Here is a 57,671-nt window from a genome sequence, read left to right on the forward strand (position 1 = left end):
ATTTATATATTTCCCAGCGATTACTGGCCCCGCCAAAACGAAAATGACAGAAGAATGGACGATGTTATAGTGCTTTGTTCCTGAGTAGTAATCTATTTATGGTTTTTATTGAGTAACTTTGCGGCGCAATGGGTACATTATTGGATAACGGAATTAAGCCGTATAATCATTACGGCGCTTATTTAAAGCAAAAATATAACGGACAGAAAGTATTTAAAGTGATTGTCGATGGCAATTTCACTTGTCCCAATAGAGATGGTAGCAAGGGCTATGGTGGGTGCACTTACTGTAATGTAGATTCTTTTACGCCCGATACTGCGCGAAAAATTCCTTCTATACGTGAGCAGGTGGAGTCAGGAATTGAACGTGCTCGTAACAGCTATGGCGCAGAAAAATTTATTATTTATTTCCAACCCAATACCAATACGTACGCACCAACACATTTACTGAAAATGATGTACGACGAAGCGTTAAGCATAGATCCCGACAATACATTAGGTCTTTCTGTGGGCACACGTCCAGATTGTTTGGACTTTGAAAAAATTGCTTTGTTGGAATCTTATACCGATCGTTATGATGTAGATTTGGAAATGGGAATGGAATCGATTTATAATGATACCTTGGAAAAGATCAATAGAGGTTGCTCGCACGATGAATTCATAAAGGCTATGGATATGTTAAAGAATACACCTTTAGAGCTTTGTGTGCATACTATTTTCGGATTTCCATGGGAGACGGAGGAGATGATGTTAAAATACGCTGATGAGATTAATCGGTTTCCACAAATTAGGTTCGTTAAATTGCACCATTTACATATTGTGGAAGGTTCAATTATGGGCGTAAAATATAAGCGTGAACCTTTTGAATTGTTCTCTATAGAAGGTTATACGGACTTCCTTTCAAAATTTATTCCACGTTTGCGTTCTGATTTGATTATCCAACGTATTTTTGGTATCGCAGACAAAGAGCTATTGATAGCGCCAAATTGGGGATTGCCCAAGTCGGGGATTCAAACCTATATTGACAAAGGTCTGGAAGCTCGGAAAGTCCTGCAGGGTAGTCTCTGTTAACTTTATGAATAGACTTCAGATTGAAAAAGATTGTTCATTTCTACAATTCTATAAGACTAATAGAATTGATATAGTATAAATAAATACGGCTTCATAAATAAATACGGCTTCCTTTTAGAAGCCGTATTTATTTTATGTTGTACTGTAAGTCAAATTATCCTTCGACAATGGATTTCAGATCTGCTGGAGAATAATTGATAGACTTTAGTGTTTTATTGTCAGCCGTTCTAAAAACCAGAAATTTTCCATCAACTTCTTTATAGTAAGATTCTACTCCTTTAAGTTTGTAATGCTCTTGAGTAGCGATTGCCTCAGCTTCGTCATTGCAGGCCTTACTCATATTTGAACGTTGCACTTCATCAAAAAGTGCTGAAAATTTATCTTTTAAACCAAATTCAAGAACCGCTCCAGCGAGGACGTATTGAATGTCACATAAGGCATCTGCAATTTCCACAAGATCTTTATCTTGGATAGCTTCTTCTAGTTCTTTTAATTCCTCAGCTATCAACGAAACCCGTAGTGCACATCTTTGTTCAGAAGGAATTGTTGGTGTATCCAGGATCGGATGTTGGAATGTTTTATGGAATTCCGCTACGGATGAAAGTGTTTTTGGATCAGTCATATTCTTTTATTTTTTATACTCTTCTTATCTCAGGAGCAAATATAAAAAATAAAGGACGGTTAACTGAATGACCGCCCTTTATTTTATTTCTCAAATGAAATTTGATTAGATCAAATGTTTCAATTGAACAATTTCTCTCTCTTCTAAATATCTCCAACGTCCGCGTGGTAAATCCTTTTTCGTCAAGTTAGCATATACGACACGATCTAACTTGACAACGTCATAACCAAGAGATTCGAAAATACGACGTACGATACGATTTTTACCAGAGTGGATCTGAATCCCTATCTCTCTTTTAGAACCTCCTTGTACATAGCTTAAATCATCTGGTTTGATTACGCCATCTTCTAATTCAATACCAAAATTTATCTTGTTGAAATCTCCTTGAGTAAGACTTTTATTAAGTTCAACATTGTATATTTTGCTGATGCTATTACGTGGGTGGGAAAGTTTTTCCGCAAGATTGCCATCGTTTGTCATCAAAAGTAATCCGGTTGTATTTCTGTCAAGACGACCAACTGGATAGATGCGTTCTTTGGTTGCTTTGGAGACAAGTTCCATTACAGTATGACGTTCCTGAGGATCATCAGTCGTTGTGATGTAGTCTTTTGGTTTATTGAGTAAAACATAAACCATTTTCTCACGCTTTAAACGCTCGTTGTTGTAACGGATTTCGTCGGTAGCTGGATCAACTTTGGTACCTAATTCAGTAACAGCCTCACCATTTACCCATATGACACCTGCAGCGATTAATTCGTCTGCTTTACGTCTTGAGCAAATACCTGCATTGGCAATATAACGGTTTAAACGTATTAAGCCATCATCTTCTGCTGACGTTTCGGTTTTCTTCTTAGGACGTTTGATGTATTGTTTATCGTCAAAACTCTTGTTTTCATCAAAGTTTCTGCTTCTATCCCCATCGAATTTTCTGTTAGATGGTTTATCAAAGCTTCTGCTGCGATTGTTTGATGAACGGTCATCCTTATCGAAACGCTTGAATGAGTCTCTTTTCTCAAAAGAGCCTTCTTTTCTGTCAAAAGATCTTGATGAATCATTTCTGTCGGAGCGTTTGAAACTATCTCTTTTATCAAATGAACCTTCTTTTCTGTCGAAAGATCTTGATGAATCATTTCTGTCGGAGCGTTTGAAACTATCTCTTTTATCAAATGAACCTTCTTTTCTGTCGAAAGATCTTGATGAATCATTTCTGTCAGAGCGTTTGAAACTATCTCTTTTATCAAATGAACCTTCTTTTCTGTCGAAAGATCTCGAAGAATCATTTCTATCGGAACGCTTGAAGCTATCTCTTTTATCAAATGAACCTTCTCTTTTGTCGAAAGATCGAGAAGAGTCGTTTCTATCGGAACGCTTGAAGCTATCTCTTTTATCGAATGAACCTTCTCTTTTGTCGAAAGATCGAGAAGAGTCGTTTCTGTCAGAACGTTTGAAATTATCTTTTTTATCAAAAGAACGCTCAGATTTATCAAATTTGTTGAATGAATCTCTTTTGTCAAAAGATCTAGAAGAATCATTTTTATCAAATGAACGGCCACCTCTGTTGAAAGGCTTTTCTGAATTGTCTTTTGAACGGAAGGAGTTGTTTTCTCCTCTAAAGGATGGTTTGTCTGCGTATTTATTAGATCCAAATGATCTATTCTCGCGGTTGTCATCTTTTCTGAAAGAACCTCTTTCAGATTGATCCTTTGAACCAAAGGACGATTTTTTACCGAAACTATTATTCTTGTCGCCTCTAGATTTGAAGCTATCTGAGTTGCCCCGTGACTTTCTGGAGTTGTCATCACGACTGTTCCTTTTATTGCTGAATGGCATTGTGTTTTGCTAAAATGTGAACTGCAAAGTTAGGTATAATTTTGGGTTTTGCGAAAAAATCCTTATCTTTTTGTCTTTTCTTGCATTTGGACAATTTGAACGTGAAAAAATACCCTTTAAAATAGCTGTAACGTAACTATTTGTTTTTTAAATAAATACTGTTTATCTTTGTCCCCTCGAATTTGAACCAAGCTATTTTTTGATCGATTTGACTCGTGGATAGGATAGCATTAAGGGAGTGAATGATAAGAAAAAAAGTATTATGTAGTAGTTTGATTTTGTTTGCTTTATTGCTTTCAAAATTATACTCAACCCCACACAACAACACTTCTGGCAGCGATAAGATCGCAGCAGCGAAGTTAGTCGAAATTCCAACTCATCATGGAGGCGACGAAGAGAAAAAAGAAAAAAGCAATTCTTTTGAATCTTACCTGAGTTCATTGACATTTGCTGAAGATTCATTACCAATGGATCGTCCATTAGTGGAAAGCAAATTGCGCAAGTTCTTCAGTAGATTTTCATTTAAAAAAACAGGATCGTATGATATGCATAAAAAGGCAGAGACCTATTTGCCTATGATCGCCAAGATCCTGAAATCACATGGTATTCCCGAAGATTTTAAGTACATCCCACTGGTTGAAAGTGGCCTGAGTAAGGCTGTCGTTTCGACAAAAGGGGCGGGTGGTTATTGGCAATTTATGCCAGCAACAGCTCGTTTGTATGGCTTAAGGGTCAATGGCGCAGTAGATGATCGAAAAGATCTAGTGAAATCCACTCATGCAGCAGCACGCTATTTAAAATACCTTTATGCTCAGTTTGGTAATTGGACTTTAGTGGCCGCGGCATACAATGTTGGTGATGGTAGTTTAAAAGGTTCAATAAGAAGACAGAAGAAGGATGATTATTTTGCTTTGAAGCTGAACAATGAGACTGGATCTTACGTGTATAAATTGGTTTCAATGAAGGAGATTATCGAACATCCGCAGAAACACGGTTATTCGCGTTATGCGGACAAAGAGACTGAGACGCTGGATAGAGAACCTAATATGCTCTAGATAAAGAACAAACAAAATAAAAAAGGATTTCCCATTGGGAAATCCTTTTTTTGTTAGTCTTATTTGGCCGGAGAGTCGATCTATCCGAACGGTAGATCTTATCTTAGGTCGACAATGTCAAATCCGCTGTAGTTGCTTTTATTAAAGGTAAAAAAGCTGGATGCAATGGACTTGTTTCCTTCTTGTGAACTCAAGGTATATGTGTAGCGATTACCACTCTTATCAAAAATAGTCGTATCGTAGATCAAATTATTCGCTTTATTGATCCGCAACTTAATTTTGGAATAGTTCTTTTTGCTATCAATTGGTGTTAATTCCACAACACTCAAACTTATTCCTTTTACTTTTTCCGTACCTGCTAACGCATATTTAAAGCCTGAGGTATAGAATGAAAAGATATTTGTCGGGTTGATCTCATTCGTTGAGTTACTCGCCTCGGATATCTCGACTTCTTTTTCTGATTTCATAATATTCCATTGTGTTTTGGAATCTGAAATTAGAATTTGATTTTTGGTATTGACATGGTATTTATTATTTGCCTTGTCAAGATACAAGGTGCCCGCATCTGAATGTGAACTTCCATTTGCTTGTTTTATGTCTAAGGTAAAACCGGCTTGTATAGTCTTATATCCGTTATACTTTTGACTTACTTTGTTAAGTAATGCTTTTGCGGCATCATTTTGCGCATAGCTGTGTTGACTCATTGTGAGAAGCAACAGGCTTAGCACTAACCATAGTTGTTTTTTCATGTTAATTGTTTCTTAATGTCTCCAAATACTGTTCTAACGAATATTCATCTGGATAAAGAACTTCACGTGCTTTACTTCCTTCAAATGGGCCTACAATTCCGGCGGCTTCCAATTGATCGATGATTCGTCCAGCTCTATTATAACCCAGTTTCAATTTACGTTGGATTAAAGATGTAGAACCTTGTTGATGCATGACAATCAAACGAGCAGCGTCTTCAAACAATTGATCGCGATCTTTTGGATCAAAATCTACACTACCTGAACCCTCTCCGTTTTCATCTACATATTCTGGGAGCATAAATGCCGATGGATAACCACGTTGTGCTCCGATATAATCGGAGATCTGTTCAACTTCTGGTGTATCGACAAATGCACACTGAATACGTATCAAATCACTTCCAGTAGCCAGAAGCATATCCCCGCGACCAATTAACTGATCTGCTCCGCCGGTATCTAAGATAGTTCGCGAATCTACTTTTGATAACACCCGGAAAGCAAGACGTGCTGGAAAGTTGGCTTTGATTGTACCTGTAATGATATTGACTGAAGGACGTTGGGTTGCAATAACCAAGTGAATTCCTACGGCACGGGCCAATTGGGCCAGTCGTGCAATAGGGGTTTCTACTTCTTTTCCGGCAGTCATCATCAAATCGGCAAACTCATCAACAATAAGAACGATATATGGTAAGAATCGGTGACCCTCCTCAGGGTTTAATCTGCGATTGATAAATTTTGCATTATATTCCTTTAAATTACGAACCTGTGCATTTTTTAACAGGTCATAACGCTGATCCATCTCTATACAAAGTGAGTTTAAGGTATTGATAACCTTTTTTGTATCGGTAATGATCGCTTCCTCCTCATCGGGTAATTTGGCCAAGAAATGACGTTCAACTTTTTTGAATAGGGAAAGTTCAACTTTTTTTGGATCGACAAGCACAAATTTGAGTTCAGCAGGATGCTTTTTATACAATAAAGACGTCAAAATCGCATTGATACCAACGGATTTACCCTGACCTGTGGCACCTGCAACCAGAAGGTGGGGCATCTTTGCTAAATCGGCAATATAGACCTCATTAGAAATTGTTTTTCCCAATGCGATTGGCAGATCCATATCTGTTTTTTGGAACTTTTCAGTAGCCAAAACAGATCGCATGGATACCATTTCGGGACTCGAATTCGGTACTTCAATACCGATGGTTCCTTTACCCGGCATTGGTGCTATAATCCGAATTCCAAGCGCAGCAAGGCTTAAGGCAATGTCGTCTTCCAGATTTTTGATTTTTGATATCCGTACGCCGGGTTTAGGTATAATCTCGTATAGGGTAACTGTAGGGCCAATTGTGGCTTTTATACTTTCAATCTCAATGCTATAGTTTCTAAGTGTATCAACAATTTTGTTTTTGTTTGCTTCAAGTTCATGCTGATTGATGGTAATTTTACCAGATCCATAATCTCGCAATAGGTCGAGCGTAGGGTGTTGATAGCCCGATAAGTCCAATTTAGGGTCATATTGACCAAATTGGGCAACTAGATCGCTCGCTGTAATTTCTTTTTCTTCTTTAATATCCTCGACAACCAAACCCGGTACTATGGCAACTTCAACAGGGAGCTCTGGCTCGGGTTGCGGGATAATTGTTATAGCGGGACTATAGTTTTCCTGAATACTGGGGCTATTTAGTTCTTCCGTATCTTCATCTGGTTGATCAATGGTGAAGCTAATGGAAGGCGTACTCTCCGTACGTTCCAAAGGGCTCCCATCAAAGGTGAGTACAACCTTGTCCTTCGGATCTATTTGTATCTCTGGTATGGGGTGATGTGTAAATGCAGGGCGCTCAAGCTCTTCTTGCGCATCTTTCTCCCGACTGGATTGAAATCTTTCATTTATTGAAGTTGGTCGTTGGAAAGATTCTCTAACAGATTGTATAGAATCATCCTCGACATGAACTTTGGTTCTTAGGTTATTCCCAGTATAGGAATCTTCGCTGTCTTCATCTTCAAGCTCCTCGGATAAAGATTTGGGATTTCGATTGCTGAACAATACAAATTTGAAATCTAAGTTGTATAGTAGTATCAATGTTGTCAGGTACGCAAATGCTAAAATACACCCCACACCCACAATACCAACCTGTGCTTCCAGCAGCTTATTGGTCCAAAAACCAAATTTGCCTTCCAGCATATGCGGTGTATCTGCCATAAATCCATGTAAGAACCCCAATGTTACAGAAATAAAGACAATTGCTACAAATGAGTAAACAACAGTACGGTATAATGGAAGCAAGGATTTTTTGAATAATAGACGATAGCCCAAAATGAATAATACCGGAATAAAAAGGAAAGAGGCAACGCCAAACCATTCATACATAAATTGATTGGCAAGTAATGCGCCGAATTTCCCTAATTTATTGTCAACGACAGGTAATTCGACAGCCTCATCGTGAATTTCTTCGGAAGAACTAAAAAGGGTTCCCCAACCGCCATTTGTTTTGGCGATATAACTTTGGTCATCTTCCCATGTAAAAAGATAAGAGACAAAAGCAGTGGCAAAAGCCAACGAAAGTACAATCAACAAAATCCCTAGAATTTTGACAGTCTTCTGTTGCGCATCTGAGTAATCCCTAGGGACGCTGGTTGTTTGACTTTTTTCTTTTTTAAATGTTGCCGATTCTTTTGACGGGGCACGCTTGCCAGAAACTGAATTTCCTGCCTGCCTAAATGTATTTCCTTTATTTGACATTGAAAAGCTCACAATTATACTGCTTACAAACTTAGTTATTTTGATAGTATTTTGAAGATCATGAACAAATTATTTTAAGTTTGTAATTTTTTCATAAACGAATAATTTCAGATAGGCTATTAAATGAATAATAGCAATTATAACTAGCAAATACTATGCCCTGAGAATAGATTTGTTGTAAAGATTGACCTAAGCGGAAAAGAATATGGTGGTTTTGTCTGTCTTTTACAGTTAAAGTAAATTATGTAGTTTTACTGATCAAATTAAGGCATTATGAATAAGTTTCAGATACGAAAAGCAGAACAGGCGGATAAAGGAAGGATTTGGGAAATTATACAACAGGCAATCGCATTACGAAAGGAGCAGGGCAGCAGGCAATGGCAAGATGGTTATCCAAATGAAGATGTGGTACAGTCAGATATAGACAAAGGGTATGGGCATGTTGTGGAAGTTGATGGTAAAATCATCGGTTACGTCGCTATTATTTTCGATATTGAACCTGCTTATAATGATATTGATGGCAAATGGCTTAGTGATGGGGAATATGTAGGTATTCATCGCTTGGCTTCAGCTCAGGATCCACATGTAAAAGGCGTTGGTACAGCCATCATGCAAGGGGTGGAGGAAATAGCGGTAAATAATGGAATATATAGTATCAAAGTGGATACGAATTTTGATAATGGGGGGATGTTGCACGTATTTGATAAGTTAGGGTATCAATATTGTGGAGAAGTACATTTTCGAGGTGCTGCTCGTCGGGCTTTTGAAAAACTATTGAAATAAGTGACTATAGCACCAGGATCGAGCGAACATGAGTTAAAATAAGATTGGTTTTGTGACCGACTTTAATGACTAGCTATAAAAAATAAAAAACCCCTTTTTACGCTGTAAAAAGGGGTTTTTTATTTCGTAAAACGTAGTTTTATGCAATAATCAAATAGTAATTTTTCTTACCTCTCTGTGCAATAATATATTTATTGTTCACCAAATTGCTTTCGGTGATCACTTGTTCAATATCTGTTACTTTTTCACGGTTGATAGACACACCACCACCTTGGAGCATTTTACGGGCTTCGCCTTTTGACGGGAAAACTTGCGTATTGACAGCCAACAGATCGAGGATATTGATTCCTGCTTCTAGATCTTCTCTTGCTACCTGAAATTGTGGAATACCTTCAAATACTTCAAGGACAGCTTCGTGATCTAAATCGTTTAGAAATTCCAATGAGCCGTTGCCAAAAAGAAACTCAGAGGTTTTAATAGCAGTCTCATAAGCTTCTTCAGAATGCGTGCGAATCGTGATATCTTTTGCTAATGCTTTTTGGACAATGCGCAAATGTGGTGCGGCATCGTGCTCGGCGATGATCGCCTCGATTTCTGCCTGCGGCTTAAGTGTAAAGATCTTAATCCAGCTTTTGGCATCGTCATCTGAGGTGTTTAACCAAAATTGATAATATTTATAGGGCGAAGTTTTCTTTGGATCTAACCAGACTGCCCCAGATTCTGTCTTTCCGAATTTTTGGCCGTCTGCTTTTTTAATCAATTGTGTCGTAATGGCATAAGCTGTTCCCTGATCTTGACGACGAATCATTTCACTTCCTGTGACAATATTACCCCATTGATCAGATCCACCCATTTGTATTTTACAATTGTGGTGTTTCCACAGATAATAGAAATCGTAACCTTGAATCAATTGATAGGTGAATTCTGTAAATGATAGACCATTGTCTCCTTCTAAACGTTTTTTTACAGAATCCTTTGCCATCATATAGTTGACGGTAATCATTTTACCGATATCACGGATAAAGTCCAAAAAACTGAAATCTTTGAACCAATCGTAATTATTAACCATCTGGGCATCATTTTCGCCTTCTCCAAATTCAAGAAATTTGCCTAACTGTTTTTTTAGACAAGCAACATTATGTTGTAAGGTTGCTTCGTCAAGTAAGTTACGCTCTGCAGATTTGAAAGAAGGGTCTCCAATCATTCCTGTTGCGCCACCCACCAATGCTACTGGTTTATGCCCCGCATTTTGGAAATGGATTAAGGTCATGATTTGAGTTAAGTGTCCTACGTGTAGAGAGTCTCCTGTGGGATCAAAGCCGATATAGCCAGCGACTTTTTCTTTATTCAGTAAGTCTTCAGTTCCAGGCATAATATCTTGCAGCATGCCTCTCCAACGTAATTCTTCTACAAAGCTCATTGTTAAATGGATTTAATTTTTTAATTTACAAGATGCAAAGATAGGAGATTAAGCGTATATTGAGCGAATAATTCCATATAAAAGCACACGCTAATAAGCTAATATGAATTTTTTATCACATTTTTATTTTGAGCGGTTTGCGACCAATCCCGAGCGAATTGTTGGCGGGTTGTTACCTGATCTGTTAAAAAATGCCGATAAAACTTTTGTGCTCAAACCCAGGCAATATGAAGATGAATTGCTGGATAACCCATTGTTGGAACAACTTTATATCGGTTGGAACCGTCATATAGAGGTTGATCGTCTCTTTCATAATTCAACTTATTTTTTTCATCACACACATCAACTAAAGTTACAGATACAGTCAAGTCTACAGGAACTGCCTATTCGCCCTTCCTTTATGGCACATATTGCTTTAGAGTTGTTACTGGATCATATCCTGACACAGCAAAAAGCGGTGTCTATAGATAAGTTCTATGCGGCAATGTCGCAGGTGAACGAAGATGCTGTGCGGAAATTTTTGAAAATAAACCAATTAAGTGATATTCCTAAGTTTGATAAATTTTACCATCAATTTATTGACTGGAAATATATCTATGATTATGCGCATATTGAAAAAATTGCGGGTGCGCTTTTCAATATCTGTAAGCGCTTATGGCAATTTGAAGTTCAGGAGCATCAGCGTGAGTTATTGACGGAACAATTGATTTCTTATTTACAGCATCATATGGCGGACTATCAAGAGATTTATCAATATATTCATTATGAGTTGGTCGACTTTAAATAGTCTATCCAAAAAATACCAATAGTATAAGACCTTGAAAATATTTATTTTCGCATAATTTTACGTATAAAACTAATATTACATGTCACATAGACTTTTTCGGAAGAAAAGTGTTGATCAGATCCTACTGGATACCCAAAAGGAGGGTGGAACTGGCCTCGCGAAGGTTTTGGGGGTAACCGATCTGGTTTCATTGGGTATAGCCGCTATTGTGGGCGCTGGAATCTTTAGCACCATCGGATTAGCGAGTTATGAAGGTGGGCCAGCCGTTTCTCTTCTATTTATTTTTACTGCTTTTGCGTGCGTGTTTACAGCACTTGCATATGCACAGTTTGCCAGTACCGTACCTGTCTCGGGATCAGCTTATACGTATGCCTATGTGGCTTTTGGTGAGCTGTTTGCTTGGATTATTGGCTGGGCGTTGGTATTAGAATATGCGGTTTCAAATACGGTAATAGCTATTTCCTGGTCGCAATATTTTGTTTCTATGCTGGAAGGGTTTGGGCTGCACATGCCTGCTTGGCTTTCGATGGCACCAGGGTATGCATATGATGCTGTGGATAAAATGAATCAGCATGGGATGTCAAGTCTTACGGCTATTGATCAGCATGGACTTGCTGCATTTAACAGTGCGCCACGGATCGGAGGAATGCCCATTATATTTGACTTACCAGCAGGTGTAATTACCTTTTTAGTTACTTGGCTCGTTTATATAGGTATTAAGGAATCCCAAAAAGCAAGCATGATTATGGTTATGATCAAGGTCGGGATAATCTTGGCGGTAATTTTTGGTGGAATCTTTTACGTGAAGCCCGAAAATTGGACTCCTTTTGCACCAAATGGCCTACAGGGGGTACTTGGAAGTGTGGCGGCCGTATTCTTTGCTTTTATCGGATTTGATTCGATCTCAACAACTGCCGAGGAATGTAAAAACCCACAACGCGATCTACCTAAAGCAATGATTTATTGTTTATTGATTTGCACAGTACTCTATGTGGCTATTACTTTGGTGTTGACAGGGATGGTAAATTATACTGAACTTAATGTAAAGGATCCTTTGGCTTTTGTGTTTAAGTATGTTGGATTTGACCATATGGCTGGGGTTATATCAGTAACATCTGTTATTGCGATTACCAGTGCCCTTCTGGTCTATCAATTGGCTCAACCAAGGATTTGGATGACAATGAGTAGGGACGGGTTATTATGGAAGAAATTTGCGACTATTCACCCGAAATATAAAACACCTTCCTTTGCGACAATTGTAACAGGTCTTGTCGTAGCGATTCCTTCTTTATTTTTCAAGATGGACTTCTTTGTTGATTTGACGAGTGTGGGTACGTTTTTCGCTTTTATTTTAGTCTGTGCAGGTGTACTGTATATGGATTATTCGGGATTATCGGCCAAATCCAAATTTAAGGTTCCCTACATCAATGGTAAATACGTTGTTGGAGCAGGACTCATCATCGCGACTGTCTTGATAGGAATCTATGGAAAAGATACATTGGACGAATGGAAGAAGCTTTCCATTTTGGAAATAGTAGAACATAAAATGTTAGTGATCATTTTTTGGCTAACATGGTTGGGTCTGGGTATTTATAGTTTTAAAATGAATTTTTCGCTTTTACCTGTTATCGGGATATTGATTAATCTTTATTTGATGACCGAGCTTGGTGCAAGTAACTGGATTATTTTTGTGATTTGGTTGGTCATTGGTTTAGTTGTGTATTTTATGTATGGCTATAAACATTCTAAGCTCAATAAATCAGTATCTATTGAGGGATAGCGTCCCCTATTTTTAAAAGGAAAAGGAGCTGTTGTTTTGCAATAGCTCCTTTTCCTTTTAAAAATTTTTACCGATTAAAATCTCCACAAAAGGATTCGGCTTACTTTGTTACCTTGTTCCATGCGGATAACTTCGGACTCTTTTACATTGATTTTCTTTAACTTATGCTGTAGAAAACGGACGTCTTCACGATGGGCAACCAATGAGGAGAACCATTTAACCTGATCTTTGTAGAATTGGCTCTCAAATATCATGCGTGTCAAAAAGGCTTTCTCGCCGCCATCACACCAAAGTTCACTTCCTTGTCCTGAGAACGTTTGGACAACGGTATTCTCATCTATTTTAGCATTTTTTATACCTGTAGCTTTACGTACGGATTGTTGTAATGCTTCTGTCTGCGAACTAAAGAAAGGTGGATTGCAGATGATCATGTCAAATTTTTCATCTGGGAGGATGATATCTTTGAAAATCGCTTTTGGATTGTTCTGTAATCGTATTTGGATGTTCTTTTTTAAGCTCACATTTGTACGTGTAATTTCAATCGCGTTTTTATATGCTTTTTTTATGATTTCTGAACCAACAAAACTCCATCCATATTCTTGGTGACCAATAATGGGATAGATACAACTGGCTCCCACACCAATATCTAGCACCCGTACCTTTCCTCCTTTTGGAATTTCACCGTTATTATCTCTGGCAAGAACATCCGCAACATAATGGATGTAATCTGCTCTACCTGGAATAGGAGGGCATAGATTTTCCTTTGGGATATCCCAATGTTGGATGTGGTAGTATTTTTTTAGAAGTGCTTGATTTAAAACCTTAACAGCATCGGGGTTGTTAAAATCAATTGTTTTGAGCTTATAAGCATTTACTGTAACAAAATCTTTTAAGGAAGGTTCGATTTTGCTAAGTTCGTCAAAATTGTAATTATCGAGATGTCTATTTCGAGGGTGTAATTTCTTTGTTGGATTAGCGTCTGCCATGATATAATATTTGCAACAAAAGTAATGCAATTCTATTGAATAAAAAAGGTGATGCTTCTGCACCACCTTTTAAGACTTAATCTTTTCGTATGAGATGAACCTCCGATGTCTGGGGGAAATTCAGTGGAACTCGTTCAATCGTGACGAAACTGGAATCTAGACCAAATCCCTTTTCTTCGGATAAACTCATTTTTTTCAGGTATCCATAAATGTCCATAATCACTTTTTCGATCCATGACATCTGGTTGGTTTTGGATAATACCTTTTCCAGTACAACAAATTTGAAATCTCCTGGAATATTATGTTTACGGAGTGTGTCGTATTGACTTGTGATGTCAATTTCACCTTTTTTTACCATTTCTTCAACTACTTTTCTGAAGAGTAGGCTAATACGCTGTTCTTCTCTAAAACCCAATTTGAAGTCAATCCGTATAAGTTTTCCAGGGATCAGTTGATCAATGGAATATTCCCTGGTGTGGGGATGATCCATAACATCTACGTGTACCAGCCAGTAAACGTCAGCGCGTTTAGGTTTTTTATTAATGATGGAGTAAATAATTTTGGCTTCAATTTCAGATTTGAAATTTGCACTGGTCAGGTATACCAAATGTGACGCAAAGGGTGGAACGGACTTGTCTTCGCTCAATTCCGATATAATCGGATAATATTTATTGATATTGATAAAGTTAACAAAACGATTTTTAATCTTGCGCGCGGTATACCAGCAGTACATTGTACCAAACAAGGCAATCGCTAATAAAAGTGTCAACCAACCGCCATGGGCAATTTTTACACCATTACCGATCAGGAATGTCAATTCTATCACAAAATACGCTACTAGGAAAATCCCAATGAGTACGCGGTTGACTTTTTTCATGGCTAGGAAATAACCCATTAAAACGGTTGTCATCAGTACTGTTAGGTTGATGGCAAGACCATAGGCCGCATCCATTTTGCTTGATTCTTCGAAAACCCAGATAACGATCATACAACCGATCCAAAGAATAAGGTTGATTGACGGGACATATAATTGACCTTTATGCTCACTAGGATAGCGGATAGCAACTTTGGGCCAGATGTTTAAACGTACAGCTTCTGAAATTAAGGTGTAGGATCCCGAGATCATGGCCTGACTGGCGATCACGGCTGCAATAGTTGCGATAGCAATACCATAACCGATAAACCAATCTGGCATAATGGAGTAAAACGGATTTGCTCCGCCTAAGACACGACCTTCCTGTGTTAATAACCAGGCTCCTTGACCAAAATAGTTTAATATCAGTGTGATCTTAACATAAATCCAGCTAATGCGAATATTTGCCTTACCACAATGTCCCATATCTGAATATAGGGCTTCAGCACCTGTTGTACAAAGGAATACAGCACCGATCAAGAGTAGAGAGTGTGGGTAGGTTATTAAGATATGAAAGGCATAATACGGATTAATTGCTTTCATTACTTCTGGGGCCAAATGGATATGGGACAGACCAAGAACTCCAATAATCGTGAACCATATTGTCATTAACGGGCCGAATACTTTTCCGACAACAGAAGTGCCAAATCGTTGAATAATAAAAAGTAAAGAAATAATCGTTACAACAATTGGTACCGTTGGAAGACCTGGAAATTTGATATCCAAACCTTCTATCGCAGAGGATATTGTGATAGCGGGTGTAATCATCCCATCAGCTAGCAATGTGGCTGCACCTATCATTGCTGGGAAAATCAACCATGGTGCTCGTTTACGAACCAAAGAGTAAAGTGAAAGAATTCCACCTTCGCCTTTATTGTCCGCACGTAAGGTGATCCAGACATATTTGATGGTTGTTTGCAGGGTAAGTGTCCAAAAGACGCAGGAGAGGCCTCCCAAAACAAGATCTTTTTGAATGGCACCTTGTCCCATGATTGCTTTGAAAACATATAGCGGCGAGGTGCCGATATCTCCAAACACGATTCCTAAACTGATCAATAATCCGGCGACACTCACCTTATTGATACTGTTGTGATGACTGTTATCTGTCATTTAATTATTATTTTATTTCAAAATATAATGCAAAAATAGACTTTTTGTCCGTACTTTAAGCAGGTACATTTGCTGCGCCAAATTTTAGCATTTCATTTGACATGCGCAATAGCTGTTAAAATTTGTTAAAAGAATCTATCGATCCCTACTTTACCTCAAAAAATTTTAAACAAAATACTAACTTTGTTGTTGATAATTCAAATAGTTAGCGTTATATTTGATTAAACCGTAACCAATATTTGAAGTCTAATTTAACACTATGGGGAGAAATCTACTTAAAGCAGCTTATTTAACACTTATTACCACACTGACCTTGTGCAGCGGGGTAGGTCGAGTGTATGCGAAGTCTCCTGATGACCATACTTTTTTGCAAGCTACTTGGAACGGTAATGAGGGATTTGGAGATAACAATATTAAGGATACTGAGAAACTGATCAATAACGTTAAAGTATTTTATAATCCGATTGCAGAACAAGTCAATCTTTCCTTTAAATTGGCAAAGTCATCTAGTGTGTCTATTAAAGTCATGGATGCTTTAGGTAATGAAATTCTACAACTGATGAATGGAAATCTTGACGCTGGTGTTCAGAATCTTTCTTTTGAACATGGTGGCAAATTGACAACTGGATTTTATTTTGTGCGTGTTGTTGCTGGATCTGAGACTGTGGTAAAAAGATTTTCTGTCCGCTAAGTATGACGAGAAGACTCAATTGATAAAAAAATTGAATTTACAATATAATAAGGAAGGGGATCATTTGATCCCCTTCCTTATTATATTATCGCTTATTCTTGTACTTCATCAATCCATAGCCCATCATCTTGGATGATCTTGATCAATTCGTCCAATGCCTGTGCTGAACTGACATTCTTTTTGACGACTTCTTGGCCTCTATATAAGGTTACCTTATCAGGACCAGCTCCTACATATCCATAATCTGCATCAGCCATCTCACCGGGGCCATTCACGATACAACCCATAATGCCAATTTTCAAGCCTTTGAGGTGATTGGTGCGACTCCGAATCATTTGAGTGGTTTCCTGAAGATCAAACAATGTTCTTCCACAGCTTGGGCAAGAGATATATTCTGTTTTTGATATTCTTGAGCGGGTTGCTTGCAATATTCCGAAGGAAAGAGACGCAATGTTCTCTAACGGGGTCGCCGGAGAATCAATCCATATGCCCGAACCTAAACCATCAATTAACAATGCACCCATGTCTGTGGAAGCATATAACTGTATTTTCGAGATAGGTTCCTCAGGGTTCATAAACTCGCCCATAGGACCTGAAAAATCCTCTTTACGATAGGATCTTTTGATAATGACAGGATTATCAATACCGATTTCTTGCAGATTTCGGAAAAATTGCCGCTGATCCGCCATTCCGTGTGTATGGTCGGTTTCTAATATAAATACAACAGTCTTGTCTAACGGTAATGATTCAAATAACGAGCTCGTTAAATCCGTATTATGAATTTTTACCATATTCAACACACTATCCTTATAGTCTACATGTACAAACTCTTCCAGCGTATAGAGTGGATGGATATTTGTCTTGTCTTTAAGGTTGGACCATGTCTCAAAATTATATACCTGTTTTAAATTTGCAGGCATATTAAATGAAGGCAAATGATCCCCTAGATAAACAAAATCTACGGATTGCTCACCCATATGATATTTATCCAAAAGGATATCATAACGGTAACCAACTTTTGTAAGAATTTGGGCGTCTTTCAGATTTTCATTCGAGATATCTGTTATGATTCTGGGAACGAGGGAACCGCCGATGAAGGTATTGACCTCTTGGCTCTGATATGGAATAGTTGGGCTATCTGGTGAGAGTTGTATGATTTCTTCTTTCGGTTGATTGGCCAGAGTGGTTTTTCGCTGACTATATCTATTGACCAACGCTATTGCTACTGGGGCTTCGCGTTCAGGCTCTTCCGTAAGAGAAACCCTTACAGTATCTCCAAGCCCGTCTTCTAGAAGTGTACCTATTCCTACTGCAGATTTCACACGACCATCCTCTCCATCACCAGCTTCTGTCACGCCAAGATGTAGCGGATAGTTCATGTTTTCAGAAACCATCTTTTCAACCAGCAAGCGGTAGGCCTTGACCATTACTTGCGGATTGGAAGATTTCATTGAAATACATAGATTATAGAAATTAAGATCTTCGCACATCCGGATAAATTCCATGGCGGATTCTACCATTCCTTCAGGAGTATCCCCATAATGACTCATGATCCGATCTGAAAGAGAACCATGGTTTGTGCCAATCCGCATAGCAGTACCATACTCTTTGCAAATGTTTACCAGTGGGGCAAACTTCGTGTAGATACGTTCTAGTTCTAATTTATATTCTGCTTCAGTATATGACAACAGATCAAATTTCTTCTTATCGGCATAATTGCCTGGGTTTACCCGAACTTTCTCAACGATTCGGGCGGCAACTTCAGCAGCATTTGGTGTAAAGTGGATATCTGCTACTAAGGGTACGTTATAACCTCTTTTTCGAAGTTCACTTTTTATATTTGCAAGATTCTGAGCTTCTTTTATACTTGGCGCAGTGATACGAACATATTCACAACCTGCTTCTACCATTCGAATAGTCTGTTCTACAGAGCCCAGTGTATCCATTGTATCCACAGTAGTCATACTTTGAATGCGGATCGGGTTGTCTCCACCCATAGGGATATCACCGATCTGAATTTCCCTTGTTTTCCATCTCGAATATTCTACCTTGGAATTGCAATAGATCCCTGGTAAAGTCAACATATTACTTGTGTTCATATATAACACAAAGTTAGCTTTTCTTGACTAAAAAATCACTGTCAATTAATATCTTCTAATTTTTATTGAAGCAATTCCACCATTGATGTCAAAATCAAATTTTTCAGTCGCTGCATCATAATTTGTTGATTTTACCATACCATCCATTTTTAAGAAGTCGCCTTCATAAGAAGTAGATGATAAGGCATTATCACTGGTGATACGACATGCTGCATTTTTTGGAATCGCAATTTCGATCGAAGATGCACCAGCATCCATGGATATTTTTGTTGTTGCTAAAGGTTGTCCAAGTTTTAATTTTAGACTTGTCGCCCCGGCATCAATATCCAATACCTCAATTTTATACGGTGAAAGATCTAATTTGGCATCAATTGCACCAATATCAAAGTTTAGCTTCCATACGATATTTGGATTGAGTGCAATGTAGGTATTGTTATTTTTGCTATTAAAATCTTTGTCTTTGAATTTACCTTTTAAGTTAATATCAATTTTATCTGAAGATTCATCATGTGTAGTCATACCCAAAAGATATTCACTAGAGGTATTGTATGCGGTGAAAATTGATGATGTAGTTGCAGTATCGTTTTTTAAGGATGTAGCTCCTAAATCGATGTTTAAATTTGCGCTTTTGATTTTATCATTTAGAGGGACTTGTAGTTTTTGTGCTGTATAGTTGGTCTTATCATTTGGATCGTCCATATCGATCTGTACCCCCTTGTTTTTTAGTAATTGCGTCAAAAGAGGTTCTTTTGGGGTAGATAGTCCGATATATGTAAGAAAGCCCAGGATAACTACAGTAGCACCGATAGCAATAAATTGTCCTATTTGTTGATCCTTAGGGACCAGCATACGGATTCCAGCGAGGACAATAAATAATGGCCAATATCTGAAAATTCCTACCCAATTAAAGGAAATACTGTTAAGTTGGGATAATAATAAGACAATCCCTATAAAAAGAATTGTAATTCCAGTTGTTATACGTTGTGTGTTCATGACTAATTCCGTTTGTTATATATCCCAAAAGTAAATCGCTTTGTTAGACACTGCACGAAAGATTAGGCTATTATACATAAAAATTCGGTAAATGTGAGTAATTGATCGGTAAGTAATTTTGTTTTTCTCCTACTTTTTAGGTTTTCGCTTGTTTATATATTTGTTGGAATTAAGTACCTTTAATGGATACACGCACCAAACATCAAGATTGGTGTGTATAATATATAGAATTTAAATTAATAATATGATTTTTCATCACATTGGTGCATATCTAATACTCCTTAAGTCAGTCTTTAAAAGGCCGGAGAAGGGGCGTATCTATTGGAAAGAGACCATGCTGACAATGACTGATATCGGTATAGGATCTTTAGGACTTATTGTGATCATTTCCACGTTTATTGGAGCCGTAATGACCATGCAGATCGCTTTTCAGATGGTTTCCGATCTAATTCCCAATTCAATAATTGGTTCCATCAATAGGGATTCAAATATTTTGGAGCTAGGACCTACGATTTCAGGATTGGTACTGATGGGGAAAATTGGCTCATCGATTTCTTCCCAAATCGGTTCAATGCGCGTGACTGAGCAGATTGATGCTTTGGAGATTATGGGGATAAATGCTCCGGGTTATCTCATATTGCCTAAAATATTGGCAGGAGTGACTATGATTCCGATGCTGGTTATTATCGCCATAGTCTGTGCATTAGTAGGTGGTCTATTAGGAGGCTCTCTTTCTGGAGCTGTAACTCCAGCGGACTATATTTTAGGTATTCAAGATAATTTTAATGGATTTACAGTGACCGTAGCACTTGTAAAAGCTGTTGTATTTGGCTTTATTATTACTTCCGTATCGGCATATAAAGGCTATAAAGTGAAGGGAGGGGCCTTAGAAGTAGGACAAGCGAGCACTGAAGCTGTTGTAGTTGGATGTATCACTATTCTGGCGGCAGACTATGTGATTACAGCATTAATGCTTTAAAAAGATCATATGATTCAAATTGAAAATATTAATAAGTCTTTCGGTGATAACCATGTTTTAAAGGGGATCAGTGCAAATTTTGAACCTGGAAAAGTGAGTTTAATTATTGGTGGATCTGGTTCGGGAAAAAGTACCTTACTAAAATGTATCGTCGGATTACATCATCCGGAAAAAGGAAAAGTGTTGTTTGACCAAACGGACTTCACGCGGATGAATTTTGAGGAACGCGTGCCCATCCGGAAAGAAATAGGTATGCTGTTCCAAAATTCGGCCTTATTCGATTCAATGACAGTCGAGCAGAATATTATGTTCTCTCTAGATATGTTCACAGATATGTCTAAATCTGAGAAATTGGACCGTGCGAACCATTGTTTGGAACAAGTTAATTTAGAGGGACGCAACAAGTTGTTCCCCGCGGAGTTATCTGGAGGGATGAAAAAAAGGGTAGGCATTGCGCGTGCAATCAGTATGAATCCCAAATATCTTTTTTGTGATGAACCCAACTCAGGTTTAGATCCTGAAACCTCTATCGTAATCGACGAGCTGGTTCTTAAAATTACGCAAGAATTAAAGTGTACAACAGTCGTTGTGACCCATGATATGAATTCGGTTATGGGAATTGGTGAATATATTTTGTTTTTATATCAAGGGCAGAAATTCTGGGAGGGATCCAATAAAGATATGATGCGGTCAGATGTAGAAGAATTAAATAATTTTGTGTTTGCAAGCCCGTTGATGAAAAGTGCAAAGGCCTCTATGGGACTATAAATGCTAAAAAGGGAAGCCTATGATTGAAATCTATAATCAATAGCTGTTTTTTGTACAGATTGTGTCTTTATTGATTTACATGGAATTTTTATATGTTTTAATCTTACGAATGTTATTTTTAAGTAAGATGGGCGAACGCTAAATTTCAATATAAAAGAAATTTAGCTTAGTTTTGTCGGAAAATTTTGATTTTGGCAACAACGAATATACAACTATTGACCCCACAACATTGGAAGGACTATGAGCTCATTGACTGTGGTGATTTTGAAAAATTAGAACGTTTTGGAGATCTTATATTAATCAGACCCGAACCACAAGCTGTATGGCCTAAGGCTTTGAGCGATGCAGAATGGAACAAACGTTATCATATCAAGTTCAAGGGGCGTTCAGCTACCTCTGGAGAATGGTTGAAAAAAAATCCGAAGATTCAAGATCGTTGGCATATCCAATATAAAAACGATGATGTAGCGATCAAGTTTAGGTTGGGCCTTACCTCGTTCAAGCATGTTGGGATATTTCCTGAACAGGCTGTCAATTGGGATTATATTTCGGAATCTGTTCGTTCCTTCAAGACTGAAAAGCCTAAAGTTTTAAATCTTTTTGCTTATACCGGTGGTGCTTCATTAATAGCTAAGGCTGCAGGAGCGGACACAACACACGTTGATTCCATTAAGCAGGTTGTGACCTGGGCCAATGAAAATATGGAGATTTCCAATCTCGACAATATTCGTTGGATGGTTGAGGACGCATTGAAGTTTGTCAAGCGTGAGCTAAAACGTGGAAATACTTACAATGGTATCATATTGGATCCACCAGCATATGGACATGGACCAAAAGGAGAGAAATGGAAGCTTGAAGATCATATCATGGAGATGATGACTGAGGTTGTCCAATTGCTGGATCCTACGGAGCATTTCTTGATCTTAAATACCTATTCATTAGGTTTCTCTTCTGTTATTGTTGAGAATCTGATAAAAACTGCATTTCCGAAAGTAGAGAATTTAGAGATTGGAGAACTTTTTCTACAGGCTACTGCAGGGCCGAAATTACCGCTGGGCGTTTTTGGGAAATTTCGTAAAATTGCAAAGTAGATCTTGCTGTTAAATAAATGAAAGTACTTAATGACATAAAACGCGGCAGGTCTACAAGACCTGCCGCGTTTATTTTTAGCATAAATAGATATGGTACCTAAATACGAACATTATTTAAACGGATCATAGCAAGTTCCAATTGTAATGGTATGGCTTCCAGGGTACTTTTAGGGATACAAAGGAGTTTATTTTGTAGATTATGATAGTAATCTATCCCTAGCTGTAATTGCGCCTTGAACTTAGTGATATATTTTATTTTTTTGTCATTGAGGAAGTCTTTATTGTCCTCGACGTACTTTTGAATATGATCGATGTAAAGGTCTAATTCATTGATTAGCACAAATGGTCTATCTGAATGCTCTAGGATAGAACCCCGACCATAAATATGATCAACCATCTGTTTTAAAGAATACTGTCTTTTGAACCAAACCAGATTCGGTCCGGGGCAAATAGAAACAGCAGCCTGTTCTTTATTTTGTTGGATGCCGTATTTGAGATAGGCAGGAGCTGCCAGACCTTCACAGAGACAGGTTTTTTCGGTGATGGTATCGAATGACCTATTATATTCTTCAACGGTAAGTTCTTGCGCCTGCAGTTCTTGGATCTTTTGATGCTGATAAGCGCGCGAAGCGGTACAAATCGGTTTTTCTCCGAACTCACGATTAGCGATAAGATATTCCTTCTTGCAGGGGCTACCCGGTCTCCCTTTTTTGATGCGTTCCAATCGTAACTTTTCGGCACTGCTTGGTCTAAAATTATTAAATGGTACTCCTAAAGGCGATGCTCCACTGCAATAGAAATCTGATTTCTCAGCTTCCTCTAGTGCTTTCAGTGTTTCATTGTCTACGGTTGTAGCTTCTGGAACCATTAGAAATGGAGAACCCCAACCTACGGCATCAAATTCATAGTAATCCAGTAGAAACCGGTGTTCCATAGCTGTCCCTACTCCGCCTTGTACAGTGTACCTAATTGGAGGCAAAACCGTTAATAGTACACCTTGGGATGCCCAATAATCCTGATAAATTGTAAAGAGTTCAATTTTTAAGTTTTCTTTTTTCTCTTTGAATTCCTCAAGAATGGGACCTAATAAAAAACCATCAGTAGCGAATGCATGCCCACCACAATTCAATCCAGACTCTACCCGGAATTCAGATACCCAAACACCTTTTTTTGCTAGATATTTTGCCTGAATAAGCGATGATCTAAAGTCGCTGACTTTCAAAACAACCTTTTTGTCAAACGTACTGTCGGCTTTTGGAAAGAATGCTGGTAATTCGGCCAAATAGGCGTATAAATGATGATTCATTCCCGCTGATAGGATAACAGCAGAATGTAATGAGGAATTGGCGAATCCACGTAGTGCAGCTGATGCATCTGAATATTTTTGATCTAGGGCAGTATTATTTCTGAAGTTCAGTTTATCCACTTTGGACATAATATTGACATCGATTTCACCGGGGTTTACATAGCCGACCAATAGTTCTTGTAACTGCCGCTTGATACTGGTATTGGTCTCAATTTCCATGGCATGATAGATTGGTCTAGCAGGATGAGATTCCGGCAATAACTGAAAATATTTTGTTAGATCAGAATCCTTTGTAAAAGTTTGCTGCTTTAGCGTTTCCATCTGCTGTTCTACTAAAGTCTTGACCAAGTCAAGATAAGCGGTGATTCGACTGGCCCTATAATCTTCTTCGTGCTTATAAATGGGGTTATAGGCTAGTTGGTTAAGTTTGCAGTAATATGCCCGGATGCGCTCTATGAGCTCATCGTCTACAATAGACATGACCGTTGAGATGCCATAGCGGGCAACTTTGATTGCTGAGTCTATTGAAAAAGCAAGTCCTAATACAGGGATATGGAAAGTGTGCGTCATTCTTAAATAGTTCTTTTACGAAATAATCAAGAATAACGCGATAAAAAAATAATGACTATACGTGTAAAGTGGTGATTGTGATCACTATTCAAATACAATCGTTTTGTAATCGTTGAGCATCACGCGGTCTTCACTCAATAAGCGGATCGCTCTACTTAAAACTGCTTTTTCAATCTCCTTCCCAGCAGTAACCATATCTTTGACTGTATAGGTATGATTGACATGACGAATATCTTGAACTATGATAGGGCCTTCATCAAGCTGGTCCGTGACAAAGTGTGCTGTCGCGCCAATGATTTTTACACCTCGAGAATGTGCCTGCTTGTAAGGGTTTGCCCCGATAAATGCAGGCAGAAATGAATGATGAATATTGACCAACTTATTTTCGAATGTTGCAACAAATAGGGGGGAGAGGATCCGCATAAATTTTGCGAGAATAATATAATCAAAATCGTATTGTTTGATTTGGGTAATCAATTGTGTCTCAAAATCTTCTTTCGATATACCTTCATGCGAAATATAATGGAATGGGATCTCAAATTTATCCGTAAACGAACGTAAAGTATCATAATTACCAATGACAGCCTGTATTTCTGCTCCCCAGGTTTCAAAATGTTGCCGGACAAGAATATCTGCTAAACAGTGGTGCTCTTTGGTTACGAGAACAACAATTTTCTTTCGATTGCTGGGGTTGACTTGAATCTGAGCTGAGGGAGGAAGTACGTTGGCTAGGGAATTGGCGAGCTGTGTTTGATCAGGAAAAAGACCATTGCAGACAACGCGGACAAAAAACTTGTTCGCCTCCTCATCAACATATTCCCGCATGGTAATGATGTTAAGCTGATACTGGGCTAGGGTGTTGGAAATATTGGCTACCAATCCAACGGCATCTTGACATTGGATCAGAATTAAGGTTTGGTTGTGCATGAAATATTGGTCGTAGGTCGCAAAAAAGCGGGTTAATTTAACCCGCTTTTTTTGTTAGTTCTTCTTCAAGGTCTACTTCTACACGTAGATTTTCGACAATATGTTTTTGTCGATCTGGTGTATTTTTGCCCATGTAATATTCTAATAGTTGTTGAATTTTATTGTCTTTTGATAAAATAACGGGGTCAAGACGGATATCTTTTCCGATAAAGAGTCCAAACTCAGAGGGCGATATTTCGCCTAAACCTTTAAATCGCGTGATCTCAGGCTTAGCTCCTAGTTTTGCAATTGCTTTTTGTCTTTCTTCATCCGAGTAACAGTAGATCGTCTCTTTTTTGTTCCGAACCCTGAATAATGGTGTTTGGAGAATAGATACATGTCCCGCTTTGACCAAATCAGGGAAAAACTGTAAGAAAAAGGTCAATAACAGAAGACGGATGTGCATTCCATCGACATCAGCATCTGTAGCGATAACGATATTATTATAACGTAGTCCATCTAACCCATCTTCAATATTTAGGGCGTGCTGCAAGAGATTGAACTCTTCGTTTTCATAAACGATCTTTTTGGACATGCCATAAGAGTTCAACGGTTTTCCTTTTAAGCTGAAAACGGCTTGAGTCTGTACGTCACGTGATTTGGTGATCGAACCTGAAGCGGAGTCACCCTCTGTTATGAAAAGTGTCGTTTCTTGGTTACGCTCGTTTTTATCGCTAAAATGGACTTTACAGTCACGCAATTTGCGGTTGTGTAAAGAGGCCTTTTTAGCCCTTTCATTCGCTAGTTTTTTGATCCCTGCAATATCCTTCCGTTCTCTTTCAGATTGGAGAATACGCTTTTGAAGCGCATCGGCAGTACTTGGATTTTTATGTAGGTAATCATCCAATGCTTTTTTGAGAAAGTCATTGATAAACCCTCTTACAGTTGGGCCTTCTGGGCCTACACTCTGAGAGCCCAATTTTGTTTTTGTCTGGGATTCGAAAACCGGTTCCTGTACTTTTATGGCGATGGCACCAATAATCGAGGATCGAATATCTGATGCATCAAATTCTTTTTTGTAGAACTCGCGAATGGTTTTTACAAGTGCTTCGCGGAATGCTGCTTGATGTGTTCCCCCTTGTGTTGTATGCTGACCATTAACAAAGGAATAATATTCTTCTCCATATTGTTGACCATGGGTCATTGCAATCTCGATATCCTCCCCACGTAGGTGAATGATTGGATAGCGCATGGATTCGGCGTCAATATTCCTTTCTAATAGATCTTTTAATCCATTCTCAGAAATAAATCGCTGTCCATTGAAGTTGATCGTAAGACCTGAGTTCAGAAAAACATAATTCCAGATCATATTCTCTACAAATTCTGAACGGTATTTGTAGTTTCTGAAAATAGAATCATCTGGATAGAATGTTACCGATGTACCATTACGTTGGGTAGTGTCTTTCTGTTCGTCATTTACCAATTCCCCCTTGGAAAACTGCGCGATACGCGTTATATTTTGGCGGTAGGATTGTACCGTAAACTGGCTGGATAATGCATTGACGGCTTTTGTACCCACACCATTTAATCCAACGGATTTTTGGAAGGCCTTGCTGTCATATTTACCACCTGTATTGATTTTGGAAACTACATCTACGACAGAGCCAATCGGAATTCCACGGCCATAATCGCGTACTGAAACTTTGTTTTCGTTTACAGTAATATCAATGGTTTTACCGGCACCCATCACAAATTCGTCAATCGAGTTGTCGACAACTTCCTTCAATAAGACATAGATGCCATCATCGTAGGCCGAACCGTCCCCCAATTTTCCTATGTACATTCCCGGACGAAGGCGGATATGCTCTTTCCAATCCAGGGACCTAATACTGTCTTCGTTATATGTACTCATAAATTTATGTAGAACTTAGCTAACAAAAGTATAAAAAATAAAAACGATATATGGTATGGAAGACTAAATTTTTTAGATATCTATGGTTTCTGATATGATTGGTAAAATTGGCGATTTCCCAAGAAATGTTTACATTTAGTGTAAGTAATTGTAAAGAGAAAAATTTATGGGGTTATTTGATAAAATCAGGAATGAATTTATTGATATTATCGAGTGGGTCGATAATAGTACTGATACGATAGTATGGAAATTTCCTAGGTATCAGAATGAAATAAAAATGGGCGCACAACTTACTGTACGTGAGGGGCAGGCGGCAGTTTTTTTAAATGAGGGTGTGGTTGCTGATGTATTTCAACCCGGAAGATATGAATTGACTACACAAAACATGCCGATTATGACAACCATCAGAAGTTGGAAGTACGGCTTTAATAGCCCGTTTAAGGCAGATGTCTATTTTATTAACCTACGTCAGTTTGTCAATCAACGTTGGGGAACAAAAAATCCGATTATGTTGCGTGACCCTGAATTTGGGCCAATACGTCTTCGCGCTTTTGGAAATTTTTCCTTTCAAGTGAAAGATGTCCCTGTTTTTATGAAACAGTTGGTTGCGACGACTCCGGTATTTACTGTCGATGATATTACCGAGCAATTGCGCAATATTGCTGTGTCAAGAGGTATGGATGCTATTGCGGAATCAAAAATTCCAGCGTTGGATTTAGCTTCTAACTACGATGAAGTTTCCGCATTGATTCAACAAAAAATTACCGGAGATTTTGAGGAGATCGGATTGAGCTTGACCAAATTTCTGATTGAGAATATCTCATTTCCAGAAGAAGTGGAAAAAGCACTGGATAAAAGAAGTAGTATGGGCGTGGTTGGGAACCTTGGTGCTTATGCGCAATTTCAAGCAGCCAATTCGATGGAGAAAGCAGCGGAAAATCCAAGCAGTGGTGGTATTGTTGGCGCAGGCTTTGGTGCAGGTTTGGGTGCTGGGATGGTTGGACAAATGGGCAATGTATTCCAACCGAATAATTTTGACGGGAATAACCCTACTGGTGTTGCCGGTGCGGGAGCTGTTGCAGCAGGATCAGCTGGGCCACCGCCATTACCCAAGGCCGTTGCTTATTACCTGGCTATAAAAGGCAAGCAGGAGGGACCTTTCGATCAGGAACAATTGCGTGGATTAGTGGGTGAAGGTACGCTTACCACGTCAACGTTAGTATGGAAGGAAGGGCTCGATAACTGGACTGAGGCCGATAAAGTTGTAGAATTGAAGGATTTGTTTTCACAGACCCCGCCACCAATTCCTGGAGTTTAGAGATATAAGTGCTATCACGAGTATGAGTTTTGAAGAGAAAACCTCCGAAATAGATCGGAGGTTAAAATGCCAAGGTTGTGGTGCCGTTTTGACTTATCAACCCGGAACTTCCTATCTGGAATGTTCTTATTGTGGGACTAAAAATGAAATTGCGGATGAAATACCAGTAAGTGGCGAGATTGAAGCAACGGATTATAAGGTTTTTGGTAAAGCGATGGAGGGTGTAGCAGATGAACGTTATAGTTATCTAGCTGAGGTTGTTCATTGCAGCAACTGTGGCGCTAATTCAAGGTTGAATCCGCATGTTACCGCAGATGTTTGTGCCTTCTGTGCATCACCATTGGTTATTGATCATCAGCAAAGACGTATTGTCAGACCCCACGGACTTGTACCTTTTACAGTTGACTACAAACAGGCTTTTGGATTATTGACCCAATGGGCAGGGAAGGTCTGGTTTGCTCCCAATGATTTCAAAAAAATCTTTAATACGCGAAACGACCGTTTGAAGGGGGTATATATCCCATTTTGGTCCTATGACTCCGATGTAGATTCTTCTTATGAAGGATCCCGTGGGGAATATTATTATGTAACACGGACACGACGTAATTCAGACGGTGAAATGGAGGAATATGAAGAGCGCCGCACGAACTGGTATCCGGCTTCAGGAAGGATCTATAGTCGATTTAGAGATATTGTTATTTCTGGATCCACCTCACTACCCGAAAAGTTTTCGGACAAAATTGGTCCTTGGAATCTAGATTACCTGAAACCGTTTAATGAACAGTATTTAAGTGGTTTTATCGCGGAGACTTTCAGTGTTGATCATGTGGTGGCTGCCGGAACTGCCCGTGCTATTATGGATCGTGAAATTGTGCGACAGGTAGAAGATGATATTGGTGGGGATACACAGGACATTGATTCCATCGATAGCGATTTTAAGTCGATCAGATTGAAATATATTTTGTTGCCGGTCTGGCTCTCAGCTTATCAGTATAAGGGTAAGAGTTATCAAATTATGGTGAATGCTTTCAATGGCAAGGTTTATGGACAAAGACCGTATAGTGTCTGGAAAATAGTATCCCTGATCCTTTTGATTCTCTTAGTATTATATCTTTTGAGCTTTATGGGCTAAGGTTTGTAATGGTGATACAAAAAGAGCTGTACTTTTTTCAAAGTACAGCTCTTTTTGTTGCTGTAAAATGTAATTATTTATTCAATGAAAGCAAGAAGCCGATCGTGAAGTTTGCGTCCCAGTCAAATACAAAGGTATCGCAATTGGTAGCGTCTTTAAGTGCTTTGTAGATGTTTACTCCGCTTTTGGTTTTTATTTTTTCTGCTTTATAAGAGGAAGGGTCGTTCAATACAGTAAACCGTTCTTCTCCTTGACGTGTCTGAGATGCTAATTCAAAAGGAACGCCACCGATGATAAAACATACTTCTCTTTTTCCAGTAGGTATTTTCTCGCCTAATTTTTTCACTTCCGCATAAACGGCATCGTCTTTTAGATCTTTTTCATAATATTTTGCCCCAGGCGCTTCCTCAGATTTGGTATCACCATCAATCCAGGAGATCTTGGTGTTGCCCGAACCGATATCCACAACAAAAGAGTTTTCTTCATAAGCCTTAGGAAGAACAGATTTAAGCGCTAGTTTTCCTTCTTGTTCGGCAGTCACTAAGTTAACAACAAACCCCATTTTTCTGAGTTCGGAACTAATCACCGTCGTCTTAGGTTCTTTCTGTGCGCCGGAGCTGATAACAAAGTGGATATTTTTGGATTTTACTCCCTTATCGAGCATCATGCCGATATAGTCTTTTAATCCTTTACGGATATCTTCGGTATTGGCTAAGCCTTCATAAGCAAAGGATTTGCCAAAATCTTTGGAAATAATCTCCCAACGATTTTCTTTATCCATATTGACGACAAAGGAATTGAATCCTGAGGCGCCCACTTCTACAACACCCTTATACTCTCCATCAACCGGTTTTTCAGGTTGATAATTGAATGAACGTGCGCTTCCAGAGCTTGGGGTAGCTGCATCTGGTGCGTTGAAACTGGTTGTATCAGCTCTATTAACAGTTGGGGTAGTGTCGAATTTGCCTGATTGCATCGCCCAATAGCCAATGGCAAGAATAGGTACCGCGATAATAATTGCTTTGATAGGCCATCTTAATCTGGCCCATGTCGATTTCTCTTCCATAATTTTGAATAATATGATATTGTTTTGTTAATTAATCTAGTAATGTAAAGCCTTTGTCGATTTTCTCCTCTGGCTTGAGCTCGTAGCTTGCATCAGACATCTGAGTGACATTGAGTACTTTCAAATTACGTTCGTCGACCTTACGGATAAATTCTTCCAGTTCTCCTTGTGAAGGGGCGCCACCGACCGTGATGTTGTTGTTTTGATCCAAGAAATCCAAGTTGGATCTAATCGAAGCAATGTTTTGACTGATAGCACCTGTAGCTGCATTCATTGCTTCCTGAAAAGCCCATCCATCTTTGATATTAAATACATCGGCAAGTCCATCCGTTGCATTTTTCATTTTTTGTGTTGCTTCTAACTTCTTGGAAATAATTGAAATACTGCTATCCAATGTACTTACATAGATACGTGCTGCGCTTTCATTGTCTTTGAGGACTTCCAGTACTTTCGCAAACTGATTAGCGTATTGCACATAGCTACGTGCATTTTGTTCTTCTGATTCCCCTTCTTTACCTAGCAAAAAAGCTTTGGTACGTGTCTCCTTGGCATCTCTTGCATAAGCATTGGCTTTCTCTGCATTATTTTTGCTGGCTTCTTCTTTTGATTTTTCATCAAGATTAGCAGCTTCAGCTGTAAACCTCTTCGCATAAGTATACTTTTCTTCCGCAGTTTTTTGCGCCGTTTCACCGCTTTGAATCATATCAATGCGAACACCGTCGACATTACTGATCTTCTCCTTTACACGTTTTAATGTGTCTTTGGCATCACGGGACAGCAATTGTAAAGTCTCGATGGGATTATTTCTAATAATGGATTTTTCACCTTTGAACAGTAGCACGGTACCCAAGCGATGTAGTAGAGCGATGATCTTAGGAGCTAAAAGCAATAAGGTGATCAGGATAATACTGAAAATAACAAATAAAATGCTCTTTCCTGCGTATTCGAGCATAATGGGAAGGAATTTGAAAAAAGCAAATGCGCCGCCCAAAAGTAATGCCCAAAAGAAAACAGTAGAAGCAGTCTTTTTTGCTTCCGGAGATTTTAATTGTGCGGGTAAATGATCTCCCAAAACTTGAAATATGGGGAGTTGTGTCTTTATTTCAGCAGGAATATTGATGTATTGATCTTTTTTTTCCATTGATTTATAGTTATTTAATTGATTGATTAATCATATGCAATGCGTTGTTTATTTCGGTAATAACCTCACCAACAGCAGCATTGCCTATTGCTATTTTTTGTTCGATTTCTTTGGTCTTTGGTTCGTACTTCTCATTAATCTGTCCCAGGGCGACCTGCTTTTTCTGTAGGTCATCTTGCAATTTGGTGATATTTTCCGTTAATGCTTTGATTTCACTGTTCAAATTCGCAATTTCCATTGTTCGGTCCTGTTCTGTCCTTTTCTTTTCCCCCTGTTTCTGGTCGGACTCTTTGGCTATGGTTTCTTTAAGCTTATTAGCATAATTTGTGCCAGTTGCCACAAGTTTTTCCTTCGATAGTGAACTATCGACAAACTTAAGTGAGGTATAGGCCGCTTTTAAGGTGTTTTCTTCTACTTTTCCCATTGCAGCAGCGGCATTCCAGACTTCAAAAAAATCGACACCCTGCTCATTGAGTTTTTCGAGGATGGCATAAACCTTTAGTTTCATTTCTTTGAGATCCGTGGACCCATCGTTGGCTGTAATAGGAATAGGCGGCGGAGTCTTGCCTGTTGCTTCAGGCTGTGTTACCGACGTATATGTTGGTGTGGGAGTATTTAATTTTTCTTGTGTCGGAGCAGCAGGTGCTGAAGCCGGAGATTGAGGGGCAGAGTTCGTCTGATCATCTTCGAAAATTAATTTTTTAAGACTGTTTAATATTCCAGAACTTCTTTGGTTTTCGTTGTTGCTCATCATGTGACATTTTTGTTATTATGTATACTAAAATAGTAAAAATTAGGATTGTGACAGCTAATTTATTGGAACGAAATCATCATGAGGTTAATTAATGGTCAGAATGAGGCGAATAGACCTAGCTGATATTTTCATCTTAATAAAATACGGATGCAATAGATGAGACTTCAATATCTGAAAAAATGACGAATCTAGGGGGATAGCTATGAAAATGAAAAAGGGCTGTCATTTGTGGACAGCCCTTTTATGAAGAATAGATAGAAAGTACTTCTATCTTCCAAAGTCGTCTTGAACACGAACAATATCGTCTTCATCTGAGGGGTTGTTCGCATCGGTATGTTGCCAAATTTCTGCCAAAATACCAAAGCCATCCAAGCCAATTAGACGGTGACGTTGTCCCTGACGTAATCTGATCGTTTCACCTTCTTTCAAAGTAGATACCACTGACTCCTCATCTGTATCAGAAACCATAACACCTACGTTGCCTTGAATAACACGCCAGATTTCAGCACGGCGGTGGTGGTATTGCCAAGAAAGTCTCTTGTCTGGAGCAACGATCAGAATTTTTGGGCTTAATTTTCCTGAAATTCTTAACTCCTGAACATCCAATCCACCAAAATACTCATTTGCGAACTCTTGTGCCTGGGATTCGTCGATGACAAAAAAGCCACCCCAAGGGCGCGCTGCATCCGACTTCTCAATGTTGAATCCTTTGGATGTCAACATCTCTTGCACTTTTTCAAATAATGCGGTTTTATCTATAGCCATCTTATAAAATTTCTAAAAATTTATTGATCATTAATTCAGCAGCTAAATATAGAAAAAAATCATTAATATTTTTAGTTAACCGTTTTAGCTTTACTAAAATCATTAATAAAATATACTTTTTTATCAAATATACAATCTAACGATAGGATATGTTTTCAAAATGAAATACTTAGTTTTGTGGTCAATCTAATTTCAGGATATGTCAAATTTTCAAGTCGATCGAGAAAACACAGCATTTATGCAGGCTGTTGCATTTGTTAACCAAACCAATCAGAATGTATTTATTACAGGAAAAGCAGGTACGGGAAAGACGACTTTCTTGAAGTATATTCGTGAGCATAGCTATAAGAAAATGGCGATTACTGCGCCAACGGGAGTAGCTGCCATGAATGCTGGTGGGACGACACTTCACTCTTTATTTTGGCTTCCTTTCGGAACGTTTGTTGAAGATTATGAGTTGCGCTGGGATGAGCAGGATAGTCATATTTATAATAAATCGCGTTTGTTCAGTACAATAAAGCTAACGAAACAACGTCGGGCGATTTTACAGGAACTTGAGTTATTGATTATCGATGAGGTTTCGATGGTACGGGCAGATACATTGGATGCGATCAATGTGATATTACAATCTGTTCGTCGCGATATGCGTCCGTTCGGGGGATTGCAGGTATTATTTATTGGCGATTTATATCAATTGCCTCCAGTGGTCAAAGATGCGGAATGGAATATTCTCCGCGATCATTATTCGTCTGTATTCTTCTTCAATGCGAAGATTCTAAGGGACAGCCCTTTGGTCATGCTAGAGCTTAATAAAATTTATCGTCAGCAGGATGAAGGGTTTATTTCAATATTGAATGCGATACGGAATAATCAATGTACCAGTGAAATGCTAACCACCTTAAATGGCTATTACCAACAGGATTTTGTGCCAAAAGAGGAGGAGCAATATATTACATTGACATCCCATAATCGGAATGCGGATGAGATCAACAGTGCAAAATTGGCTTCGTTGTCGGGAAAGATGCTTAATTTAAAAGCCGTTGTGAAGGATGACTTTGCGCAAGGATCTTATCCTGCCGAGGAAACGCTGTCCTTAAAAATAGGAGCACAGGTGATGTTCATTCGGAATGATTCTGGTGATGAGCGGAAGTATTACAATGGTAAGATCGGTACGGTAAAACATATTGATACAACACAAGGAACAGTATCAGTTACTTTTCCTGACGGTTCTGACGAGGTGAGAGTCAAAAGAGAGACCTGGGAAAATATCCGTTATAATTATGATAAAGGGCAGGATCAAATCAAAGAAGAGATCTTGGGGACATTTTCTCAATTTCCTTTGCGACTGGCTTGGGCTATTACAATCCATAAGAGCCAGGGTCTGACTTTTCAGAAAGCAATTATTGATGCGGGTACCTCGTTTGCGGCCGGACAGGTCTATGTTGCGTTAAGCCGTTTGACGAGTTTGGACGGGCTTGTACTTAAATCCATTATTCCATCTTATGCCATTCGTACAGATTATCAGGTGGTCGAGTTTGCGCAACGAGCGCATTCCCAGTCCAGTATTAACGAAATATTGGAACAGTGCCAACGAAATTATCTGGGACAGATTTTGATGAATGGTTTTCGGTGGGATGGCCTTTTGGTGGAAACTTCGGAATTGCTGAAATCAATGGATGAACGCAATATCGATGGGAAAGAGCAGGCTGTTCAATTTTTTCAGGAGATCGTTAAACAGCTCCAGACACAGGAGAAGGTGGCCCACAAATTTATCGTTGTCCTTTATGATCTCCTTAGGGATAAGGATGCGATTGATTATGACCTGATTTGCGAGCGTTCTACTGCCGCTGTAAATTGGTTTTTACCACGGATGGATAAGGATCTTATTGCGGCCCTGACAAAGCATATTGAAGAATATCAGATCCGCAAGCGGACAAAGAAATATGTTGATGAATTGAAAGCAATATTGTTGGATTATAAGCGGAAACGTGAGCAGTTGCAACATTGTCTAATTATTGCCGAAACGCTATCCAAAAGAGAAGATTTTCAAACAGCTATGCTTGATGTAGCTGCTCAGGTCAAGACAAAAGAAAAAGATGAATTGGCCGCACAAAGCGCTGACGAAGAAGGAGCTAAAAAGCTGGATACAAAGAATATTTCGTTAGAAATGTTTAAAGAGGGGATGACTATCGCTGATATTGCGAGCAAGCGTGGGATGGTCGCTGGTACAATCTATGGGCATCTGATTAATTTTGTAGGGACAGAGGTAGAGGCAACAGAATTAATTGATCAAGAAAAGCTTGACCGCATCCTTGATGTCATTCGTGCAAATCCAGACAAATCATCTTCTGAACTGAAGATGCTGTTGGGGGCAGATATCGATTATCCTGATATTAAAATTGGACAAAAAGTTTTAGGATTGTAGTGGGTAAGGATTTATGATGTATATTTGTCAACCTTTTATTATAAGCTAATTGAAAGAGGAGAAAACCAATAAGAAAATTAACAAATGGATTGTATTTACTTCCATGCCGATTCAGATGGGCGTGACAATATATTTATTTTATTGGGTCGGGAGTTGGTTAGATAATAAATATGCCATTGCGGGTGAATGGGGAATGAAGGGATTGACGTTGTTGGGAGTGGTTGTATCCTTGTATCAGTTCATCAGGCAGGCAAATCAAATTAATAAGAATGAATAGTTATTTGAAAAGCATACTTATACTGCTGATCGTCTTTGTGGCAAGTTTTACTGCACATTATTTAGTGATATCCGGAATGAACATGGAACAATACTGGGCCAAAACCTCCTACAGTCTTGTGGGGCTGTATACTTTTGGATTCTGTTCTTCGTTGCTGGTTGCGGTCTTGATATTTTTTGCAAATTGGTCTATGCCGGAGAAACTGGGGGTTATATTTCTGGGGCTGGTGCTCCTGAAAGGTGTTGCAGGATATATTTATATTAAAGACGGGTTAAAGACCTTTGAAAATAACTTTATCGAATATAACTTTTTGGTCGTATTTTTTATCTCTCTGTTTGTGGATGTCTATGTCGCTTTTAGTGCTTTAAATCAAGCAGATAAAAAGGTTTAAACTATTTTTGGAAAAAGTTTAAACAAATGGTGATTTATGCCAAATAAAATTGTATTTTTGCGCAAAATTTTTTATTATTCAATAGTAATCTGAAATGGTGAATCTTAAGAGAGCACTTTTATTATTTGCAGTAATTTTTCTTGCTGTCAATCCTTTTACCTTAAAAGCAGCTGAGGAAGCGCATGGGGATGCGCCTAAAACCCAAGCTGAGGAAATCAAAGCGTATAGTCAACATCACTTACAGGATGATCATTATTTTTCTTTGTTCTCCGATCAAAAAGCAGGAAAACATTATGGTTTTCCATTGCCAGTAATTCTTATTGATAATGGATTGGTTGTTTTTTCTTCTGGCGAGTTTCATCATGGCGAGTCTGTTGTGGAGAAAAACGGTCAATACTATACACTTTACCATGGCAAAATCTATAAAACGGACGCTGCAGGTACCTTAAACTTTGATGAAGCACATCACCCTACGAATGCAAAACCTTTAGATTTCTCGATTACAAAGAATGTGGTGGGCCTGTTATTGGCAGCATTCTTATTGTTCTGGGGTTTCATATGTCTGGCTAAAACATATAAGAAAGGTGTCAATAACCTTCCTAAAGGTGTTGGTCGTGTTTTAGAACCATTGGTTTTATATGTACGTGATGAGATGGCTGTTCCAAATATTGGTCATCGTTATAAAGAATTTATGCCTTATCTTTTATCTGTGTTTTTCTTGATCTTTGTTTTAAACTTGTTGGGTATGACTCCACTAGGTTTTAACGTAACGGGAAATATTACAGTCACTTTATGTTTGGCTTTATTCACTTTCTTTATTACCAACTTTAAGGCTAATAAAGATTATTGGAAACACATTTTTTGGATGCCAGGTGTTCCAGTTCCTTTCAAATTTATTTTGGCGCCAATTGAGGTGTTGGGTATGTTTACAAAACCTTTCTCCTTGATGTTGCGTTTGTTTGCGAATATTACTGCTGGTCACTCCGTTGTAATGGGTTTGATCGCAATCGTATATTTATTTCAACAACAGTTGACTGTCGGTGGTAGTATCGGGGTGTCGATGTTGTTGACATTAGTGTTGTTTTTCTTGGAGTTACTGGTTGCGTTTTTGCAGGCCTTTATCTTTACAATGTTGTCATCTTTATTTATCGGAATGGCTGTTGAAGAACACGCACATCATTAATTGAATTTTTTTGTTAAATTTTATAAAATAATTATTATGTACAACTTAATTGGAGCAGGTTTAATCGTAATCGGTGCAGGTTTAGGTTTAGGTAAAATCGGTGGTTCAGCTATGGAAGCTATCGCTCGTCAACCAGAAGCAGCATCTAAAATTCAAACTGCGATGATCATCATTGGTGCCTTAGTTGAAGGTTTAGCATTCGGTGCTTTAATCTTAGGTAAATAATCCAAGCTGATTAAAAGTTTACTAAATACAGTTTGCAACGGTTGGTTGCAGACTGTATTTAAACAAAAAAATACAAACAAAAGAAAATTATAATTTACAATTGTATATAAATGGAAGCATTAATTAATCAGTTCTCGTACGGTTTGTTCTTTTGGCAACTAATCATCTTATTGGTTGTGATCTTTTTATTGGGCAAGTTTGCTTGGAAACCTATCGTCAACGCTTTGGATGAACGTGAGCAAGGGATTGCGAATGCATTGGAAGCTGCTGAGAAGGCCAAATTAGAAATGGCTCGTTTGACAAATGAGAACGAACAATTGCTTAAAGAGGCTCGTGCGGAACGTGATGTTATCCTTAAAGAAGCAAAAGAGCTAAAAGAGAAAATCGTTGCTGAAGCAAGAACACAGGCACAATATGAAGGTGCTAAAATGATTGCTCAAGCGAAAGAGGAGATCGAAGAACAAAAGAATAAAGCTTTGGCTGAGGTAAAATCACAAGTTTCTTCTTTGTCTTTGGATATCGCTCGTAAAGTGTTAACAAAAGAATTTGAGGACCAAGGTAAGCAAGAAGCTTTAGTGGCAGATTTGCTGAATGATGTTAAATTGAACTAATCCGGTCACTCAAATTACGAAATAGAATTATGTCAGTATTTAAAGTAGCATCGAGATATGCAAAGTCATTAATTGACTTGGCTAGCGAGCAAGGCTCACTGGAGACCATCAAGACAGATATGGATTCGTTCATTGCTGTTTTAAAATCCAGTTCGGAATTGCAGGCTGTTTTGGCCAATCCTATTGTTCCTTTGGACAAGAAGAAAAACATATTGGATGCTTTATTTAAAGATAAGATCAATCCGAATATCTTGGCATTCTTTAAGATCATGATCAACAAAGGTCGTGGTACAATAGTATATGCTACTGCTCAGGAATTTGTCCGTGAGTATAATGAGGTAAAAGGTATTGTGAAAGCTACAGTTACATCTGCAGCGCCACTTTCTGAAGCTAATTTGGCAGCGATGAAAGATGTACTTGCAAAAGAAACCAACGCTCAGGTGATATTGAACAATAAAGTCGATAGCAGTTTGATAGGTGGATTTGTAGTCAATGTTGGTGACCGCCAGATTGATGCAAGTATTGCTGGTAAGTTGAATAAATTAGAAAGATATTTGAATCAGGGTAACTAAGTTATTCTGATACTTGAAGTAAAATAAATCAAAAAACCCCTTATAATAATTAAAATGATAGAGGTAAGACCAGATGAAGTTTCGGCAATTCTAAGAGAACAATTGTCGGGCTTTAAATCAGAAGCCGAACTAGAGGAAGTGGGTACCGTACTTGCTGTAGGTGACGGTATTGCTCGTATTTACGGCTTAACTAAAGTTCAGTCCGGTGAGTTGGTTGAATTTGATAACGGATTACAAGGTATTGTATTAAACTTAGAAGAAGACAACGTCGGTGTTGTACTTTTAGGTCCTTCTGACGAAATTAAAGAAGGAGATACTATTAAACGTACCAACCGTATTGCATCCATCAAAGTTGGAGAAGGTTTGTTGGGACGTGTTGTGAATACATTGGGTCAACCAATTGATGGTAAAGGGCCTATCCAAGGTGAATTGTATGAAATGCCTATTGAGCGTAAAGCTCCGGGTGTTATCTACCGTCAACCAGTAACTGAACCATTACAAACAGGTATCAAAGCGATTGATGCGATGATTCCAGTAGGTCGTGGTCAACGTGAGTTGGTAATCGGTGACCGTCAAACAGGTAAAACTGCGGTTTGTATCGATACGATCTTAAATCAAAAAGAATTCTATGATGCAGGTCAACCTGTATTCTGTATCTACGTTGCTGTAGGTCAAAAGAATTCTACTGTAGCGAATATCGTTCGTACATTGGAGGAAAGAGGAGCAATGGCTTATACAGTTGTAGTCGCTGCTTCTGCGGCGGATCCTGCTCCACTTCAATTCTACGCGCCAATGGCGGGTGCTGCTATCGGTGAGTTCTTCCGTGATACAGGTCGTCCAGCGTTGATTGTTTATGATGATTTGTCTAAACAAGCTGTGGCTTACCGTGAGGTTTCTTTATTGTTACGTCGTCCTCCAGGCCGCGAAGCATACCCAGGTGACGTATTCTACTTACACAGCCGTTTATTAGAGCGTGCAGCGAAAATCAACTCTTCTGATGATATCGCTCGTAACATGAATGACCTTCCTGAGTCTATCAAGCATTTGGTTAAAGGTGGTGGTTCATTGACAGCTCTTCCGATCATTGAAACACAAGCAGGTGACGTTTCGGCATATATCCCTACCAACGTAATCTCTATTACAGATGGTCAGATCTTCTTGGAGTCTAACTTATTTAATGCTGGTATTCGTCCGGCGATCAACGTAGGTATTTCGGTATCTCGTGTGGGTGGTAACGCTCAGATCAAACCGATGAAAAAAGTATCAGGTACATTAAAGTTGGATCAAGCACAGTACCGTGAATTGGAAGCTTTCGCGAAATTCGGATCTGATCTAGATGCTGCTACTAAGGCTGTATTGGATAAAGGTGTTCGTAACGTTGAGATCTTGAAACAAGGTCAATACTCTCCAGTTTCTGTAGAGAAACAAGTTGCGATCATTTACATTGGAACGAAAGGTTTATTGCGTAATGTTCCAGTAAATAAAGTAAGAGAGTTTGAAGAAGAATTCTTGACACAGTTGGAACAACGTCATCCAGAAGTTTTGTCAGCGTTCAAAGCTGGTAAATTCTCTGATGAATTGACTGCAGTATTAGAAAAAGTAGCTAAGGATTTAGCATCAAAATATTAATTAGTAATGAGTATTTGGCATTGAGTCTATTGACTACGCTCAATACTCAATACTAGGTACTTGATACTTAAACAAATATGGCAAATTTAAAAGAAGTAAGAAACCGGATTACCTCGGTATCATCAACACAGCAGATCACTAAAGCCATGAAAATGGTTTCGGCTGCTAAATTGAAGCGCGCTACTAACGCTATCTTACAATTGCGCCCATATGCGAATAAACTAAGAGATATTTTGGCTGATGTTTCTGCAAGTGTGGAGGGAAGTAATTCTCCTTTCACAGTAGATCGTGAGCCAAATAAGGTGTTGATCGTTGTTGTTTCTTCTAATAGAGGTTTGGCTGGGGCATTCAACGCGAATGCTATCAAGATGACTAATAACTTGATCGCTAACAAATATGCCGAGCAGCATGCGAAAGGCAATTTGAGTATCATCGCTATTGGTAAAAAAGGTTACGATTTCTATTCGAAGCGTAATTTCGATGTGATAGCTAACCACTCAGACTTGTTTTCTGATTTAAATTTTGGATCTGTTTCTGTAGTGACAGAATTTATCATGGAACAATTTAAGGAAGGTAATTTTGATCGTGTTGAAGTGGTGTATAACCAATTCAAAAACGCTGCAGTTCAAGAGTTGACAGCAGAGCAGATTTTGCCTTTATTACCACCTGCGGAGGAAAACACACAACATACGCATAAAGCAAAAATTGAAGCTGAAGTGGATTATATCATCGAACCTTCCAAAGAGAAGATTATCGAAGAGTTAATTCCTAAAGCCATCAAGATTCAATTATACAAAGCTGTTTTAGATTCCAATGCTTCTGAGCATGGTGCGCGTATGACAGCAATGGATAAAGCAACTGAAAATGCTGGTGACTTAATAAAATCACTTAAGTTATCGTACAACCAGGCACGTCAGGCGGCAATTACAACAGAATTGACGGAGATTGTCTCTGGAGCGGCAGCTTTATCAAACGGATAATCCTGTAATCGGGAAAGCATAAAAAAGGCGATAATCTTATGATTATCGCCTTTTTTATGCTTAGTAATCCTTTTTTACCACCTGATTAAAGCGGATCCCCAAGTGAAGCCTGCGCCAAAGGCGGCTAAACAAATAAGATCACCCTCTTTAATTTTTCCGGCTTCCCAAGCCTCACATAGTGCGATCGGTATGGAGGCTGCTGTGGTATTACCATATTTTTGGATATTGTTGAAGACCTGATCCTCATTTAATCCTAAGGTTTTCTGCACAAACTGTGAAATACGAAGATTGGCCTGATGAGGGATCAACAGGTCAATGTCAGAAGTTTTAAGGTTGTTCTTTGTCAAAGCCTCATGAATAACTTCGGGGAACTTTACAACGGCCTTTTTGAAAACGGCCTGTCCGTCCATATTTGGGAACGCAGTTCCATCTTCAAGCATTTCTTTGGTCATCAATAATCCCCCCAATTCCTGTTCCGGCCAATCGGGCATTTTATCCAGCCAGATTCCACTTGATGCTCCTGGATAATACATCGCGAGCTTTTCTGCTTCCGCACCATCAGAATGTAAATGCGTGCTCAAAATGCCTTTGCTAGCTTCGGTTGTCGGCTGAACAACTACTGCTCCGGCACCATCACCGAAAATAACAGAAACAGCACGTCCTCTGGTTGAAAAATCGAGTGCAAATGAATGTTTCTCGGAACCCACTACAAGTACATTTTTGTACATCCCCGTTTTGACAAATTGATCTGCTATGGATAGGGCATAGATGAAGCCAGAACATTGATTTCTGATATCCAGTGCGCCGACCTCTTTCATGCCCATTTCCCGTTGGAGTAAAACTGCGCAGCCTGGGAAATAATAATCTGGAGACAAGGTTGCGAAGATGATGAAATCGACATCTTCCTTGCTGATATTGGCGCGCTCAATTGCTATTTTCGCGGCTTCAACACCCATTGTGGTTGTCGTTTCTCCGATACGGTCGGCATAGCGACGCTCTTTGATACCTGTTCTTTCTTGAATCCATTCGTCACTGGTATCCATAAAACGTGTTAAGTCATTGTTGGTATATACGTTTTTTGGAACGTAATAGCCAATTCCTGCGATTTTTGACTGAAACATAATAAATTCCTCTAATTGATTGTATTCTTCCCTTTTATATTATCGTTAATTTAGAAAAAAATATTCTATTTTTGCAGCATGGGTACCCAAACTGCTGAAGAAACCTTTACGTTAGAAGAGATATTAGCGTCTGTTAAGGACTCTAATCGCCTGATTTTATGGAATGACGAAACGAACACGTTCGACCATGTGATTCATTGTTTGATGTATCACCTTCAATATACCGAAAAGCAAGCTGAAAAAATTGCCTGGAAAGTACATACTGAAGGGAAGTGTGCCGTTTTGGAGGGGACTTTTACAGAGATGGAAATCTACCGTAAGATTTTGAAAGCAGAAGGCTTGACGGTCTCTGTGGAATAAATTTACTATCCTTTTTGTTACCGTAATAATGTGGTTACGCTTCAAGTTTGTCTCTAAGTTTTAGTTTTATTTGCACTGAACTATAAACTAAGCTGAAGCTCTCATGTTATTTAACGCTAAATCGTTTAAATTTTTATTACTTGTATTTCTTCTGCCGGTTGTGGCTTTTGCACAAACCGGTCAAATCAAAGCTATCCTGATCGATAGCAAAACATCCAAACCAATTTCATCTGCCAGTGCCGCACTTTTAGATGCCAGTAACAATAGTTATGTCAAAGGAGGGCAGTCCGTAGACCAAGGATTTCTTTTATTTTCCGATATTAAGCCGGGTAAATATAATGTTCGTATCAGCTACGTAGGTTATGAAACGCATACCATTGAAGGGGTAGATGTGGTTGCGTCCAAGAGCAAAGACCTTGGACGGATTGGTTTAAATTCAACAGGTGAACTGCTGGAGGAGGTTGTAGTCGAAGGGAAAGTGCCTGCGATGCAGATTGGTATTGACCGCAAAACCTTTAACGTGGGCGAGAGCTTGGTCAGTGCGGGTGGAACAGCAACAGATGTGTTAGCCAATGTACCGACGCTTCAGGTGGATCAAGATGGATCGGTGAGCCTGCGTGGATCCAGCAGTGTCAAGATTCTAATAGATGGCCGCGAGTCAGCACTCGCAGGAAACGATGTCACATCTTTGCTTCAGAGTCTTCCGGCTAATTCCATAGAAAAGGTTGAGGTCATCACCAATCCCTCATCTAAATATGACGCGGAAGGGCAGACGGGGATTATCAATATCGTCTTAAAGAAAAATATTCGAACAGGGCTGAATGGATCAGTAAATACATCTGCTGGTTCCTATGACAATTATATGGCTGGTATAACATTGAATTATCGTGACCGGAAATTCAATTATTTCGGATCCTATAACTTCAATAAACGCAATATGGTTGGCAGTGGGAAAACGGACAATATCTTTTTAAGCGATACGACACGCAACTATAGTGAATCTGAATCGTCAAGGAAGGGAAATAGCCATACGGTCAAAGCCGGATTTGATTATAATATGTCTGATCGTACTTCATTGAGCTTTTCGGGTAATTTGAGCGTTCGAGATAATAAACGGATGGAGGATTTAGATTATCGGTTTTATAAATTATCTCAGGAGACCGGAACGAGCGTACGTAATTCCACTCAATTTGAAGACGATTTAGGCTACGAATTCAATGCGGATTTTAGGCATCAATTTAAGCGACAGGGGGAGGAATTGACGGCAAACGCAAGTTATGGTAGAGACAAGGAGGATGGCACGAATGATTTTCGTCAAAACTATACTGACGGTCGGAAAGAAACCGCACGAACAAATACGACCTCTGAAGATGGCAAGAATATCAATCTTCAGCTGGATTATGTGCTGCCATTTTCTGAGGTAAGCAAATTTGAGGCCGGCTACCGTTCTCAAATTAGGAAGTCTTTTGATACCCAATTTTCTTTATCACTTGATTCGGTAGGCGATTATGTACCGGATTATAGGATCAGTAATGATTTTGATTTTACCAGTGCTGTTCATGCGATCTATGCCAATTATCAAAATAAGCTGACGGATAAAATTGGCTATCAAATTGGATTACGGGGCGAACAATTTGAACTCAAATCCACTTATTTTTCCAAGGATCCCGATGCTGTGGAAAAAGAATCCAATGCAAAGCAGAACTTTTTTAGACTGTACCCGACCTTGTTTTTAACCTATGATGTAGACGATAATGGTGACAAAGTTCAGTTTAGTTACTCACGTCGTGTGCAACGTGCACGTGGATGGCAGGTCAATCCATTTTTAAATGTATCCGATGATTTGAATTACCGTCAGGGAAATCCGAATTTGAAACCTGAAGATGTACATAGTTTAGAGTTGAGCTTTGCCAAAACTTTTGGAAAGGTCAATTTAATATCTTCGGCTTACTTTAATCATGCCAGTGAGGTTATCCAGCCTTTTGTTTACAATATTGAAGATGGCCGAACGTATAGTAGATGGGAGAATATGACCAGTCGTAATCTTTCTGGCTTTGAGTTTATTTCAAAGGTGAATGCAACGAAAGATTTTGACTTTACATTTAATCTTAATTTGATCCACATTAAATATAATGCAAATCCAGACTATGAGATAAAAGAAAGAAAGGACTTCGCTTATAATGCCAATTTAACGGCCAATTATCGTCTTACACCTACTTTCTCTGCTCAAATGAGAGGAGAATACAATTCGTCACGCGTCATGGCCCAAGGACAGATGAATGCGATGAAAGGGGTGGATGTGGCGTTGAAAAAAGATGTATTTAAGAAGAAAGCTTCGATTATGCTGAATGTTAGAGACCTGTTTAACTCACGGAAGATGAATGGTGTGACAGAGACTTCCCAACTTATATCTAATTTTGAGCACCGTTGGATGAAGAGAATGGTCACTTTATCGCTCTCTTATCGTTTTGGTAGTCAGGACCTAATTAAGTCGAAGAAGAAAGAAACACAGACAAATGAAATAAACGGTGGTGGAGAGGAATATTAAAAAATATTCCTCTTTTTAAGCCCAAATATGTAATTTTAATTTTGAAACAAACCTAAAACTAAAAAGAATGAAGTTATTAAAAACAGTTCTTGCGGTATCAGTGATGGCATTTTCTGCACATCTTAATACTGCCGTGGCGCAAGCAAAAAAAGAAGTTCCAGCTTACAAAATTTTGGATCTGCCACGTGTGGATATCAAGAAATTCAAAAAGAATAAGGCCGGAGCATATATTATTTTTGATGGTACTTCCATGGAAGGCTGGAGAGGATATGATAAAACTGTAGTTCCAAAAAAATGGGTAATCAATGAAGGCGCAATTAAATTTGATAGTGGAGCGAATGTAGGCAAGGACGAAGGTGGAGATTTGATTTTCGCGCATGACTTCAAAAACTTCGAATTGGAATTGGAATGGAAAGTAGCAAAAGGAGCAAATTCCGGAATTTTCTTCCTGGCGAAAGAAGTCGAAGGCCAGCCCATCTATATTTCTTCACCGGAATGCCAGGTGCTTGACAACGAAAACCATCCAGATGCTAAAATGGGCGTCGATGGGAATCGTAAGTCTACATCATTGTATGATATGATTCCTGCGAAACCACAAAATGGCAAACCTTATGGCGAATGGAACAAGGTGAAGATCCGCGTGAACAATGGTAAAGTTGAGCACTTCCAAAATGGTGTGAAAGTCGTTGAATATACCCTATGGGATAAATCTTGGGTTGACCTATTACAAAAAAGTAAATTCAGTCAAGAAAAATGGCCTTTGGCTTTTGAGTTGCTGAGCCATGTAGGTGGAGACAGCAAATCAGGAGTGATTGGTCTTCAAGATCATGGAAATGATGTTTGGTTTAAGAACATAACCGTTAAAGTTTTAAAATAGAAACCCGCAGGCTTTCGTAAATCTAAAAGCTCCGGAAGCCTATTGGAGGTTATTTCTGCCGAATAATAACAGAACTTTATAACAGAAAAGCAGCTTTTAAAGCTGCTTTTCTGTTATAATATTGCTTGCAATTCTTTCAGATCGACGATCATGTGTGGTACATCTTCAGGTTTTTCCGTACTGTTCGGATTAAAGAAGATCGCATCCATTCCGACATTCATTGCCCCACGTACATCCGCATCCAGATTATCTCCAATCATCAATGATTGTTGTACGTGTGCCCCCGTGGTTTCCAGTGCAAATTGAAAGATCTTTGGATCAGGTTTGTTCACTCCGACGACTTCAGAAATAAAGATATTTTTGAAATATTTGTTCAAATTGCTTTTTTCCAATTTGGTCTCACAAGCCTCTTTAAAACCATTGGAGATCAAATGCAGGTTGTATTTTTCGTCCAGATAAGCCAAGGTTTCATGCGCATGTGGAAATAAATTCGTCTTTTGAGGACAGATCGCGAGGTATTCCAGTTCAAATTCTTCCGGAAACAATTCGGGATCTACACCCAATTCGATAAATGTATCAGCAAATCGAGCCTTTCTTAACTCGGGTTTTGAAATCTTTCCATGATGGTATAATCCCCAAAGGCGATGATTGTTGGTCGTATAAGTTTCTATGAAACGGGTAGGGGATTCCTTGTTAAACAAGTTGTCAAACTTGTATTTAAAATATAGTTCGTGGAGACTTTCTTCGGCATTTTTGTCAAAATCCCAGATGGTATGATCCAAATCAAAGAAAATATCCTTTTTCTCACGATTAAACATATACAAATATACCACCTCTGGGGAGATTTTATCTTATTGTGAATCGGCTAATTTTCTTCTTTGTGTCATAATCTTTAGGATATTTCCGAATGCCTTGGTGAATAGCTATTTTTGCTACATGAAGAAAGCGCTTTTACTCTTTTATTTCCTTTTGTTTTACGCGATCATGCAGTTGATATGGTGGGGGGTGATGTTCATCCGGTTTGATCCGAGCAAAAAGAACATGATCATAGGCGAAGGTATTTTCTTCTTGATCATTTTTTTATGGGGTGCGTGGCGGTTAAAGCGCTTGGTAGAGCGAGAACAGAAATTGTTGCAACAGCAGCAAAATTTCCTTTTGGCTATTACGCATGAGTTGAAATCTCCTTTGGCTTCAGTCAAACTCTATATTCAAACCATTTTGCGACGGGATCTGGATAAAGAGCAACAGCAGACTTTTTTAAGAAATTCCCTAAAAGATATTGAGCGATTGGATGATCTGGTAGAGAATGTCTTGATGACAACCAAATTGGATAGCCGCAATTACAGTATGCCCAAAGAGGATTTTAACTTTACTTCTTTGGTGGAGCAGATTGTCGATCGACTTCAAAAGAATTCATGCAGCTCACAGGTATTGAAACCTTACCTGGAGTCGGATATTATTATCCATGGTGACAAATTTGCGATAAGTAATGTCGTGACAAATCTCATTGAGAATGCTATTAAATACTCACCGGCCTGTGCCATGGTGGATGTCAAACTATATACGGAGAGCAGTAAAATAATTTTTTCTGTTGCTGACCATGGTATCGGTATCAGTGATGAAGAGAAAAAACTTATCTTTAATAAGTTTTATCGCGTGGGAAGTGAAGCGACACGGAAAACCAAAGGTACTGGTTTGGGGTTATATATCGTGAAAACCGTGTTGCAGAAGCACGATGCGACCATTAAAGTTAAAGATAACACTCCTAAAGGGAGTATTTTTGAAGTAACATTTGAAAGAAATGCAAAGTAAACAAAGAATATTACTTGTCGAAGATGAAGAACACTTGTTAGAAGCAATCAAGTTGAATCTCGAAATGGAAGGTTACCGTGTCACTACGGCTACTGACGGAAAAAAAGCATTGAAAGTTTTTAAAGAGGAACGTTTCAATCTCGTGATATTGGACGTTATGATCCCTGAAATTGACGGATTTCAAGTTGCAGAAACAATCCGACTACAGAATACAGAGGTTCCTATCATGTTTTTGACTGCCAAGAACAGTAGCGAAGACCGTATCACTGGACTAAAAAAAGGTGCCGATGATTATTTGGTAAAACCTTTCAATTTAGAAGAATTGATTCTCCGTGTAGGAAATTTGGTTCGTCGCGGTATGAAACCAGATGATCTTAAAGAATTGAATTCTTATCAAATCGGTGATAAAACCATCTATTTTAATTCTTACGAATTGCATCATGCAGATGGAACGATTACCTCATTGACAAAAAAAGAAACCATGCTATTGAAGCTGTTGATCGAACGTCGTAACGAAGCCGTTTCCCGTGAGCAGATTTTAGAAACTGTATGGAATTATGACGTCTATCCTTCGACGCGTACCATTGACAATTTCATTTTGACATTCCGGAAATATTTTGAGCCGGATCAAAAGCACCCAATCTATTTCCACTCTATCCGAGGTGTTGGTTATAAATTTACCGACAATAACGCATAGCAAATAAAAGATGATGACAATTAAGGCTAGAATAGCCGTTATTTTTATTGCTGCGTTATTTTTGGGCTATGGTTTATACCAAGGTCATTACCAGACAGCCGTATTGTTGGCTGGTGGAATTGGTTATCTAATTTGGAGCCATTTTCGGGAGGGGTCAGTTTTCTTGGCAACACAAGCTTTTCATCGGCAAGACTATGAAAAGACAAAAAACTTGTTATCCGAAATAAAAAATCCGGATACCCTTCGTAAAGGCCGTCGTAATTTTTATGAATTTATGATGGGAAATATAGCTCTAAAGGAGGATCGTATCGATGAGGCTGAATATCATTTTCAGCTGGCTTCCCGTCTACCCTGGAAAAAAGATAATGAAAAAGGTATGGTAATGATCAATCTGGCTAATATCGCGCTGCGAAAAACGGATTATGAACGAGCAAGGGCGTATACAGATGTGGCTAACAAATTGCATTTAACTGCAAGACAGGTCAGTATTATTACAAAAATAGAAAACGAAATTTCAAAACATTTATAGTGAGTACTACTTTACAAAACGACTTATTGATTAGAGCTGCATTCTCGCAGCAAACGGAGAGACCTCCTGTGTGGATGATGCGTCAGGCTGGACGCTTTATGAAAGAATACTGGGATATCAAAAACAAGTATTCTTTTCTCGAAATGTGCAAAACACCAGAGATTGCAGCAGACGTAACGATGTTACCCGTGGATTTGTTGGGAATAGATGCGGCGATCTTGTTTTCGGATATTTTGGTTACAGCAGAGGCAATGGGTGGCGATCTGTCATTTGAACAAGGAGTAGGTCCTCGTTTTTCTAATCCAATTCGTTCTGTCAAAGATGCTGAGGCATTATCGGTTGACTGTCTGGATAAATTGCAATATGTTGCGGATGCCATAAAAGTAATTCAACAACGTCTTGATAATCGTATTCCATTGATCGGTTTTGCGGGAGCACCTTTTACCATTTTAAGTTATTTGGTTGAAGGCGGTTCCTCAAAGGATTTCAAGTTGACGAAGTTGATGTTAAACAATCAACCTGAATTGGCACATACAATCCTTCAAAAGATTGCTGATGTAACGGTAGAATATCTTAATATGCAGATTGTGGCAGGCGTAAATGCGATCCAATTATTTGATAGCTGGGCTTTGGCTTTGTCTTGGAATGATTACCGTGATTTTTCACATTATTATAACAAACAGATCATCTCCAAATTGAACCGCAAGGATATTCCTGTAATATCTTTCTGTAAAGGATCATCTGTCTTTGCTCCAATGATGGTGGAGGCGCAGCCAGATGTGGTTTCGATCGACTGGAATGCAGATCTTAAAAATATGAAGCAATCTTTGCCTCAAGGAATAGCAGTTCAAGGGAATTTAGATCCGTTTGTACTCTATGCTGAAAAGCCTGTTATAAAAAAGAAAATTATAGAATTATTTGAGCGTATGCGCGGAGAGAATGGTTTTATATTCAATTTAGGACATGGTATTATGCCTGATATTCCTTTTGATAATGTAAAATATGCAATCGAGGTTGTGAAAGAATTTAGGTATTAAACTTTTGATTGGAAAGAGTTCTGAAAAAACGAAACAAGATTTTAGATAACATCCGATCAAGAAGAAAGAAGACTTGCTATAACTGGCAGGTCTTTTTTTTGAGTAAAAGAGGGCAGTTGGGAATAGTTAAAAAGCTTTTTTTAATGTATTTGTAATACATTAAATGCGGGTTATAATGGACATGGTGAAAATTCGTGCAAAATATGTTAAAATGAGCACACTTACTTTTTTTGTAAATCTTGTTTTATTTTATAGCTTAGTCGCAAAACCTAATAAATGAGTAAAAATACCTTGATGGATGGGCTGCTGATTAATGAAGAAGCACTGGAAGAAGTGTTTCATCATTATTTTGACGAGCTATGCCGTTTCTTAGGGTATTATACGCGTGATGTACAGTTGGTGGAGGACTGTTTGCAGGATGTATTTGTTAAACTATGGGAAGATCGGGATCAAATCCATATTTTCCATGTCAAGACTTATCTTTATCGGGCAGCCCGTAACCGTGTGCTCAATGCTTTACGCAATGAAAGTGCACGTACTGCTCATTTGGAACGTTGGTTTAGGGAGGAAATGACCCGCCAGGAAGCAGAGGAGTGTATCAATATGGAGGAGTTTTCCCTTGTTTATCAGGAAGCTATAGGCAAATTGCCTGAAAAATGTAAAATCGTCTATCAATACTGTAAGGAAGAACAGAAGACCTATCAGCAGGCAGCTCAGGAACTGCAAATATCCATCAAGACAGTCGAAAATCAGATGTCCATTGCGTCTAAAAAAATACGGGCACATATACTTGAACGCTATCAAATACTGTATCCAGATTCGATTTTATTGGTTTTAACGATGTGTGGTGTAGGCCTTTCCACACTCGGTTAAATATTTTTAAAAAAAACACAAAATCTTTTAGGGGTTTTCTCCGCTCTAGGTGTCTATTTGTCGTAAACCCAAAATAATGAATAGCAGTTATAAGCCGTCACTGGAGCAATTAGTTCGATATCTAAAAAAAGAGAGTGATGTAAAGGAAAATGAAGCGATTGTAGCTTGGCTCGATTCAAGTGAACAAAATCGTCATTATCTTTTGCAGCTGGAAAACGAATGGATACATCTCAAAGAACCGCCACTGATCATCGATCGGGCAGATCGTCCACGGATATGGGACAAAATCCAAGATCGTATCCAACCTGTTGTAAAAACTATTGTTTTTGACCGTAACCGTTTTTGGTGGTTGGTTAGTGCTGCGGCCATTCTTATTTTTCTGTCAGGGACATTGGGAACGTATTTTATTCAGCGTAATATTTCAATGAATAAATCTTCGCAGGATCAAACGATTGTTTATACGGCTTTAGGACAAAAGTCACAGGTTATATTACCTGATGGATCAAAAGCTTGGTTAAATGCGGGAACTAAGATGAGCTATTCGCATGCATTCAATCAACATGATCGTAAGATTACACTCGAAGGCGAGGCATTTTTTGATGTGGTAAAAAAAGAAAATATGCCTTTCACCGTGCAGACTTCCCATTTGGATGTTGTGGTGAAAGGAACTGCTTTCGATGTTTCAGCCTATGCGGATGATGCGAAGATAGAGGTATCCCTGCTGCGTGGAAAAGTTGCGATAAAAGATAAAAAAGGACAATTGATAGGAGAATTAAAACCTAATGATTGGATCCAACTGGATAAACGGACTGGTCGGTATACGCAAATACGACATTTGGACGCGATACAATATAGCACCTGGAAATCAGAAGAACTTGTTTTTGAGAACGAATCTTTGGAAAGTGTTCTTAAGAAATTGGAACGTTGGTATGGTGTCAATATTACTTGGAGGGGAGCAGAGTCCGATAGACATTATACATTCAAAGTGAAAACTGAAAGTTTACGAGAAATTTTGGAATTGATCAATGTCATTACACCAATCCAATACACAATAGCAGGCAAATCTGTAGCTATAGTTTCAAAAAAACGATAACCAAAAATTGATGATGTAAACTACTTAAAACAAAATATACCATAAATTATGAAAAAGAAACCTATTCTGATGAGTCTTTTACTCCTCAGCCAGACCTTCTTTGCTGTAAACGCGCAGCAGATATCAGGCAAAAAGGAGTCTTCAAATCTTAAGTCACTTATCGAGATTGTTGAAAAAAAGTATGGTTATTCATTTATGTTCAGTAATTCGGATGTAGATGTCAAGACCCCACTTTTCTATGATAGTCAGGCAAGCAGCTTGGAAGCTCTATTGAAAGATGCGCTACAAGAGAGCTCGATTACATACGACATTACGGGGAAACGGATTTTATTAAAACGTAAGGCTGCAAACAAAAAGCAAACGGGGCAAGTAAAAGGGACTGTTGTAAATGAAAAAGGTGAACCATTACCCGGTGTGAGTATACATGCTTCGGGCAGTGGAAAGACCGTCGCTACAGATCTTTCAGGTACCTTTTCTCTAGAAGTCAATGCGAAGGACTTACTTCAGGTTAGCTATGTAGGTTACCAAAACCAACAAATTAATGTACAAGCGGGAAAAGATGTTGATATCACCTTAACTGGTGGAAATAGAGAACTTGACGAGGTCGTTGTGATTGGATACGGTACTTTAAAGAAGTCTGACGTCACGGGGGCAATAGCAAGCATTAGCACAAAAGATCTGGCAAAACGTGCAACGACAAACCCTGCTGAGGCATTACAAGGGGTGGCAGCTGGTGTCAATGTGCAAAAAAATAGCGGTATTGCTGGGGCGGGAGTGCAGGTCAAGATCCGTGGAGTCAATACCTTCGGCAGTAATGAACCACTGTATATCATAGATGGTTTCCCAGGTACAATCAGTAATGTCAACCCCAATGATATTGAGAGCATGGAGGTACTCAAAGATGGTGCCGCAGCCGCAATATATGGTTCTGTGGCTGCCAATGGTGTTGTTATCGTCACAACGAAAGCCGGTAAAGCCGGAAAAATTCTGGTAGACATCAATAGCTTTACGAATGTAACCGAAACATCCAATCGACTAAAAGTACTCGATGCTGACGGTTATGTAAAAGTGCACCGTCAAATGTATGACGAATACAATAAGTATGCTACGACGCCAGTCAAACTCCCTGACTACATCAACAAGCCGGGTACCAATAATACCGATTGGCAAGAGGAGGTGTTCCGTACCGGACTTTCTACAGCGAATAGTGTCGCCATCAGGGGCGGGCAAGACAATACCCGCTATTCCCTGTCCGCGAATTTAAGTAATGACAAAGGTGTCGTTATCGCGAACGATTTCAAAAAGGAAAATGTCCGTATGAAATTGGGAACCAAGAAAAATATCTTTACCGTGGAAGGGAATATGGCCTACACGAATTCGAAATATCATGGTCCCAACTTTAGTCTAAAGGAGGCCTATATGATTTCGCCTTTGGTACCTGTGTATGACTCGGCGGAAAAAGGTGGTTTTGGTTTGACAAATTGGGGCGGTATTCCCAATAATGTCAATGTGATTGCCGACGAACATTATAAAACAAGCTGGACAAAAAAGCAGGATTTCGCCGGAAATGCTTTTGTTAGCGTGGATATCATGAAAGGCTTAACCTTTAAAACAAGCTATGCCTTTAACGCGATCAATACACAAAATTATTACCATTATCCTCCATTCGCCTCGGATGAAAAGAATCCGTATGAATTTCCTTTTTATTGGGAGGGACGCAGCTATTGGCAGGAACAGGTCTTTGATAATCTCCTGAACTATAAAACAGAATTTGGAAAACATAGCTTAAACGCGCTGTTGGGTAGTTCGTTGAATATGCAAGAATCCAACTGGAATAATGTAGGTGTTGAAGGAAAGAAGATTGTATACTCGGTTGAGAATGGTAAACTGATGAGCAAGGAAAGTGCCGAAGGGTTTTTGGATCCCAATTTTATGACGATCAGTTCGGGACAAGGTGGAACATTCTCCGCAGATGGTTCTAAATATGACTATAACCGCATGTCTATCTTTGGTCGTGTCAATTACTCGTATGCCGACCGTTACCTTGTACAGTTAACCTTACGTCGTGATGGTTCATCCAAATTTGGAAAGGATAGCCGATATGGAAGTTTTCCTTCAATAGCATTGGGCTGGAAGATCGATGAGGAATCATTCTTCCCGAAAGAATCCTTTGTGTCGAATCTGAAATTAAGAGGAAGCTGGGGGAAACTCGGAAATGAGGTCGCTTTGGGGTACTACGACCACCAGGCGCTGATCAGCACCTACAATAATTTATACATGGGATATGTGCGCGGAAGTGGCAATCCTTGGCCAGGTAGTATTGCAATGGGGCTTGAGAATCGACTGTTGAGCTGGGAGACCACAGAGTCTAAAAACATAGGAGCAGACTTTGGTCTATTCAATAATGTATTAAGAGGTTCGGTAAATTATTTTATTAAGACCACCAATGATCTTTTGATCACTAAGAAAGTTGCTCCTTCTGCAGGTTTGGAAGATCCGACATTAAATGTAGGGAAGATCCGAAACTCAGGTTTTGAGCTTGAACTCAAGTATGCAAATCGGAAAAATGAGTTTCAATACGATATCGGCTTAAATCTTTCAACCCTCAAAAATAAGGTCGTCAGCCTCGCTAATGAAGACCAGATTCTTTTGGGAAATGGTCTAAAATTCGATACTGAACATTTTCCTAATCAGACTCGTGTAGGATATCCGATTGGAGGATTCTTCCTTTACCAAACCGATGGTATCTTTCAGAGCATAGAGGAGGTGAACAAACATGTCAACAAGGAGGGGAAATTACTACAAGATAATGCCAAGCCGGGCGATATCCGTTTTGTCGATGTCGATGGTAATGGTGTGATTGATGATGAAGACAAGAAATACAGTGGTACAGGGATTCCTAAATTGGAAGTAGGTTTGAATCTTGGTGCTTCTTACAAAGGCTTTGATTTTTCGGCTTTGATCGGAAGTGGCTGGGGCCATAAACTCTATAATGGGAATCGCTACTTTTTTGAAGCCATGAGTTCTGGATCCAACTTTTTGAGCAGTACGTTAAATGCATGGACCGAAAACAATCGGAATACCGATGTTCCGCGTGCTGTATTACAAGATCCAAATGGAAACAGCCGTGAGTCCACACGCTTTTTGGAATCGGGTAACTTTATTAGACTACGTCAGCTACAGATCGGGTATACTTTGCCTAAAAATCTATTGCATGCGATCCGTTCAGAAAATCTACGGTTTTATATCAGTGGACAGAATATATATACCTGGACAAAATACAAGGGAATTGATCCTGAGTTTGCACCATCTGGAGTTAACAATAAATCCAGTGTGTTGAATACAGGGGTAGACCGTTATATTTTTCCATTTACCAAGTCCTATTCCTTTGGAGTTCAATTTACATTTTAAGACTTGGGTATTTATTGTATCATAATTAAAGAAACTAGAAGATGAAAAAGAATAGAACAAATTATAAATGGATTCTTTGTATTGCTTGCGCGCTAAGCACGACATTGTCCTGCAGCGATAAATTGGATTTAACATCACCGGACAAACTTACTTCAGATAACTTCTGGCGTAATGCAGAGGATGCTGAGTCTGGACTTTCTGCTGCCTATTCGCAGTTGGAAGCAGCAACTGATGTATGGGAATTTGCGGAGGTAAAATTTCCGGTCGAGGCTTATCGTGAAGATGCTTGTGAAATCGGTAGCGATGCATTGAACTATCAGACTTGGGTAGAACTCTATAATTTTACCTATACCAATGGTAATAGTCAATTTACGGCCTATTGGAGTAAAGCATATCGCGGTATTTCTTATGCAAATCAAGTGATAGAGAAGACTGCACCGATTGAAATGGATGCAAATAAGAAAAATCAGATTATTGCCGAAGCAAAGTTCTTACGCGCCTATTACCATTTAAAACTATTGCTTAACTGGGAAAAGATCGTTATACGCGATCAATATATCACCAGCGAAGGAAAGATTAACAAGGCCTTATCTACACGTGATGAAGCTTGGGCTTTTATTATCGGGGATCTGGAGGCTGCGGTTGGCAATTTACCTGTGAAACAGGAGGCGTCCAATGTTGGTCGAGCTACAAGAGGGGCGGCGAATGCTTACCTTGGCTACAGCTACTTAACATCAGCATATGAAAATGCGGCCAAGAAAGAGGAACTGCTCGGAAAAGCTGAACAGGCTTTTAAAGCCGTATCAGGGTATAACCTGGAAAAAGATTTCCTGTCTATGTTTGACGGAACCAATAAAAATAGCGCAGAATCTATTTTTGAACTTCAATTTACTGATAATACCGCTAATGGTGCGAGTTACCGCACAGCACTGCATAAGTGGATCGCTGTAGGAGAGTTGGGCGGTTGGGATGAAATCTTACCAAGCAAGATGCTCTTAAACGAATTTAAAAAGGAGGGTAAGATCGCTACAACAGGACGTTATGACTCACGTATGTACCAGACCGTATTCTGCAATGATCCTTATTTTAATGATTTGAAGAATGGGGGAGTTTATGGCTTTACCTACGATGAAATATTTGGGGCTGGATCTGACCGGGCAAGTTTCAGAAAGTATTTACCACGAACAGCAGCCGATTTAGATAAGTCCCGCACAGCAGTCAATCTTCCATTGATGCGTTATGCTGATGTGTTGTTGTTATTGGCTGAAACCTTAAATGAACGTAATCGTCCTGCAGACGCCATCCCTTTGATCAATCAGGTACGCCAGCGGGCAGATATGCCGGCACTTCCTTTGAATTTGTCTGTTACCGAAGTCAAAAAACGTATCGAACATGAGCGTATCGTGGAGTTTGCCTTGGAAAATACCCGATTCTACGATATGAGAAGATGGGGAAAAGCGAAAGAAGCATTGCAAGCTATTGGTCGGAATAGTTTTGATCCGGCTAAGCACAACTTTTATCCTGTTCCATTATTGGAGATCAAGTCAAATGATAAAATTAATTAAGGATCATGTTTACCGTTTTTTTTGTCATGCTTTTAGGTGTAGGAATAGGGATAGGACTTCGGTCCTTTCCTATTCTTAAACATACAGGTATTCTTGTCCGATTGGTCATATTTGCCTTACTG

General features: G+C 39.0%; 50 protein-coding genes (1 of these 50 running past the window's edge). 32 read left to right on the plus strand and 18 right to left on the minus strand.

Annotation, left to right across the window (positions count from 1 at the left end; translation table 11 throughout):
• The first annotated feature begins 128 nt into the window (after positions 1-128).
• Positions 129-1,070: a tRNA modification radical SAM protein MnmL/YtqA gene (gene mnmL / locus AC07UV_RS20970; protein WP_495185177.1), complete on the plus strand. Its 942-nt coding sequence runs from the start codon at positions 129-131 to the stop codon at positions 1,068-1,070.
• Positions 1,071-1,224: 154 nt separating this feature from the next.
• Here mnmL and AC07UV_RS20975 read toward each other — a convergent pair whose 3' ends face one another.
• Positions 1,225-1,692, minus strand: a complete 468-nt coding sequence (locus AC07UV_RS20975; protein WP_120262186.1) for a pyrophosphohydrolase domain-containing protein — start codon at positions 1,690-1,692, stop codon at positions 1,225-1,227.
• 105 nt (positions 1,693-1,797) lie between these two features.
• On the minus strand, positions 1,798-3,522 hold the full coding sequence (locus AC07UV_RS20980) for a pseudouridine synthase (RefSeq protein ID WP_495185178.1): 1,725 nt from the start codon (positions 3,520-3,522) through the stop codon (positions 1,798-1,800).
• A gap of 242 nt (positions 3,523-3,764) precedes the next feature.
• Here AC07UV_RS20980 and AC07UV_RS20985 point away from each other — a divergent pair, with 242 nt between their 5' ends.
• Entirely contained in the window at positions 3,765-4,577 is an 813-nt protein-coding gene (locus AC07UV_RS20985; RefSeq protein ID WP_495185179.1) for a lytic transglycosylase domain-containing protein, read from the plus strand.
• 98 nt (positions 4,578-4,675) lie between these two features.
• Here the strand turns inward: AC07UV_RS20985 and lolA1 are convergent, their stop codons facing one another.
• Both lolA1 and AC07UV_RS20995 read right to left on the minus strand, forming a co-directional pair.
• The gene (gene lolA1 / locus AC07UV_RS20990) at positions 4,676-5,326 is read right to left on the minus strand and encodes an outer membrane lipoprotein periplasmic chaperone LolA1 (RefSeq protein ID WP_495185180.1); all 651 of its coding nucleotides are present in this window, start codon (positions 5,324-5,326) and stop codon (positions 4,676-4,678) included.
• A 1-nt stretch (position 5,327) separates the two neighbouring features.
• Entirely contained in the window at positions 5,328-8,063 is a 2,736-nt protein-coding gene (locus AC07UV_RS20995) for an FtsK/SpoIIIE family DNA translocase (RefSeq protein ID WP_495185181.1), read from the minus strand.
• Positions 8,064-8,336: 273 nt separating this feature from the next.
• Here AC07UV_RS20995 and AC07UV_RS21000 point away from each other — a divergent pair, with 273 nt between their 5' ends.
• The gene (locus AC07UV_RS21000) at positions 8,337-8,846 is read left to right on the plus strand and encodes a GNAT family N-acetyltransferase (RefSeq protein ID WP_282252343.1); all 510 of its coding nucleotides are present in this window, start codon (positions 8,337-8,339) and stop codon (positions 8,844-8,846) included.
• A 139-nt stretch (positions 8,847-8,985) separates the two neighbouring features.
• On the opposite strand, the gene tyrS is transcribed toward AC07UV_RS21000, so the two are convergent.
• Positions 8,986-10,266 carry a tyrosine--tRNA ligase gene (gene tyrS / locus AC07UV_RS21005; protein ID WP_495185182.1) on the minus strand — a complete coding sequence of 427 codons (1,281 nt, stop codon included), beginning with the start codon at positions 10,264-10,266 and terminating at the stop codon, positions 8,986-8,988.
• A gap of 103 nt (positions 10,267-10,369) precedes the next feature.
• Between tyrS and AC07UV_RS21010 the strand changes: the two genes are divergently transcribed.
• The gene (locus tag AC07UV_RS21010; RefSeq protein ID WP_495185183.1) at positions 10,370-11,053 is read left to right on the plus strand and encodes an ACP phosphodiesterase; all 684 of its coding nucleotides are present in this window, start codon (positions 10,370-10,372) and stop codon (positions 11,051-11,053) included.
• 79 nt (positions 11,054-11,132) lie between these two features.
• Positions 11,133-12,833 carry an amino acid permease gene (locus AC07UV_RS21015; protein WP_495185184.1) on the plus strand — a complete coding sequence of 567 codons (1,701 nt, stop codon included), beginning with the start codon at positions 11,133-11,135 and terminating at the stop codon, positions 12,831-12,833.
• Positions 12,834-12,907: 74 nt separating this feature from the next.
• Here AC07UV_RS21015 and rlmF read toward each other — a convergent pair whose 3' ends face one another.
• Positions 12,908-13,819 (minus strand): 23S rRNA (adenine(1618)-N(6))-methyltransferase RlmF, encoded by a 912-nt coding sequence (gene rlmF / locus AC07UV_RS21020; RefSeq protein ID WP_495185185.1) that lies wholly within the window; start codon positions 13,817-13,819, stop codon positions 12,908-12,910.
• A gap of 76 nt (positions 13,820-13,895) precedes the next feature.
• Positions 13,896-15,842: a KUP/HAK/KT family potassium transporter gene (locus AC07UV_RS21025; protein WP_120262196.1), complete on the minus strand. Its 1,947-nt coding sequence runs from the start codon at positions 15,840-15,842 to the stop codon at positions 13,896-13,898.
• Positions 15,843-16,101: 259 nt separating this feature from the next.
• Here AC07UV_RS21025 and AC07UV_RS21030 point away from each other — a divergent pair, with 259 nt between their 5' ends.
• On the plus strand, positions 16,102-16,533 hold the full coding sequence (locus tag AC07UV_RS21030) for a T9SS type A sorting domain-containing protein (RefSeq protein ID WP_282252354.1): 432 nt from the start codon (positions 16,102-16,104) through the stop codon (positions 16,531-16,533).
• A 92-nt stretch (positions 16,534-16,625) separates the two neighbouring features.
• Here AC07UV_RS21030 and ispG read toward each other — a convergent pair whose 3' ends face one another.
• Entirely contained in the window at positions 16,626-18,632 is a 2,007-nt protein-coding gene (gene ispG, locus AC07UV_RS21035) for a (E)-4-hydroxy-3-methylbut-2-enyl-diphosphate synthase (RefSeq protein WP_495185186.1), read from the minus strand.
• Positions 18,633-18,677: 45 nt separating this feature from the next.
• Positions 18,678-19,625: a toast rack family protein gene (locus AC07UV_RS21040; protein ID WP_495185187.1), complete on the minus strand. Its 948-nt coding sequence runs from the start codon at positions 19,623-19,625 to the stop codon at positions 18,678-18,680.
• 244 nt (positions 19,626-19,869) lie between these two features.
• Between AC07UV_RS21040 and AC07UV_RS21045 the strand changes: the two genes are divergently transcribed.
• The 3 genes from AC07UV_RS21045 to AC07UV_RS21055 all read left to right on the plus strand — a co-directional run bounded on the left by AC07UV_RS21045 (position 19,870) and on the right by AC07UV_RS21055 (position 22,463).
• Positions 19,870-20,604: an MlaE family ABC transporter permease gene (locus AC07UV_RS21045; protein ID WP_120262200.1), complete on the plus strand. Its 735-nt coding sequence runs from the start codon at positions 19,870-19,872 to the stop codon at positions 20,602-20,604.
• A 9-nt stretch (positions 20,605-20,613) separates the two neighbouring features.
• Positions 20,614-21,372 carry an ABC transporter ATP-binding protein gene (locus AC07UV_RS21050; RefSeq protein ID WP_282252358.1) on the plus strand — a complete coding sequence of 253 codons (759 nt, stop codon included), beginning with the start codon at positions 20,614-20,616 and terminating at the stop codon, positions 21,370-21,372.
• A gap of 185 nt (positions 21,373-21,557) precedes the next feature.
• Positions 21,558-22,463: a class I SAM-dependent methyltransferase gene (locus AC07UV_RS21055; protein ID WP_282252359.1), complete on the plus strand. Its 906-nt coding sequence runs from the start codon at positions 21,558-21,560 to the stop codon at positions 22,461-22,463.
• Positions 22,464-22,560: 97 nt separating this feature from the next.
• Here AC07UV_RS21055 and AC07UV_RS21060 read toward each other — a convergent pair whose 3' ends face one another.
• The 3 genes from AC07UV_RS21060 to AC07UV_RS21070 all read right to left on the minus strand — a co-directional run bounded on the left by AC07UV_RS21060 (position 22,561) and on the right by AC07UV_RS21070 (position 27,157).
• A complete protein-coding gene (locus tag AC07UV_RS21060) occupies positions 22,561-24,339 on the minus strand; it encodes a hypothetical protein (protein ID WP_495185188.1) in 1,779 nt (592 codons plus the stop codon).
• 84 nt (positions 24,340-24,423) lie between these two features.
• Positions 24,424-25,266, minus strand: a complete 843-nt coding sequence (gene purU / locus AC07UV_RS21065) for a formyltetrahydrofolate deformylase (protein WP_282252362.1) — start codon at positions 25,264-25,266, stop codon at positions 24,424-24,426.
• 37 nt (positions 25,267-25,303) lie between these two features.
• The gene (locus AC07UV_RS21070; RefSeq protein ID WP_120262205.1) at positions 25,304-27,157 is read right to left on the minus strand and encodes a DNA topoisomerase IV subunit B; all 1,854 of its coding nucleotides are present in this window, start codon (positions 27,155-27,157) and stop codon (positions 25,304-25,306) included.
• A 166-nt stretch (positions 27,158-27,323) separates the two neighbouring features.
• Here AC07UV_RS21070 and AC07UV_RS21075 point away from each other — a divergent pair, with 166 nt between their 5' ends.
• Both AC07UV_RS21075 and AC07UV_RS21080 read left to right on the plus strand, forming a co-directional pair.
• Positions 27,324-28,475: an SPFH domain-containing protein gene (locus AC07UV_RS21075; protein ID WP_495185189.1), complete on the plus strand. Its 1,152-nt coding sequence runs from the start codon at positions 27,324-27,326 to the stop codon at positions 28,473-28,475.
• A gap of 22 nt (positions 28,476-28,497) precedes the next feature.
• Positions 28,498-29,607, plus strand: a complete 1,110-nt coding sequence (locus AC07UV_RS21080; RefSeq protein ID WP_495185190.1) for a TFIIB-type zinc ribbon-containing protein — start codon at positions 28,498-28,500, stop codon at positions 29,605-29,607.
• Positions 29,608-29,680: 73 nt separating this feature from the next.
• On the opposite strand, the gene AC07UV_RS21085 is transcribed toward AC07UV_RS21080, so the two are convergent.
• The 4 genes from AC07UV_RS21085 to AC07UV_RS21100 form a co-directional block, all read right to left on the minus strand.
• On the minus strand, positions 29,681-30,673 hold the full coding sequence (locus tag AC07UV_RS21085) for a hypothetical protein (protein WP_495185191.1): 993 nt from the start codon (positions 30,671-30,673) through the stop codon (positions 29,681-29,683).
• Positions 30,674-30,704: 31 nt separating this feature from the next.
• On the minus strand, positions 30,705-31,814 hold the full coding sequence (locus AC07UV_RS21090) for a hypothetical protein (protein WP_282252369.1): 1,110 nt from the start codon (positions 31,812-31,814) through the stop codon (positions 30,705-30,707).
• A gap of 10 nt (positions 31,815-31,824) precedes the next feature.
• Positions 31,825-32,568 (minus strand): hypothetical protein, encoded by a 744-nt coding sequence (locus tag AC07UV_RS21095; protein ID WP_495185192.1) that lies wholly within the window; start codon positions 32,566-32,568, stop codon positions 31,825-31,827.
• 267 nt (positions 32,569-32,835) lie between these two features.
• Positions 32,836-33,333, minus strand: a complete 498-nt coding sequence (locus tag AC07UV_RS21100; RefSeq protein WP_104385737.1) for a cupin domain-containing protein — start codon at positions 33,331-33,333, stop codon at positions 32,836-32,838.
• Positions 33,334-33,532: 199 nt separating this feature from the next.
• Between AC07UV_RS21100 and AC07UV_RS21105 the strand changes: the two genes are divergently transcribed.
• The 9 genes from AC07UV_RS21105 (at position 33,533) to atpG (ending at position 41,626) form a co-directional block, all read left to right on the plus strand.
• Positions 33,533-35,758, plus strand: a complete 2,226-nt coding sequence (locus AC07UV_RS21105; RefSeq protein WP_495185193.1) for a helix-turn-helix domain-containing protein — start codon at positions 33,533-33,535, stop codon at positions 35,756-35,758.
• A gap of 49 nt (positions 35,759-35,807) precedes the next feature.
• Positions 35,808-36,035, plus strand: a complete 228-nt coding sequence (locus tag AC07UV_RS21110) for an AtpZ/AtpI family protein (protein ID WP_233789610.1) — start codon at positions 35,808-35,810, stop codon at positions 36,033-36,035.
• Entirely contained in the window at positions 36,028-36,426 is a 399-nt protein-coding gene (locus tag AC07UV_RS21115; protein ID WP_495185194.1) for a hypothetical protein, read from the plus strand. The genes AC07UV_RS21110 and AC07UV_RS21115 overlap by 8 nt, the downstream gene beginning before the upstream one ends.
• Positions 36,427-36,520: 94 nt before the next feature.
• Positions 36,521-37,609 carry a F0F1 ATP synthase subunit A gene (gene atpB / locus AC07UV_RS21120; RefSeq protein ID WP_495185195.1) on the plus strand — a complete coding sequence of 363 codons (1,089 nt, stop codon included), beginning with the start codon at positions 36,521-36,523 and terminating at the stop codon, positions 37,607-37,609.
• A 36-nt stretch (positions 37,610-37,645) separates the two neighbouring features.
• A complete protein-coding gene (gene atpE / locus AC07UV_RS21125) occupies positions 37,646-37,834 on the plus strand; it encodes an ATP synthase F0 subunit C (protein WP_028070619.1) in 189 nt (62 codons plus the stop codon).
• A gap of 110 nt (positions 37,835-37,944) precedes the next feature.
• Positions 37,945-38,445 (plus strand): F0F1 ATP synthase subunit B, encoded by a 501-nt coding sequence (locus tag AC07UV_RS21130; protein ID WP_282252383.1) that lies wholly within the window; start codon positions 37,945-37,947, stop codon positions 38,443-38,445.
• 29 nt (positions 38,446-38,474) lie between these two features.
• Positions 38,475-39,017 carry a F0F1 ATP synthase subunit delta gene (locus AC07UV_RS21135; RefSeq protein ID WP_120262216.1) on the plus strand — a complete coding sequence of 181 codons (543 nt, stop codon included), beginning with the start codon at positions 38,475-38,477 and terminating at the stop codon, positions 39,015-39,017.
• A gap of 54 nt (positions 39,018-39,071) precedes the next feature.
• The gene (gene atpA / locus AC07UV_RS21140; RefSeq protein ID WP_282252384.1) at positions 39,072-40,646 is read left to right on the plus strand and encodes a F0F1 ATP synthase subunit alpha; all 1,575 of its coding nucleotides are present in this window, start codon (positions 39,072-39,074) and stop codon (positions 40,644-40,646) included.
• 77 nt (positions 40,647-40,723) lie between these two features.
• Positions 40,724-41,626 carry an ATP synthase F1 subunit gamma gene (gene atpG / locus AC07UV_RS21145; protein ID WP_282252386.1) on the plus strand — a complete coding sequence of 301 codons (903 nt, stop codon included), beginning with the start codon at positions 40,724-40,726 and terminating at the stop codon, positions 41,624-41,626.
• A 74-nt stretch (positions 41,627-41,700) separates the two neighbouring features.
• On the opposite strand, the gene AC07UV_RS21150 is transcribed toward atpG, so the two are convergent.
• On the minus strand, positions 41,701-42,747 hold the full coding sequence (locus AC07UV_RS21150; RefSeq protein ID WP_495185196.1) for a 3-oxoacyl-ACP synthase III family protein: 1,047 nt from the start codon (positions 42,745-42,747) through the stop codon (positions 41,701-41,703).
• 78 nt (positions 42,748-42,825) lie between these two features.
• On the opposite strand from AC07UV_RS21150, the gene AC07UV_RS21155 reads away from it, so the two are divergent.
• From AC07UV_RS21155 to AC07UV_RS21165, 3 genes are all read left to right on the plus strand, one after another.
• Positions 42,826-43,107, plus strand: coding sequence for an ATP-dependent Clp protease adaptor ClpS (locus AC07UV_RS21155; RefSeq protein WP_077437687.1), 282 nt, complete (start codon positions 42,826-42,828; stop codon positions 43,105-43,107).
• A gap of 103 nt (positions 43,108-43,210) precedes the next feature.
• Positions 43,211-45,655 carry a TonB-dependent receptor gene (locus AC07UV_RS21160; protein WP_495185197.1) on the plus strand — a complete coding sequence of 815 codons (2,445 nt, stop codon included), beginning with the start codon at positions 43,211-43,213 and terminating at the stop codon, positions 45,653-45,655.
• A gap of 67 nt (positions 45,656-45,722) precedes the next feature.
• On the plus strand, positions 45,723-46,532 hold the full coding sequence (locus AC07UV_RS21165; RefSeq protein ID WP_282252391.1) for a 3-keto-disaccharide hydrolase: 810 nt from the start codon (positions 45,723-45,725) through the stop codon (positions 46,530-46,532).
• Positions 46,533-46,645: 113 nt separating this feature from the next.
• On the opposite strand, the gene AC07UV_RS21170 is transcribed toward AC07UV_RS21165, so the two are convergent.
• Positions 46,646-47,350 carry a YjjG family noncanonical pyrimidine nucleotidase gene (locus AC07UV_RS21170; protein ID WP_495185212.1) on the minus strand — a complete coding sequence of 235 codons (705 nt, stop codon included), beginning with the start codon at positions 47,348-47,350 and terminating at the stop codon, positions 46,646-46,648.
• A 118-nt stretch (positions 47,351-47,468) separates the two neighbouring features.
• Between AC07UV_RS21170 and AC07UV_RS21175 the strand changes: the two genes are divergently transcribed.
• From AC07UV_RS21175 to AC07UV_RS21215, 9 genes are all read left to right on the plus strand, one after another.
• On the plus strand, positions 47,469-48,344 hold the full coding sequence (locus tag AC07UV_RS21175) for a sensor histidine kinase (protein WP_120262223.1): 876 nt from the start codon (positions 47,469-47,471) through the stop codon (positions 48,342-48,344).
• Positions 48,334-49,041: a response regulator transcription factor gene (locus AC07UV_RS21180; protein ID WP_120262224.1), complete on the plus strand. Its 708-nt coding sequence runs from the start codon at positions 48,334-48,336 to the stop codon at positions 49,039-49,041. Before AC07UV_RS21175 ends, AC07UV_RS21180 begins: the two co-directional genes overlap by 11 nt.
• Before the next feature lie 10 nt (positions 49,042-49,051).
• Positions 49,052-49,570, plus strand: a complete 519-nt coding sequence (locus AC07UV_RS21185; protein WP_495185198.1) for a hypothetical protein — start codon at positions 49,052-49,054, stop codon at positions 49,568-49,570.
• Positions 49,570-50,607: a uroporphyrinogen decarboxylase gene (gene hemE / locus AC07UV_RS21190; RefSeq protein ID WP_495185199.1), complete on the plus strand. Its 1,038-nt coding sequence runs from the start codon at positions 49,570-49,572 to the stop codon at positions 50,605-50,607. Before AC07UV_RS21185 ends, hemE begins: the two co-directional genes overlap by 1 nt.
• Positions 50,608-50,883: 276 nt before the next feature.
• Positions 50,884-51,480 carry an RNA polymerase sigma-70 factor gene (locus AC07UV_RS21195; protein WP_495185200.1) on the plus strand — a complete coding sequence of 199 codons (597 nt, stop codon included), beginning with the start codon at positions 50,884-50,886 and terminating at the stop codon, positions 51,478-51,480.
• A gap of 76 nt (positions 51,481-51,556) precedes the next feature.
• A complete protein-coding gene (locus tag AC07UV_RS21200) occupies positions 51,557-52,573 on the plus strand; it encodes a FecR family protein (RefSeq protein ID WP_495185201.1) in 1,017 nt (338 codons plus the stop codon).
• Between the two features lie 48 nt (positions 52,574-52,621).
• Positions 52,622-55,984, plus strand: a complete 3,363-nt coding sequence (locus tag AC07UV_RS21205) for a SusC/RagA family TonB-linked outer membrane protein (RefSeq protein WP_495185202.1) — start codon at positions 52,622-52,624, stop codon at positions 55,982-55,984.
• 41 nt (positions 55,985-56,025) lie between these two features.
• Positions 56,026-57,549 carry a RagB/SusD family nutrient uptake outer membrane protein gene (locus AC07UV_RS21210; RefSeq protein WP_495185203.1) on the plus strand — a complete coding sequence of 508 codons (1,524 nt, stop codon included), beginning with the start codon at positions 56,026-56,028 and terminating at the stop codon, positions 57,547-57,549.
• A gap of 5 nt (positions 57,550-57,554) precedes the next feature.
• A protein-coding gene (locus tag AC07UV_RS21215) for a LysO family transporter (protein WP_120262229.1) crosses the window boundary here: on the plus strand, positions 57,555-57,671 show its 5' end (the start). Its footprint extends 159 nt past the window's final position; only the first 117 of its 276 coding nucleotides appear in the window; the start codon lies at positions 57,555-57,557; its stop codon lies off the right edge, out of view.

The organism is Sphingobacterium sp. GW821-FHT03E03, from assembly GCF_059420745.1.

What these genes read in the sequence shown, in the direction of transcription:
- mnmL (WP_495185177.1), top strand. Translation starts at nt 129, where the DNA reads ATGGGTACATTATTGGATAACGGAATTAAGCCGTATAATCATTACGGC.
- AC07UV_RS20975 (WP_120262186.1), bottom strand. Translation starts at nt 1,692, where the DNA reads ATGACTGATCCAAAAACACTTTCATCCGTAGCGGAATTCCATAAAACA.
- AC07UV_RS20980 (WP_495185178.1), bottom strand. Translation starts at nt 3,522, where the DNA reads ATGCCATTCAGCAATAAAAGGAACAGTCGTGATGACAACTCCAGAAAG.
- AC07UV_RS20985 (WP_495185179.1), top strand. Translation starts at nt 3,765, where the DNA reads ATGATAAGAAAAAAAGTATTATGTAGTAGTTTGATTTTGTTTGCTTTA.
- lolA1 (WP_495185180.1), bottom strand. Translation starts at nt 5,326, where the DNA reads ATGAAAAAACAACTATGGTTAGTGCTAAGCCTGTTGCTTCTCACAATG.
- AC07UV_RS20995 (WP_495185181.1), bottom strand. Translation starts at nt 8,063, where the DNA reads ATGTCAAATAAAGGAAATACATTTAGGCAGGCAGGAAATTCAGTTTCT.
- AC07UV_RS21000 (WP_282252343.1), top strand. Translation starts at nt 8,337, where the DNA reads ATGAATAAGTTTCAGATACGAAAAGCAGAACAGGCGGATAAAGGAAGG.
- tyrS (WP_495185182.1), bottom strand. Translation starts at nt 10,266, where the DNA reads ATGAGCTTTGTAGAAGAATTACGTTGGAGAGGCATGCTGCAAGATATT.
- AC07UV_RS21010 (WP_495185183.1), top strand. Translation starts at nt 10,370, where the DNA reads ATGAATTTTTTATCACATTTTTATTTTGAGCGGTTTGCGACCAATCCC.
- AC07UV_RS21015 (WP_495185184.1), top strand. Translation starts at nt 11,133, where the DNA reads ATGTCACATAGACTTTTTCGGAAGAAAAGTGTTGATCAGATCCTACTG.
- rlmF (WP_495185185.1), bottom strand. Translation starts at nt 13,819, where the DNA reads ATGGCAGACGCTAATCCAACAAAGAAATTACACCCTCGAAATAGACAT.
- AC07UV_RS21025 (WP_120262196.1), bottom strand. Translation starts at nt 15,842, where the DNA reads ATGACAGATAACAGTCATCACAACAGTATCAATAAGGTGAGTGTCGCC.
- AC07UV_RS21030 (WP_282252354.1), top strand. Translation starts at nt 16,102, where the DNA reads ATGGGGAGAAATCTACTTAAAGCAGCTTATTTAACACTTATTACCACA.
- ispG (WP_495185186.1), bottom strand. Translation starts at nt 18,632, where the DNA reads ATGAACACAAGTAATATGTTGACTTTACCAGGGATCTATTGCAATTCC.
- AC07UV_RS21040 (WP_495185187.1), bottom strand. Translation starts at nt 19,625, where the DNA reads ATGAACACACAACGTATAACAACTGGAATTACAATTCTTTTTATAGGG.
- AC07UV_RS21045 (WP_120262200.1), top strand. Translation starts at nt 19,870, where the DNA reads ATGATTTTTCATCACATTGGTGCATATCTAATACTCCTTAAGTCAGTC.
- AC07UV_RS21050 (WP_282252358.1), top strand. Translation starts at nt 20,614, where the DNA reads ATGATTCAAATTGAAAATATTAATAAGTCTTTCGGTGATAACCATGTT.
- AC07UV_RS21060 (WP_495185188.1), bottom strand. Translation starts at nt 24,339, where the DNA reads ATGACGCACACTTTCCATATCCCTGTATTAGGACTTGCTTTTTCAATA.
- purU (WP_282252362.1), bottom strand. Translation starts at nt 25,266, where the DNA reads ATGCACAACCAAACCTTAATTCTGATCCAATGTCAAGATGCCGTTGGA.
- AC07UV_RS21070 (WP_120262205.1), bottom strand. Translation starts at nt 27,157, where the DNA reads ATGAGTACATATAACGAAGACAGTATTAGGTCCCTGGATTGGAAAGAG.
- AC07UV_RS21075 (WP_495185189.1), top strand. Translation starts at nt 27,324, where the DNA reads ATGGGGTTATTTGATAAAATCAGGAATGAATTTATTGATATTATCGAG.
- AC07UV_RS21080 (WP_495185190.1), top strand. Translation starts at nt 28,498, where the DNA reads ATGAGTTTTGAAGAGAAAACCTCCGAAATAGATCGGAGGTTAAAATGC.
- AC07UV_RS21085 (WP_495185191.1), bottom strand. Translation starts at nt 30,673, where the DNA reads ATGGAAGAGAAATCGACATGGGCCAGATTAAGATGGCCTATCAAAGCA.
- AC07UV_RS21090 (WP_282252369.1), bottom strand. Translation starts at nt 31,814, where the DNA reads ATGGAAAAAAAAGATCAATACATCAATATTCCTGCTGAAATAAAGACA.
- AC07UV_RS21095 (WP_495185192.1), bottom strand. Translation starts at nt 32,568, where the DNA reads ATGATGAGCAACAACGAAAACCAAAGAAGTTCTGGAATATTAAACAGT.
- AC07UV_RS21100 (WP_104385737.1), bottom strand. Translation starts at nt 33,333, where the DNA reads ATGGCTATAGATAAAACCGCATTATTTGAAAAAGTGCAAGAGATGTTG.
- AC07UV_RS21105 (WP_495185193.1), top strand. Translation starts at nt 33,533, where the DNA reads ATGTCAAATTTTCAAGTCGATCGAGAAAACACAGCATTTATGCAGGCT.
- AC07UV_RS21115 (WP_495185194.1), top strand. Translation starts at nt 36,028, where the DNA reads ATGAATAGTTATTTGAAAAGCATACTTATACTGCTGATCGTCTTTGTG.
- atpB (WP_495185195.1), top strand. Translation starts at nt 36,521, where the DNA reads ATGGTGAATCTTAAGAGAGCACTTTTATTATTTGCAGTAATTTTTCTT.
- atpE (WP_028070619.1), top strand. Translation starts at nt 37,646, where the DNA reads ATGTACAACTTAATTGGAGCAGGTTTAATCGTAATCGGTGCAGGTTTA.
- AC07UV_RS21130 (WP_282252383.1), top strand. Translation starts at nt 37,945, where the DNA reads ATGGAAGCATTAATTAATCAGTTCTCGTACGGTTTGTTCTTTTGGCAA.
- AC07UV_RS21135 (WP_120262216.1), top strand. Translation starts at nt 38,475, where the DNA reads ATGTCAGTATTTAAAGTAGCATCGAGATATGCAAAGTCATTAATTGAC.
- atpA (WP_282252384.1), top strand. Translation starts at nt 39,072, where the DNA reads ATGATAGAGGTAAGACCAGATGAAGTTTCGGCAATTCTAAGAGAACAA.
- atpG (WP_282252386.1), top strand. Translation starts at nt 40,724, where the DNA reads ATGGCAAATTTAAAAGAAGTAAGAAACCGGATTACCTCGGTATCATCA.
- AC07UV_RS21150 (WP_495185196.1), bottom strand. Translation starts at nt 42,747, where the DNA reads ATGTTTCAGTCAAAAATCGCAGGAATTGGCTATTACGTTCCAAAAAAC.
- AC07UV_RS21155 (WP_077437687.1), top strand. Translation starts at nt 42,826, where the DNA reads ATGGGTACCCAAACTGCTGAAGAAACCTTTACGTTAGAAGAGATATTA.
- AC07UV_RS21160 (WP_495185197.1), top strand. Translation starts at nt 43,211, where the DNA reads ATGTTATTTAACGCTAAATCGTTTAAATTTTTATTACTTGTATTTCTT.
- AC07UV_RS21165 (WP_282252391.1), top strand. Translation starts at nt 45,723, where the DNA reads ATGAAGTTATTAAAAACAGTTCTTGCGGTATCAGTGATGGCATTTTCT.
- AC07UV_RS21170 (WP_495185212.1), bottom strand. Translation starts at nt 47,350, where the DNA reads ATGTTTAATCGTGAGAAAAAGGATATTTTCTTTGATTTGGATCATACC.
- AC07UV_RS21175 (WP_120262223.1), top strand. Translation starts at nt 47,469, where the DNA reads ATGAAGAAAGCGCTTTTACTCTTTTATTTCCTTTTGTTTTACGCGATC.
- AC07UV_RS21180 (WP_120262224.1), top strand. Translation starts at nt 48,334, where the DNA reads ATGCAAAGTAAACAAAGAATATTACTTGTCGAAGATGAAGAACACTTG.
- AC07UV_RS21185 (WP_495185198.1), top strand. Translation starts at nt 49,052, where the DNA reads ATGATGACAATTAAGGCTAGAATAGCCGTTATTTTTATTGCTGCGTTA.
- AC07UV_RS21195 (WP_495185200.1), top strand. Translation starts at nt 50,884, where the DNA reads ATGAGTAAAAATACCTTGATGGATGGGCTGCTGATTAATGAAGAAGCA.
- AC07UV_RS21200 (WP_495185201.1), top strand. Translation starts at nt 51,557, where the DNA reads ATGAATAGCAGTTATAAGCCGTCACTGGAGCAATTAGTTCGATATCTA.
- AC07UV_RS21205 (WP_495185202.1), top strand. Translation starts at nt 52,622, where the DNA reads ATGAAAAAGAAACCTATTCTGATGAGTCTTTTACTCCTCAGCCAGACC.
- AC07UV_RS21210 (WP_495185203.1), top strand. Translation starts at nt 56,026, where the DNA reads ATGAAAAAGAATAGAACAAATTATAAATGGATTCTTTGTATTGCTTGC.